Origin of the sequence: Frigoribacterium sp. Leaf164, assembly GCF_001423665.1 — a bacterium.
In the GTDB taxonomy this organism is placed as follows: Bacteria; Actinomycetota; Actinomycetes; order Actinomycetales; family Microbacteriaceae; genus Frigoribacterium; species Frigoribacterium endophyticum.
On sequence record NZ_LMOX01000001.1, the window covers coordinates 391,696 to 433,907 of the forward strand.

39 protein-coding genes and 2 pseudogenes are annotated in these 42,212 nt (G+C 74.8%); 26 read left to right on the top strand and 15 right to left on the bottom strand.

The window, feature by feature from the left end; all coding sequences use genetic code 11:
• The first annotated feature begins 82 nt into the window (after positions 1-82).
• Entirely contained in the window at positions 83-397 is a 315-nt protein-coding gene (locus ASF82_RS01755) for a hypothetical protein (protein WP_056052615.1), read from the top strand.
• A gap of 13 nt (positions 398-410) precedes the next feature.
• On the opposite strand, the gene ASF82_RS01760 is transcribed toward ASF82_RS01755, so the two are convergent.
• The 4 genes from ASF82_RS01760 to ASF82_RS01775 form a co-directional block, all read right to left on the bottom strand.
• Positions 411-758 carry a LysR family transcriptional regulator gene (locus tag ASF82_RS01760; protein ID WP_056052618.1) on the bottom strand — a complete coding sequence of 116 codons (348 nt, stop codon included), beginning with the start codon at positions 756-758 and terminating at the stop codon, positions 411-413.
• 65 nt (positions 759-823) lie between these two features.
• Positions 824-1,651, bottom strand: a complete 828-nt coding sequence (locus tag ASF82_RS01765; protein ID WP_056052621.1) for a hypothetical protein — start codon at positions 1,649-1,651, stop codon at positions 824-826.
• A 23-nt stretch (positions 1,652-1,674) separates the two neighbouring features.
• On the bottom strand, positions 1,675-4,059 hold the full coding sequence (locus tag ASF82_RS01770; protein WP_056052623.1) for an SDR family oxidoreductase: 2,385 nt from the start codon (positions 4,057-4,059) through the stop codon (positions 1,675-1,677).
• On the bottom strand, positions 4,056-4,877 hold the full coding sequence (locus tag ASF82_RS01775; RefSeq protein ID WP_056052626.1) for a hypothetical protein: 822 nt from the start codon (positions 4,875-4,877) through the stop codon (positions 4,056-4,058). Before ASF82_RS01775 ends, ASF82_RS01770 begins: the two co-directional genes overlap by 4 nt.
• A gap of 86 nt (positions 4,878-4,963) precedes the next feature.
• Between ASF82_RS01775 and ASF82_RS01780 the strand changes: the two genes are divergently transcribed.
• From ASF82_RS01780 to epsC, 5 genes are all read left to right on the top strand, one after another.
• On the top strand, positions 4,964-5,743 hold the full coding sequence (locus ASF82_RS01780; protein WP_056052629.1) for an SDR family oxidoreductase: 780 nt from the start codon (positions 4,964-4,966) through the stop codon (positions 5,741-5,743).
• Complete coding sequence (locus ASF82_RS01785; RefSeq protein ID WP_082514217.1) at positions 5,740-6,663, top strand: 1-acyl-sn-glycerol-3-phosphate acyltransferase; 924 nt, start codon at positions 5,740-5,742, stop codon at positions 6,661-6,663. The genes ASF82_RS01780 and ASF82_RS01785 overlap by 4 nt, the downstream gene beginning before the upstream one ends.
• Positions 6,660-8,366 (top strand): FAD-binding oxidoreductase, encoded by a 1,707-nt coding sequence (locus tag ASF82_RS01790; RefSeq protein WP_341777174.1) that lies wholly within the window; start codon positions 6,660-6,662, stop codon positions 8,364-8,366. Before ASF82_RS01785 ends, ASF82_RS01790 begins: the two co-directional genes overlap by 4 nt.
• A gap of 149 nt (positions 8,367-8,515) precedes the next feature.
• Positions 8,516-9,466, top strand: a complete 951-nt coding sequence (cysK, locus tag ASF82_RS01795; protein WP_056052632.1) for a cysteine synthase A — start codon at positions 8,516-8,518, stop codon at positions 9,464-9,466.
• A gap of 1 nt (position 9,467) precedes the next feature.
• Positions 9,468-10,019 (top strand): serine O-acetyltransferase EpsC, encoded by a 552-nt coding sequence (epsC, locus tag ASF82_RS01800; RefSeq protein ID WP_056052635.1) that lies wholly within the window; start codon positions 9,468-9,470, stop codon positions 10,017-10,019.
• A gap of 357 nt (positions 10,020-10,376) precedes the next feature.
• On the opposite strand, the gene ASF82_RS01805 is transcribed toward epsC, so the two are convergent.
• Positions 10,377-11,138, bottom strand: a complete 762-nt coding sequence (locus ASF82_RS01805) for a hypothetical protein (RefSeq protein WP_056052638.1) — start codon at positions 11,136-11,138, stop codon at positions 10,377-10,379.
• A gap of 55 nt (positions 11,139-11,193) precedes the next feature.
• The gene (locus ASF82_RS01810; protein ID WP_082514219.1) at positions 11,194-12,105 is read right to left on the bottom strand and encodes an ABC transporter ATP-binding protein; all 912 of its coding nucleotides are present in this window, start codon (positions 12,103-12,105) and stop codon (positions 11,194-11,196) included.
• A gap of 130 nt (positions 12,106-12,235) precedes the next feature.
• Here ASF82_RS01810 and ASF82_RS01815 point away from each other — a divergent pair, with 130 nt between their 5' ends.
• Positions 12,236-13,444 carry a sensor histidine kinase gene (locus ASF82_RS01815; protein ID WP_156369886.1) on the top strand — a complete coding sequence of 403 codons (1,209 nt, stop codon included), beginning with the start codon at positions 12,236-12,238 and terminating at the stop codon, positions 13,442-13,444.
• The gene (locus ASF82_RS01820; protein ID WP_056052641.1) at positions 13,441-14,043 is read left to right on the top strand and encodes a DNA-binding response regulator; all 603 of its coding nucleotides are present in this window, start codon (positions 13,441-13,443) and stop codon (positions 14,041-14,043) included. The genes ASF82_RS01815 and ASF82_RS01820 overlap by 4 nt, the downstream gene beginning before the upstream one ends.
• Positions 14,044-14,089: 46 nt before the next feature.
• On the opposite strand, the gene ASF82_RS01825 is transcribed toward ASF82_RS01820, so the two are convergent.
• Complete coding sequence (locus ASF82_RS01825; protein ID WP_056052644.1) at positions 14,090-14,839, bottom strand: FadR/GntR family transcriptional regulator; 750 nt, start codon at positions 14,837-14,839, stop codon at positions 14,090-14,092.
• 207 nt (positions 14,840-15,046) lie between these two features.
• On the opposite strand from ASF82_RS01825, the gene ASF82_RS01830 reads away from it, so the two are divergent.
• The 6 genes from ASF82_RS01830 to ASF82_RS01855 all read left to right on the top strand — a co-directional run bounded on the left by ASF82_RS01830 (position 15,047) and on the right by ASF82_RS01855 (position 21,409).
• Complete coding sequence (locus tag ASF82_RS01830; protein WP_056055583.1) at positions 15,047-16,408, top strand: MFS transporter; 1,362 nt, start codon at positions 15,047-15,049, stop codon at positions 16,406-16,408.
• 189 nt (positions 16,409-16,597) lie between these two features.
• On the top strand, positions 16,598-18,334 hold the full coding sequence (locus ASF82_RS01835) for a dihydroxyacetone kinase family protein (protein WP_056052647.1): 1,737 nt from the start codon (positions 16,598-16,600) through the stop codon (positions 18,332-18,334).
• A 52-nt stretch (positions 18,335-18,386) separates the two neighbouring features.
• A complete protein-coding gene (locus tag ASF82_RS01840) occupies positions 18,387-18,878 on the top strand; it encodes a ribose-5-phosphate isomerase (RefSeq protein ID WP_056052650.1) in 492 nt (163 codons plus the stop codon).
• On the top strand, positions 18,875-19,690 hold the full coding sequence (locus tag ASF82_RS01845; protein WP_056052653.1) for a triose-phosphate isomerase family protein: 816 nt from the start codon (positions 18,875-18,877) through the stop codon (positions 19,688-19,690). The genes ASF82_RS01840 and ASF82_RS01845 overlap by 4 nt, the downstream gene beginning before the upstream one ends.
• Positions 19,687-20,496 carry a sugar phosphate isomerase/epimerase gene (locus tag ASF82_RS01850; RefSeq protein ID WP_056052656.1) on the top strand — a complete coding sequence of 270 codons (810 nt, stop codon included), beginning with the start codon at positions 19,687-19,689 and terminating at the stop codon, positions 20,494-20,496. The genes ASF82_RS01845 and ASF82_RS01850 overlap by 4 nt, the downstream gene beginning before the upstream one ends.
• The gene (locus tag ASF82_RS01855; RefSeq protein ID WP_082514224.1) at positions 20,489-21,409 is read left to right on the top strand and encodes a phosphogluconate dehydrogenase C-terminal domain-containing protein; all 921 of its coding nucleotides are present in this window, start codon (positions 20,489-20,491) and stop codon (positions 21,407-21,409) included. Before ASF82_RS01850 ends, ASF82_RS01855 begins: the two co-directional genes overlap by 8 nt.
• 153 nt (positions 21,410-21,562) lie before the next feature.
• On the opposite strand, the gene ASF82_RS01860 is transcribed toward ASF82_RS01855, so the two are convergent.
• Positions 21,563-21,808 carry a hypothetical protein gene (locus ASF82_RS01860; protein WP_056052658.1) on the bottom strand — a complete coding sequence of 82 codons (246 nt, stop codon included), beginning with the start codon at positions 21,806-21,808 and terminating at the stop codon, positions 21,563-21,565.
• Positions 21,809-21,931: 123 nt separating this feature from the next.
• Between ASF82_RS01860 and ASF82_RS01865 the strand changes: the two genes are divergently transcribed.
• Both ASF82_RS01865 and ASF82_RS01870 read left to right on the top strand, forming a co-directional pair.
• Positions 21,932-22,705 (top strand): histidine phosphatase family protein, encoded by a 774-nt coding sequence (locus ASF82_RS01865; RefSeq protein ID WP_056052661.1) that lies wholly within the window; start codon positions 21,932-21,934, stop codon positions 22,703-22,705.
• Positions 22,689-23,558 (top strand): NAD(P)H-hydrate dehydratase, encoded by an 870-nt coding sequence (locus tag ASF82_RS01870; RefSeq protein ID WP_056052666.1) that lies wholly within the window; start codon positions 22,689-22,691, stop codon positions 23,556-23,558. Before ASF82_RS01865 ends, ASF82_RS01870 begins: the two co-directional genes overlap by 17 nt.
• Positions 23,559-23,598: 40 nt before the next feature.
• Here the strand turns inward: ASF82_RS01870 and ASF82_RS01875 are convergent, their stop codons facing one another.
• From ASF82_RS01875 to ASF82_RS01905, 7 genes are all read right to left on the bottom strand, one after another.
• The gene (locus tag ASF82_RS01875; RefSeq protein WP_082514226.1) at positions 23,599-24,777 is read right to left on the bottom strand and encodes an acyltransferase; all 1,179 of its coding nucleotides are present in this window, start codon (positions 24,775-24,777) and stop codon (positions 23,599-23,601) included.
• A gap of 240 nt (positions 24,778-25,017) precedes the next feature.
• Positions 25,018-26,547, bottom strand: a complete 1,530-nt coding sequence (locus tag ASF82_RS01880) for an MFS transporter (RefSeq protein ID WP_056052673.1) — start codon at positions 26,545-26,547, stop codon at positions 25,018-25,020.
• Between the two features lie 103 nt (positions 26,548-26,650).
• Positions 26,651-27,241, bottom strand: a complete 591-nt coding sequence (locus ASF82_RS01885) for a PadR family transcriptional regulator (protein ID WP_056052676.1) — start codon at positions 27,239-27,241, stop codon at positions 26,651-26,653.
• A gap of 34 nt (positions 27,242-27,275) precedes the next feature.
• Positions 27,276-27,929 (bottom strand): MOSC domain-containing protein, encoded by a 654-nt coding sequence (locus tag ASF82_RS01890; RefSeq protein WP_056052681.1) that lies wholly within the window; start codon positions 27,927-27,929, stop codon positions 27,276-27,278.
• 216 nt (positions 27,930-28,145) lie between these two features.
• Positions 28,146-28,610: a hotdog domain-containing protein gene (locus ASF82_RS01895; RefSeq protein ID WP_082514417.1), complete on the bottom strand. Its 465-nt coding sequence runs from the start codon at positions 28,608-28,610 to the stop codon at positions 28,146-28,148.
• A gap of 54 nt (positions 28,611-28,664) precedes the next feature.
• On the bottom strand, positions 28,665-29,750 hold the full coding sequence (locus tag ASF82_RS01900; RefSeq protein ID WP_056052684.1) for a type IV toxin-antitoxin system AbiEi family antitoxin domain-containing protein: 1,086 nt from the start codon (positions 29,748-29,750) through the stop codon (positions 28,665-28,667).
• A 167-nt stretch (positions 29,751-29,917) separates the two neighbouring features.
• Positions 29,918-31,051, bottom strand: coding sequence for a LacI family DNA-binding transcriptional regulator (locus ASF82_RS01905; RefSeq protein WP_056052687.1), 1,134 nt, complete (start codon positions 31,049-31,051; stop codon positions 29,918-29,920).
• Between the two features lie 450 nt (positions 31,052-31,501).
• Between ASF82_RS01905 and ASF82_RS01910 the strand changes: the two are divergent.
• The 10 genes and pseudogenes from ASF82_RS01910 to ASF82_RS01950 form a co-directional block, all read left to right on the top strand.
• Positions 31,502-32,865, top strand: a pseudogene (locus tag ASF82_RS01910) (glycoside hydrolase family 13 protein); the annotation flags it as partial.
• Position 32,866: 1 nt separating this feature from the next.
• A pseudogene (locus ASF82_RS15990) lies at positions 32,867-33,101 on the top strand (DUF3459 domain-containing protein); the annotation flags it as partial.
• 232 nt (positions 33,102-33,333) lie between these two features.
• The gene (locus ASF82_RS01915) at positions 33,334-34,287 is read left to right on the top strand and encodes an NAD(P)-dependent oxidoreductase (RefSeq protein WP_082514228.1); all 954 of its coding nucleotides are present in this window, start codon (positions 33,334-33,336) and stop codon (positions 34,285-34,287) included.
• Positions 34,288-34,433: 146 nt separating this feature from the next.
• Positions 34,434-34,868, top strand: a complete 435-nt coding sequence (locus ASF82_RS01920) for a hypothetical protein (RefSeq protein ID WP_056052690.1) — start codon at positions 34,434-34,436, stop codon at positions 34,866-34,868.
• Between the two features lie 165 nt (positions 34,869-35,033).
• Complete coding sequence (locus ASF82_RS01925) at positions 35,034-35,642, top strand: hypothetical protein (RefSeq protein WP_056052692.1); 609 nt, start codon at positions 35,034-35,036, stop codon at positions 35,640-35,642.
• A 163-nt stretch (positions 35,643-35,805) separates the two neighbouring features.
• Positions 35,806-36,363 (top strand): NAD(P)H-dependent oxidoreductase, encoded by a 558-nt coding sequence (locus ASF82_RS01930; RefSeq protein WP_056052694.1) that lies wholly within the window; start codon positions 35,806-35,808, stop codon positions 36,361-36,363.
• 358 nt (positions 36,364-36,721) lie between these two features.
• Positions 36,722-38,518, top strand: a complete 1,797-nt coding sequence (locus ASF82_RS01935; RefSeq protein ID WP_162240246.1) for a lipopolysaccharide biosynthesis protein — start codon at positions 36,722-36,724, stop codon at positions 38,516-38,518.
• Positions 38,515-40,110, top strand: a complete 1,596-nt coding sequence (locus tag ASF82_RS01940; RefSeq protein ID WP_056052704.1) for a glycosyltransferase — start codon at positions 38,515-38,517, stop codon at positions 40,108-40,110. Before ASF82_RS01935 ends, ASF82_RS01940 begins: the two co-directional genes overlap by 4 nt.
• A gap of 20 nt (positions 40,111-40,130) precedes the next feature.
• On the top strand, positions 40,131-41,234 hold the full coding sequence (locus tag ASF82_RS01945) for a glycosyltransferase family 4 protein (protein WP_162240247.1): 1,104 nt from the start codon (positions 40,131-40,133) through the stop codon (positions 41,232-41,234).
• A 184-nt stretch (positions 41,235-41,418) separates the two neighbouring features.
• Positions 41,419-41,988: a manganese efflux pump MntP family protein gene (locus tag ASF82_RS01950; protein ID WP_056052713.1), complete on the top strand. Its 570-nt coding sequence runs from the start codon at positions 41,419-41,421 to the stop codon at positions 41,986-41,988.
• Positions 41,989-42,212: the final 224 nt, after the last annotated feature.

Sequence of the window (42,212 nt, forward strand, 5' to 3'; positions counted from 1 at the left end):
CTCGCTCGCGCGGGTGCCTCCTGACTCGTCGACGAGGCGGGCCGCCCGGCCGCGCCGCGCGCGCCCCGGGCAGACTGGCCCGGTGACCGACCCGCTCGTGACCCCCGACGGCCGCTACCTCGTCGTGCGCGGCCGGCTGTGGCGGCGCACCGACCCGGCCCTGCCGGAGGAGCGGCGGTCCGAGCTCATCCACGAGCTGATGGACGCCCGCCGCGCGAAGAAGACGGCCCTGGCGGCCGACGACCACGCCGGTGTCGAGGCGGCGAAGGCCCGGGTCGATGCGGCCAAGACGGGCCTCGGCGAGCGGGGGCCGGTGTGGTGGGACGACGACGCCCCCGACGAGACCCGGCGCATGGCCGAGAACACCCGCTACGCGGAGTGGTTCGCCGCTCTCTGACGAACCGGCGGAGCTAGCGCCCCTGGCGCTTCTTGAACGGCTTCGGCTGCCCCTTGACCGCCGGGGTGCGCCCCTTGCCCTTCGACGCCTTGGCCTTGCCGCCCGCCGGCACGGGGGGCGGCGGCGGAGGAGTCGAGGGGCTCGCGAGCTCCTCCTCGGCGACGACGATCGCGGCCTGGCCGGCCTTGGTCAGCCGGTAGGGGCTGGCGTCGCGGTCGAACAGCTTGGTGCCGAACTCGAGCTCGAGCGCCTCGATCGACGACTCGAGCTTCTGGCGCGAGATGCCGAGCTTGTCGGCCGCGACGGGGAAGTGCAGCACCTCGGCCGCGACGAGGAAGTGCCTCAGGTGGCTGGTCTTCACGGTGTCGCCTCTCGCTGGTCGGCCGGGTGCCCGACGCCCCAGACTACCGCCGACGACCGAGCGGCTCAGGCCACCGACACCCCGCCGGCGACCGGCGACGTGTGGCTGACGCCGAGCCCGTCGAGTGCCTTCTGGAAGATCTTCAGCCCGGTCATGCCGGGCAGGTTCGAGATGTTCGAGTCGAGCTTCTCGGCGGCCTTCCGGCCTTCCTCGCCGCTCATCAGCTGGCCGAACACGAAGCGGACGTCGTCGATCTCCATGATCGACGAGCCGACCGGGGCCCAGACCTTCTGCAGCAGGAAGCGGGTCAGCTTCTGCGCCTTCTTGCTCTTGAGCAGCCGCTCGCGGGCCTGCGACACGTAGAAGGCCACGTGGCGCGACTCCTGGCGGGCGATGCGGACGAGCAGCTCGGCCAGCACCGGGTCCTTCTCGAGGGCGGCCATGCGCTTGTAGGCGGCGACGGCCGAGTACTCGTTGGCGGCGCCCCACGACATGTGGACGGCGACGAAGTCCGAGCCGACGAACTTGCCGAGCAGGCCCTGCTTGACCGGGTCGAGCTTGTCGCGCCAGCCGAGCTTCAGGCGGTTCGCGCGCAGCTGGTCGTAGTCGACCTTGACGCCGTGCACCTCGAGGATGGCGGCGAGGGCCTCGCCGTGCCAGAACTCCTCGCGGTTCCACATCGTCATGAAGGTCGAGACGTCGCCCTCCTTGTGCGAGGGCGTCGTCAGCAGGTCACGGGTGTAGCACACGGTGTGGTACTCGACGTCGGCCATGTAGCGCAGGGTGCGGAGCGAGTCCGCGCTGAGCGGGTTCTCCTTGAAGTGGTCGAGGTCGAGGTCGTCCCACGTGATCCGCTCGCTGGTCGCGGCGAACTTGTCGATGTCGAATGCCATGTGGTGTCGGGAGGCGCGGGTCGTCAGACCTGCCCTCCGTCTCCTTTCCGTGTGGTGCTGCCGCCGGTCGTCGCTGTGACCGCGCCCCGGGCCCTGGCCCAGTCGCGGATGCTCCATCTTCTTCGGAGCGCCTCGCGGGCGAGATTGGAGTCGGGGTTGACGGCGGACGGGTTGCCGAGCAGCTCCAACCAGGCGAGGTCGGCGTGGGAGTCACCGTACCCGTACGACCCCGTGAGGTCGATCTCGTTCTCCCGTGCCCACTGCGTCAGCCACGCAGCGCGGGCTTCGTCCACCAACGGCGGCTGGGCGAGGTACCCGGTGAGCACCCCGTCGCGCTCGTGCATGGTGCTGCCGACGACCTCGTCGAACAGGTCGGCGATCGGCCCGGCGAGGGTCGCGATGGAGCCCGTGACCAGCACGGTCCGGTGACCGGCGGCACGGTGCTCCGCGATGCGGGCGAGCGCCTCGGGCAGGGTGTGGCGGCGCACGGCGTCGGCGTAGCCGCCGGAGCGCACCACTCCGCGGAGGCGCGAGACGGGCATGCCGCTGTACCGCCTCAGGAAGCTGCGGATGAACTCGCCGCGATCACGCGACTCCGCCCGGAGGTAGGCCGGCAGGCCGGTCAGCAGCGACGCGACCTCGCCCGGCCAGGCCGCCTTGCGGAACCCGTTCGAGCGCACCCAGAGGTACTGCTCGACGATGTTCGAGTCGAGCACCGTCCCCTCGAGGTCGAACACGGCGACCACGTCGGTGCGGGGCGGCAGCGGCCGGGTGTCGACGACGGCGCCGACCGCGGCGGGGCGCACCGAGAAGGCGCGCGTCATGGCCGTGATCGACGGGAAGTGCACGGTCTGGAAGTACTCCTCCCAGTCGATGTCGGTGACGTCGAAGCCGACGTCGGCGGGGGAGCCCTCGGGCAGCCCGGCGTGCAGCGCCCGGGTGCGGCGGTCGTCGAAGATGATCTCGGACTGCACGTAGTGGCGGTAGAGGTCGGTCAGGCTCTGCAGCGACTCGAGGTCGGCCCGCCGGGTCTGCACGTCGCTCAGCGCGGTGCGCGTGCGCTGGTTCGAGGGCAGGTGCGTCAGCACGCGCTCGCGCCAGTCGTTCGTCCGCTGCTTGAAGCGGATGGCGCCCTCGACCTTGCGCACGCCGGGGAAGTCCCAGTGCGGCACCGGGATGGTCGTGTGCTCGTCGCGCGGCAGCGGGTTCGCCGTGAAGAACGCGTTGAGGTTCTCGAACATGCGCAGGATCGGGAACGGGTTCGCGTTGCCCGACGCCACGTGGAAGTACTGCGCCTCGGGGCCCGCCGGAGTCGCGGTGCGGGTCGCCGGCACCGCCGCGGCCGCGTCGTCGGTCACCGGGCGCGCCGGGGGGTTCGCCGCGACCGCGAGGATGACGTTCACCACGAAGTCGACGGGCACGATGTCGAGCACGCTGTCGGGCACCCCGGGGAACTCCGGCAGGAGCCCACGGGCGTACGACATGATCAGCGGGTCGGCGACCTTGAAGCCGTCGATCCAGCCCGGGTACGGGTGGCGGAGCGCGCTCTCGACGATGGCGGGGCGGACGACCGACAGGCGGTGGCCGTCGGCAGCCCACAGCTCCTCGGCGGCGCGCTCGGCGAAGGCCTTGGTGAGCGTGTAGACATCCGTCCAGCCGAGGGTCTCGGCCCGGGTGCGGCCGTAGTCGACGAGACGGGCGGCGACCCAGGCGACCCGCGCCTCCTCGGCGGCCGTCGCGACGGCCTGGGGCCCGGTCTTGCCGTGGCGGGCACGGCCCTCGGCGAGGAACCGGCGGAGGGTCTCGGGCTGCCGCGACGCGGCCTCGACGCGGGCGCGCGCGTCGCGGGCGGCGGCGTGCTCGGCGCGCCAGTCGACGGCGTGCGTGAGCGCCGCCTCGGGGAAGACGCCCTTGCGGATGCCGCCGACGTACGCGGTCGACACGTGCACGACGTGCGGGTCTCCGCCCGCGCGGCGCAGGGCCTCGTACAGGCCGACGGCCCCGCCGACGTTGGTGTCGAAGGCCTGGTCGATGGGCGGGTCGAACGAGACGGTCGACGCGCTGTGGATGACGACGTCGAGATCGGCGGGCAGGTCGGGCAGCGAGCCCAGGCTGCTCTCGACGACGCGGAGCCGCTCGGTCAGCGCACGCTCGACCTCGTCGGCGCCGACGCGCTCGCGCCAGCTCGCGAACACCGGCTTCTTGAGCAGGTGCCGCAGCCGACCGAGGGCCGGCGTGCCGGCCTTGGGCCGGATCAGCAGGGTGACCGTCGTGTCGGGGTGGGTCGAGAGCAGGCGCTCGAGGATCGCCTGGCCGACGAATCCGGTGCCGCCCGTGAGCAGCACGTGCGCCGAGCCGAGGCTGGCGACGGTGGAGCCCGGCGTGGCGGAAGGGAGGGGTGCGGTCATGCGGTGAGCTTTCGGGTCACGGTGGAGCCGACGCGGGCGTCGAGCCCCGGCAGGGCGGCGACGCGGTCGCCGACCGAGTCGGCGCGGAGGTGGCCCTCGGCCCCGCCCCAGACGACCGTGTCGAAGAAGGTGCGCTCGGAGTCGGCGCGCTCGATCGCGCCGATCGGCCAGACGGCCTTCGCGAGGGAGGCGCGGGTCTGCTTCACGGCACGCGCCGAGTCGGCGAGGCGCCAGTGGGCCTCGAGGTCGAAGAACCGCTCGTGGCGACGCTTGATCGCGCGGACGCGGTCGAGGACGGCGCTCAGCGCCGGGCTCGCGGCGCGGAGCTCGAGCACGTCGTAGGCCTCGCCCAGCACCCACTCGTCGACGAGCCCGGTGGTCATGTGCTCGGCGACGATCGGCACGCCCTTGTTGATCGCCTCGAGGGCGCGGGTGATCGGGCCGCGGCGCTCGGCGGCCTCGGAGGCGGCGTGGCGGCGGGGGCCCTCCTCGTCGTCACGGAGGCGCGGGCGGCCGTGCGCCTCGAGCACGGCGTCGAGGGCGTCGGCCAGCCAGAACTTCTCGAAGGCCCACGTGACGAGGAAGGCGGTGACGCGGGCGTCCTTGTGCGTCGCGGTGACGAGGAGGTTGCGGAGGTGCTCCATCGTGGCGGCCTCGAGCCGGCCGAGGTGGCGCAGCAGGCGCAGCTCGTCGTCGCCGAGCGGGGAGGCCTCGAAGGGCGTCAGGTCGAGCTCGGGGCGGAGGGTGCCCTGGGCGGTCAGGGTGAACTCGCGCATGTCGAACTCGGTGGTGTCGTAGGGGTCACCGTCGATCGTCATGACCAGTGATCCTCTCGTGACGCGTTCGTGCGGGCGGGCGGGGCACGATGCACGCTGCGAGCCCTCAAGACCGTATCGTAAGCGGCATGGCAACAGCGCTCGTCACCGGGGGCACGTCCGGCATCGGAGCCGAATTCGCCCGCCAACTCGCCGCACGTGGCTGGGACCTCGTCCTGGTCGCGCGTGACGCGACCCGACTCGACGAGACGGCCGCCGCGCTCCGCGCGACGGGCCGCCGGGTCGAGGTCCTCTCCGCCGACCTCGGCGACCGCTCGGACGTCGACCGGGTCGCGGCCCGGTTGGCCGACGAGGCCTCCCCGGTCGAGCTGCTCGTCAACAACGCCGGCTTCGGCGTGCACACGCCGCTGACGTCGGAGGACGTCGCGACGCACGACGCGGCGTTCGAGGTGATGGTCCGCAGCGTGCTGGTGCTGTCCGGGTCCGCGGCACGCGCCATGCGCCTCCGGGGCCGCGGCCGCATCGTCAACGTGTCGAGCACCGCCGGCTTCATGACCATGGGCGGCTACTCGGCCATCAAGGCGTGGGTGACCTCGTTCAGCGAGAGCCTGTCGGTCGAGCTGGCGGGCACGGGCGTCGGCGTCACGGTGCTGCTGCCGGGCTGGGTGAAGACGGAGTTCCATCAGCGCGCCGGCATCCGGTCGTCGAGCATCCCGAACGCATTGTGGCTCGGCGCCGAACCACTGGTCGCCGCGTGCCTGCGCGACGTCGATGACAACAAGGTGGTCTCCATGCCCACGGTTCGGTACCGCGTGCTGTTCTGGTTGGTGCGGCACGCTCCGCGCAGCGTCGTCCGCCGCGTCTCGGGCGCCATCTCGTCGAGCCGTCGGAAGCCCGCGGAGTCGTGAGCGACCCCAGCCGGCCCGGCCACCCGCGCCGCGAGGCCGTCGCCCGCGCCGCGACCGACGTCACCGACCGCTTCAGCTCGCGCGGCCGGGCGATGGCCCGGTACGTCGCCCAGCGCGTCGTCCTCAAGCCGACGATCTGGTCGATCACGAGCGTCACCGTCATCGACCGCGACCGCCTCAAGGGCGTCGAGGGCGGCTTCATCGTGGTGGCGAACCACTCGAGCCACCTCGACGCGCCCCTCATCCTCGGCGCGCTGCCGCGCCGGCTCGCCCGCTACCTCGCCACCGGGGCCGCGGCCGACTACTTCTTCGACGTGCCGTGGCGCCGCCAGCTGACCGAGCTGTTCTTCAACGCCTTCCCCGTGCAGCGCGGCTCCTCGACCTCGACGCCCGCGGGCACGCCCGGCTCGGCGACTCCCCAGGCCCCCGCGGCCGTCGCCGCGGCGGCCGCGGCCGCCGCGCACCCGTCGACCGGGGCGACGCCGACCCAGTCCGCCGCCCGCCGCAAGGCCGCCGCGAGGTCGGCCGCCCGCAAGCGCGCCGGCCAGCCCACGGTCAGCGCCCGGTCGCTGCTCGAGCGCGGCTACCCCGTGCTGGTCTTCCCCGAGGGCACGCGCTCGAAGGACGGCTCGGTCGCCGCGTTCAAGCCCGGCGCCGCGGCGCTGTCGGCCGCGTGCGACGTGCCGATCATCCCCCTCGCCCTGATCGGGGCGCACATCGCCCACCCCCGCGGGTCGGCCTGGCCGAGGCCCGGCCGGCTGCCCGTCGGGGTGGCCTTCGGCGACCCGATGCGGCCCGAGCCCGGCGAGACGCCGGTGCAGTTCTCGGCCCGCCTGCGCGACGAGATCCTGCGTCTGAAGGACGCGAACACCGCCCGTATCCTGGGTCCCGAGACCCCGTCCGAAGGAGCACGACCGTGACCGACGTCCAGAGCAAGCCGGAGACCGAGGTGCGCGACCACGGCGTCGCGCACATGAAGTGGTGGGGCTGGGGCGTCGAGGGCGTCGCCTTCCACCACGACGACAAGCCGGGCTTCGCCCCGTTCGTCAAGAAGATCGTCGGCGTCGAGCTGTCGCAGGGCCAGCACGACACGGGCCTCGACTTCTCGCAGCTCACCGTCCCGGCCTCGCGCGCCTCCTCCGAGGTCGTCGACTCGCTCGTGCAGATCGTCGGCACCGAGCACGTCGACCAGGGCGACCACGACCGCGTCGTCCACACGTACGGCAAGAGCATCCGCGACCTGATCCGCATCCGTGCGGGCGTCCTCGACCGGGTGCCCGACGTCGTCGTCTACCCGGCCGACGAGGCCGAGGTGCAGCAGATCGTCGACCTCGCCGTCGCGAGCGACGTCGTGCTCATCCCCTTCGGCGGCGGCAGCAACATCGTCGGCAGCCTCGAGCCGATGCCCACGGAGGAGCGCACCGTCGTCTCGCTCGACATGGGCCGCCTCTCGAAGGTGCTCCACGTCGACGAAGACAGCGGTCTCGCCCGCATCCAGGCCGGCGGCCAGGGCCCCGACCTGGAGGAGCAGCTCAACGCCCGCGGCTGGACCCTCGGCCACTTCCCCGACAGCTTCACGCACTCGACGATGGGGGGCTGGGTCGCGACCCGCTCCTCCGGCATGCAGAGCGACAAGTACGGCGACATCGCCGACATCACCAAGGGGCTGCGCGTCGTCCGCCCCGGGGGCGTGCTCGTCATCCGGGCCGTGCCCAGCGCCTCCACCGGGCCGTCGCTCCGCGAGATGATCATCGGCTCGGAGGGGCGCCTCGGCGTCATCACCGAGGTCACCGCGCAGGTGCACCGCCTGCCCGAGAAGCGCGAGATCCTCGCCTACCTCTTCCCGTCGTGGCACGACGGGCTCGCGGCGATGCAGGCCATCGCCGAGAGCGACGCCCACCCGTCGGTGACCCGCGTCAGCGACGCCCACGAGACCGCGTTCTCGTTCGCGACCTCGAAGGAGAGCAAGGGCATCTCGAAGGTCGTCAACGACGCCCTGCCGAAGGTGCTGAAGGCCAAGGGCTGGGACGTCGAGGCGATGTGCCTGTCGTTCATCGGCTACGAGGGCAGCCCCGAGCACGTCGCCCAGACGCAGAAGGCCGTCGCCAAGATCGTCAAGGCGAACCGCGGCATGAGCGTCGGCAAGGGCCCGGGCAAGCTCTACGACCAGAAGAAGTTCGACACGCCCTACCTGCGCGACTTCTTCATGGACCACGGAGGCGCGGCCGACGTCAGCGAGACCGCCGCACCGTGGTCGAAGCTGCGCGACGTCTCCGCCCGCGTCTACGCCGCGGCGAACCAGGCGTTCGACCAGATCGGCGTGCAGGGCTGGATCATGGGCCACCTGTCGCACTCGTACCACTCGGGGGCGTGCCTCTACTTCACCTTCGCCTTCGAGCACGGCGCCGACGCCGAGGCCGAGTACGACGTCGTGAAGCACGCGATCCAGCAGGCGTTCATCGACACCGGCGCCACCGTGTCGCACCACCACGGCGTCGGCCTCGAGCACGCCCCGTGGCTCGAGCAGGACGTCTCTACGCAGGGCATCCAGGTGATGCAGGGGCTGTTCGACTCGGCCGACCCGGGCCGCGTCTTCAACCCGGGCAAGATCACCGGCGCGTAGCGACCGGGCAGGAGGCGCGGGTGGGCCCTCGGGGCGACCCGCGCCTCCGGCACGTCCTGCACCTCCGGTCACCGGGAACACGGCCGACCTAGGATGTGTTGATCGCAGGTACCGCTCGCACCCGGCGGGCCCTCACGGAAGAGACGCGCATGACCGGCATCCACGGCGACATCACCTCGGCCTTCGGCGACACCCCCCTCGTGCGGTTGAACGCGCTCGCCGTGCCCGGCGGCGCGGAGGTCGTCGTCAAGCTGGAGTTCTACAACCCCGGCGGCAGCGTCAAGGACCGCCTCGGCGTGGCCATCGTCGACGCGGCCGAGGCGAGCGGCGAGCTCAGGCCCGGCGGCACGATCGTGGAGGGCTCGAGCGGCAACACCGGCATCGCCCTCGCGCTCGTCGGCGCCGCCCGCGGCTACCGCGTCGTCGTCACGATGCCCGAGACGATGAGCGTCGAGCGCCGCACGATCATCGCCGCCTACGGCGCCGAGGTCGTGCTCACCCCCGGCAGCGAGGGCATGCGCGGGGCCGTCGAGCGCGCGAAGCAGATCGTCGACGAGACCGAGGGCGCCGTCTGGGCCCGGCAGTTCGAGACCGAGGCCAACGCGGAGATCCACCGCCGCACGACCGCCCCCGAGATCCTGCGCGACACGGACGGGAAGATCGACTTCTTCGTCGCCGGCGTCGGCACGGGCGGCACCATCACCGGCGTCGGCCAGGTGCTGCACGAGCAGGTGCCCGGCGTGAAGGTCGTGGCCGTCGAGCCCGCCGACTCGCCGCTGCTCAGCGAGGGCAAGGCCGGCCCGCACAAGATCCAGGGCATCGGCGCGAACTTCGTGCCGGAGCTGCTCGACCGGTCGCAGATCGACGAGGTGTTCCCCGTCCAGCTCGACGACGCCCTGCGAGTCGCCCGCGACCTGGCCGCGAAGGAGGGCATCCTCTCCGGCATCTCGTCGGGCGCGATCGTCCACGCCGCGCTCGAGATCGCCGCCCGGCCCGAGAACGCCGGCAAGCGCATCGTGGCCATCGTCTGCGACACGGGCGAGCGCTACCTGTCGACGGTCCTCTTCCAGGGCCTCGCGGGCGCCGGCGCCGGCGCGTAGCGTGCGGGCGGTCGCCCGCCTGGCGGAGGACGTCGCGGCCGTGCGCCGGCGCGACCCCGCCGCCCGGGGGCGTGTCGAGACGGCCCTGGTCTACCCGGGGCTGCACGCCGTGTGGCTGCACCGCGTGGCGAGCCGCCTGTGGCGGGCCGAGGGCCCGACCCGCCGGCTCGGCGGGCGCGTCGCCGCGCGGCTCGTGGCGCACGTCGCCCGGTCCGTGACGGGGGTGGAGATCCACCCCGGGGCCCACCTGGGGCGCCGCTTGTTCATCGACCACGGGATGGGCACGGTCGTCGGCGAGACGGCGGTCGTCGGCGACGACTGCACGCTCTTCCACGGCGTGACGCTCGGCGGCAAGGGCGGGCGGGGCGCAGGGGCACGTCGCCACCCCACGCTCGAGGACGGCGTGACCGTGGGCGCCGGCGCCTCGGTGATCGGTGGGGTCGTGGTCGGGGCGCGGAGCGTCGTGGGCGCGGGCGCCGTCGTCACGAAGGACGTGCCGGCGGACTCGGTCGCGACCGGGGTGCCCGCCGTGAGCCGGCCGCGCGGCGCCTGAGCGGCGGCGCCTGAGCGGCGGCACCTGAGGCTCGGCGCCTGAGGCGAGTCGCGACGCCGCGCCCGCGCGCCCGCTCTGCTCGGCGTGCCCGGGGCCGCCCCGCTCCGCGTCGACGGTTCAGGAGTCACCGGCTCGCCGGGCCCTCCGCGCACCCGTCGTGCCGGGCGCTCCTGAACCGTCGACGCCGCGCGTCCGCCCGAGCCGCAGAGGCCCGCGGCCGGCGGGCGGCGGGCGGCGGCGCCAGCCGTGTGCGCGTCGACGTGCGTCGACGTGCGTCGACGGTTCAGGAGGCGGCGGCGGCCCGTGCGCCTCGCGGGCGCCTCGCGCCGGGCGCTCCTGAACCGTCGACGCGCCCCGTCAGCGCCGCGGCTCCCACCGGAACGACCGCATCGCCGCGACGCCCCCCACCACGGCCCACCCCACGCTCGGCAGCAGCAGCCACGGCAGCAGCCCGAGGTCGCCGCCGTCCCACGCGAGGGTGACGAGCTCCATCAGACCGCCGCCCGGCAGCAGCCGCTTGACGGCGACCAGGTCGTCCGCGCCCGTCAGCTGGAACCAGAACCCCACCCCGAGCGTCAGCAGGAAGAAGGGCATCGTCGTGTACTGGGCGTGCTCCGGCGACGTGGTGACGCCGGCCGTGGCGAGCGCCGCCCCGACGAACATCGCCTCCGCGATCAGCACGGCCACGACGAGCAGCCCCGCGTGCACCGGCGGGCTCTGCACCCCGAGCACCCCCAGCACGACGACGAGCTGCGCCACGCTCACCGCGACCACGGGCAGCACGAGCCCGGCGAGCAGCCCGCGGTCCGACACCGACCCGCCGCGCAGCCGCTTGAGGTACAGCGTCTGCCGTCGGGCGGCGAGCGTCGTCGTCACGGTGACGTAGACGCCCATGCCGACCATGCCGAGGATCTGCACGCCGGCGAGCACACCCGCGCTGTCGGCCCCGTCGAGCACGAGCAGCAGGGCTCCGAAGGCGAGCGGCACGAGCACGGCGCAGGCGGCGACCGTGCGGTTGCGCACCATCATGCGCAGCTCGGCGACGCCGATCGCGAGCACGGCGTTCACGGGCCGCCCGGTCGTCGGGCGGGGAGGGGCGGTGGCGGTCGAGGTGGTCACGAGAGGTCCTTCCGGTGGGGTGTGCAGGAGGCGCGGGTCGGCCCGAGCGGGCCGCTCACGCGTGGCTCAGCGAGCGGAACACGTCGTCGAGCCCCGACTCGTGCGCGCTGAGGCGCTCGAGCTCGTGCCCGGCGTCGGCCGCCCAGGCGAGCAGGGCGGCGACGTCGCGCTGCGGGTCGGCGGTCTCGACGACGACCAGCCCGTTCTCGGTGCGGGCGACGGGCAGCGGCAGGTCGTCGAGCGGCCCCGGGGCGACGAAGCGCACGGTCGTGGTCGACCCCGCGGTGAGGTCGGCGACGGTGCCCTCGCGGCGGAGCGTGCCCCGGTGCATCAGGCCGATGCGGTCGGCGTGCTGCTGGGCCTCCTCGAGGTAGTGGGTGGTCAGGAGGAAGGTGACGCCCGCCTCCCTCAGCTCCGTCACGACGGCCCAGAGCCGGTCGCGGGCCTCCGGGTCGAGGCCGGTCGTGGGCTCGTCGAGGAAGACCAGCTCGGGCGTGCCCCAGATCGCCCCGGCGAAGTCGACGCGGCGCTTCTCGCCGCCCGACAGCTGGAGCACGCGGGCGTCGGCGCGGTGGTCGATGCCCACCCGGGCGAGCACGGCGTCGACGTCGTCGGCCCGGCCCGACACGGCGCCCGACAGGGCGACGCTCTCGCGCACGGTGAGCTCGCCGGCCAGGCCGGAGTCCTGCAGCATCAGGCCGACGCGGGGCCGGGTGCGGGCGCGGTCGGCGGGGTCGCCGCCGAGCACCTCGACGCGGCCCGTGGTGGGTCGCCGGTGCCCCTCGAGCACCTCGAGGGTGGTCGTCTTGCCGGCGCCGTTCGTGCCGAGCAGGGCGTACAGCTCGCCGCGGCGCACGGTGAGGTCGAGGTCGGAGACGGCGACGTGCCCGTCGTAGGAGCAGCCCAGGCCGGAGGCGCGGATCACGTCGTCCGTCGCCGGCGGGGCCGGTCGTGTGGTGTCGGTCATGACCACGACGATCCCCGCTGCGGGCGTCGGTGCCCAGTGTCGCCGGGGCACGAGTCGCCGTGACACTTGTCACGTCGAGTCGTGACGGGAGGCGGGTCCGGCCCGTGGGGGCGGCCGTTACCGTGGGGGGATGGACCTCCCTGGCGTGACCGTCGACCGACCTGCCGAGCCCGTCGGGCCCGTCGCGCGGGGGCCCCTCGGGTCGGGGCGCCCCGGTGACCGGACCACCGCCTCCCCCCTGGCCCGGATGCGGCGGTACACCACCCTCTCGTTCTCGGGCATGGTCGGCGTGCTGACCGGAGTGCTCGTGCTCGTGACGGCGACCGCGACGCGCTCGCCCGCGGCGGTCGCGGCCGCCCTGCTCGTCGGGGCGCTCGTCACCGTGCTGTCGCTGTCGTGGGAGCACGGCCCGCCCCGGTCGCTGGCGATCGTCGCCCTCGTGCTCGCGGAGGCCGCCTGGTGCGTCTCGCTCGCCCTCGGCACGAGCGCGTGGGGAGCGCTGCCCGTCGCCGTCGCCGTGGCCGTCGTCGCCACGACGCCCCGGTCGGGGGCGCCGCGGGGCAGCGCTCCGCGCGGCTGGCCCTGGCTCGTGGGCGGCGTGCTCGCCGTGGCCGCGCCCCCCGTCACGGCCGGGGCCCTGGGCGAGCTGCCCTCCGCCGCGGTCGCTCCGGTGACGACGAGCGCGGTCGTGTTCGTGCTGGCCGCGTGGAGCGCCTACCGCCTCAACCGCTACCAGTTCGCGCTGTACCTCGAGATCGACGCGGCGCGCGCGACGGAGGCCGAGCTCGCCGTGCTGCGCGAGCGCTACCGGTTCTCGACCGACCTGCACGACATCCAGGGGCAGGCCCTGCACGTCGGCCGGCTGCAGCTGCAGCTCGCCGACAAGACGCTCGACCGCGACGTCGAGGCCGCCCGGGGCCACCTGCGGGAGGCCGAGCAGCTGATCGCCCAGACGATCGCCGAGACGCGGCGGCTGGCGTACGGCGAGCGGACGGTGACGCTCGCGGGCGAGGTGGCCAACTCCGCCGAGCTCATCCGGGCCGCGGGCATCGAGCTGCGGGTCGACGGCGCCGTGCCCGGGGCCCAGCCGCTCGACGACCTGCTCGGGCTGGTCGTGCGGGAGGCGACGACGAACCTGCTGCGGCACGCGCAGGCCGAGCACGTGGTGATCGAGCTGGCTCCCGGCGCGGTCTCGGTGGTCAACGACGGCGCCGCGCCGAACGGCCGGGGCCTCAGCGGCCTGGCCCGGCTCGGCGACCGCTTCGCCGCGGCCGGGGGAGTGCTCGAGACGTCGCAGCACGGCGGCACGTTCCGCACCGCGGCGCGGGTCGCGCCGTGATCCGCGTGGTCCTCGCCGACGACGAGACGCTGCTGCGCACCGCGCTCGCCGCGCTGCTCGACCTGAGCGACGAGATCGAGGTCGTCGCCCAGGCCCAGGACGGCCTCGAGGCGGTCGCCCTGGTCGAGCGGCACCGGCCCGACGTGGTGCTGCTCGACCTCGAGATGCCCGGGCTCGACGGCGTCGACGCGGCCACCCGCATCCTCGCCGCGCGCCCCGACCAGGCCGTCGTGCTGCTCACCCGCCACGGCCGGCCGGGGGTGCTGAAGCGGGCGCTGTCGGCGGGGGTGCGGGGGTTCCTGCTCAAGTCGGTCGACCCCGACGAGCTGGTGCGCGTCGTGGTGCACGTGCACGGCGGCCGCCGCTGGATCGACGCCGACATCTCGGCCGCGGCCATGATGGACGACTGCCCGCTGACCGCACGCGAGCTCGACGCGCTGCGCCTCACCGCCGAGGGGTGGTCGGTGCGCGAGATCAGCACGCGACTCCACCTGGCCTCCGGCACGGTCCGCAACTACCTGTCGTCGGCGATGTCGAAGACGGGCAGCAGCTCGCGGCACGCGGCCGCCCGGGTCGCCCGCGAGCGCAGCTGGCTCTGAGGAGTCGCGGCGGGCGCCCCGGCGCGGGGCCGGTCGGCCACCGTGGTCAGCGCTGCGAGCCCTCGACGTCGGCGTGGCCGACGCGCTCGCCGGCGGTGGCCATGTGCGCTCGCATCGCCTCGAGGGCGGCGTCGGGGTCACGGCGCGAGATCGCCTCGAAGACGGCGAGGTGCTCGCGGTAGGCGACCTCGGCCTGGCTGCGCTCGCTGAGGCCGCGCTCGACCCAGAGGCGCAGCAGCGAGCGGGTGCTCTGCAGCAGGTCGCGCAGCACGACGTTGTCGGCGCTCACCGCGATCTGGAGGTGGAACCGCAGGTCGGCCTGGAGGAACGCGTCGAGGTCGTCGAGGCTGTCGCGCATCGTGTCGACGAACCCGCGGAGCGCCTCGACCGCCTCGTCGTCGACGCGCTGGGCGGCGTAGGTCGCGGCCTGGATCTCGAGCCCGCTGCGCACCTCGATCAGCTCGCGGGTGCGCGCGGCGTTGAGCATCATGCCCCAGCTGAGGGTGGTCGGCAGCAGCTCGGACGTGGTGTCGCGCAGGTACGTGCCCGAGCCCGGCCGGACCGAGACGATGCCGAGGATCTCGAGCGCCGCGAGCGCCTCGCGCACCGCCGAGCGCCCGACGCCGAGCTGCTCGGCCAGCTGACGCTCCGGGGGGAGGCGCGACCCTGGGACGAGGTCGCCGACGGTCAGCAGCGCGATCAGCTGCTTCACGACCTCGCCGACGGCGGTGCCCTTCGGCACGAGCTCGAGCTCGAGCCGGAGGCTCGTGGGGTCGTCGTCGGGGTAGGCAGGCACGGCCCCGAGCTTACTGAGCTGCCCGGGACGGCTGCTGGCGACCCTCCCGCGGGTGCCCGTCGGGTGCACCGACTGGTCAACCGGTTGACAAGTTGGCCGTGACGGGGGCAGCATGGACACCACGCCGCCGGGCCCACGGTCGGCCCGAACGATGACGTTGAGCACGAAGGAGTCGATGTGGACACCACCGCCCGAGCGACGGAGGCCATGAGCCCCGTCGAGAAGTCCGCGATCAGGAAGGTCGCGATCCGGCTGGTGCCGTTCGTCGCGTTGATGTTCTTCATCAACTACCTCGACCGCACCGCGATCGGCTTCGCCGCCCCGAACGGCATGGAGAGCGACCTCGCCCTGTCGGCCGCTCAGTTCGGCTTCGCGTCGGGCGTCTTCTTCATCGGCTACATCCTGCTCGAGGTGCCCTCGAACCTCGCCCTGCACAAGTTCGGCGCCCGCAAGTGGCTCGCCCGGATCATGGTCACCTGGGGCGTCGTGGCGCTGCTCTTCACCTGGGTGCAGAACTTCGAGCAGCTCGTCGTACTGCGCTTCCTGCTCGGCGTCATGGAGGCCGGCTTCTTCCCCGGCGCCATCCTCTTCCTCAGCCTGTGGGTGCCCGCGCGGCACCGCAGCAAGATCCTCGCCCTGTTCTACCTGGCGCAGCCCCTGACCACCGTGATCGGGGCCCCGCTCGCCGGCTGGCTGATCAGCCACGACGGCGCGTTCTTCGGCCTCGAGGGCTGGCGCTTCATGTTCCTCGGCGTCTCGGTGCCGGCGATCGTGATCGGCGTCGTGGCGTGGTTCTACCTCAAGGACAAGCCCGCCGACGCGAAGTGGCTCACCCGGGAGGAGCAGGTCTGGCTGACCGGCGCCCTGCAGAAGGAGGCGGCGACCAAGACCGGCTCGACCGCCGGCGGGAAGCACCCCAGCATGTGGAAGGTCTTCGGCAACGGCCGGGTCTGGATGCTGAGCTTCATCTACTTCGGCTTCGTCTACGGGCTCTACGCGCTCGCCTTCTTCCTGCCGACGATCATCGGCGGCTTCCAGGAGCAGTACGGCACCGACTTCAGCATCACCGAGCGCGGCTTCATCACGGCCATCCCGTACGTGCCCGCCGCGATCGCGCTGTACTTCTGGTCGCGTGACGCCACGAAGCGCGGCCTCCGCACCTGGCACATCGCCCTGCCGGCGCTGGTCGGGGCGGTGAGCATCCCGCTCGCGCTGTTCGCCGGCTCGCCCGCCGCCACCATCGCGGTGATCGCCGTCACGGCCATGGCCATCTTCGCGGCGCTGCCCAACTTCTGGACCCTGCCCACACAGTTCCTCACCGGCGTCGCGGCCGCCGCGGGCATCGCCCTGATCAACACGATCGGCAACCTCGCGGGCTTCAGCGCCCCGTACATCACCGGGGCGGTCACCGACTGGACGGGCAACTACGAGGTGCCCATGTTCATCGTCGGCGGCTTCATGCTCCTGTCGGCCGTGCTGATGGTCGTGCTGAGCCGGATGAAGAAGCCCGAGGGCGCCGCGACGCCCGAGGAGGCCCGCGACCTGGCCGCGACGGCCGGCCTCGACTGAGGCCCGGCCGCTGCCGGCGGCCGCTGCCGCCAGCAGCTGCACCCGGCTGCTGCCGCCGGCCGCCGCCCCGGCGCGGCCCCTCGACCGCACGGGCCCGGGCGTCCCCCTCCCCGGGCCCGTGCGCCCCACCCCACCGCCTCGCCGACCGCGCCGCCGCGGCCGCTCGACCCCCGCCTCCCTGGAGCTCCCATGACCCGCCTCTACAACGACCCGAGCGACTTCGCCGACGAGATGACCGACGGCTTCGTCGCGGCGAACCAGCGCTGGGTGCGCCGCGTGCACGGCGGCGTCGTCCGCGCCACGCGGTCGACGCCCGGCACCGTCGCGCTGGTCGTCGGCGGCGGCTCGGGCCACTACCCCGCCTTCGGCGGCCTGGTCGGCCAGGGCCTCGCCCACGGCGCCGCCCTCGGCAACCTCTTCGCCTCGCCCTCGTGGCAGCAGGTGCGCTCCGTGGCCCGCTCCGCCCACAGCGGCGGGGGAGTGCTGCTGAGCTACGGCAACTACGCGGGCGACGTGCTCAACTTCGACGCGGCGCAGGCGAAGCTCGTCGCCGAGGGCATCGAGACCCGCACGGTGCGCGTCACCGACGACATCGCCAGCGCCCCCGCGGCGGAGGCCCACAAGCGCCGCGGCATCGCCGGCGACCTGACCGTCTTCAAGGTCGCCGCCGCCGCGGCCGAGGCGGGCTGGTCGCTCGACGAGGTCGTCCGCGTCGCCGAGGCGGCCAACGCCCGCACCCGGAGCGTCGGCGTCGCCTTCACCGGCTGCTCGCTGCCGGGCGCCGACGAGCCCCTGTTCACCGTGCCCGAGGGGCGCATGGCGGTCGGAATGGGCATCCACGGCGAGCCCGGCATCGGCGAGGTCGACGTGCCGACCGCCGACGGCCTGGCCGCCCTGCTCGTCGAGTCGCTGCTGGCCGACGCCGAGCGGCCCGAGGGCGTCGAGGAGGCGCGGGGCCAGCGGGTCGCCGTGCTCCTGAACGGCCTCGGCTCGGTCAAGTACGAAGAGCTGTTCGTCGTCTACGCGAAGGTCGACGCGCTGCTGCGCGAGGCCGGGGTCGAGATCGTCGAGCCGGAGGTCGGCGAGCTCGTCACGAGCTTCGACATGGCCGGCGCCTCGCTCACGCTGTTCTGGCTCGACGACGAGCTGGAGTCGCTCTGGGCGGCGCCCGCCGACGCCCCGGCGTACAAGAAGGGCTCCGTCGACGTCGCGGCGCGCGCCGACGACGCGGAGCTCGAGGCGCTCGTCGCCGCGCCCGTCCCGCCCGCGACGGCCGCGTCGCGCGAGGCGGCCGAGCTCGTGCTCGCCGCCCTCGAGGCGGTCCAGGCCACCGTCGAGCAGCACGCCGACGAGCTCGGCCGGATCGACGCGGTGGCCGGCGACGGCGACCACGGCATCGGGATGCTCCGCGGCGTGGGAGCCGCGGTCGCCGCGGCCCGCGAGGCACTGCAGGCCGGGGCTGGCGCGGGCACCCTCCTCGACCGGGCCGGTGACGCTTGGTCCGACCGCGCCGGCGGCACCTCCGGCGCCCTGTGGGGCTCCGCGCTGGCGAGCCTCGGCGCGGCCGTCGGCGACGACGAGGCGCCGACGCGCACCTCCGTCGTGGCCGGCGTCGGCGGAGCGACCGAGGCGATCCTCGAGTTCGGCGCCGTCGTCGGCGACAAGACCATGGTCGACGTGCTCGTGCCCTTCGACGAGGCCCTCCGTACCGAGGTCGAGCGGGGCGCCGACCTCGCGACCGCCTGGGCCCGGGCCTCCGGCGTCGCCCTCGCCGCCGCCGCCGCGACGGCCGACCTGCTGCCGCGCATGGGCCGCGCCCGCCCGCACGCCGAGAAGAGCCTCGGCACCCCCGACGCCGGCGCGACCTCGCTCGCGCTGATCACGGAGGCCGTCGGCCTCGTCGTCGCGAGCCGGCAGCGGGCCTGACCCGCGCCTCCTGCACGCCCCTTCCCCGCACCACCCCACGAAAGGCACCACCATGGCTGACCAGCTGCGCATCGTCGTCGGATCGGACGACGCCGGGTTCGACTACAAGGAGGTCCTCAAGGCGGACCTCGCGGCGAACGACGGCGTCGCCAGCGTGGTCGACGTCGGCGTCGGCTCCGACGGGCACACCGCCTACCCCCACGTCGCCGTCGACGCCGCCCGCATGGTGGCCTCGGGCGAGGCCGACCGCGCGATCCTGATCTGCGGCACGGGGCTCGGCGTCGCCATCGCGGCGAACAAGGTGCCCGGCGTCCGCGCCGTCACCGCCCACGACTCGTTCTCGGTCGAGCGGGCCGTCCTCTCGAACGACGCGCAGGTGCTGTGCATGGGCCAGCGGGTCGTCGGCGTCGAGCTGATGCGCCGCCTGGCGCGCGAGTACCTGACTTACCGCTTCGACACGACGAGCGCCTCGGCCGACAAGGTCGCGGCGATCTGCGGCTACGACGGCTCGGCCGAGCCCGTCGGGATCGACGCGCGGTCGTGACGGCCGCCTCGCTGGCCTTCACGATCGGGGTCAGCCTCAAGACGTACCTCAGCCACGCGCGCACCGTCGCGTGGGCGACCGAGCTGGCCGAGGTCGCCCGGCGCCACCCCGCGGTGCGCGACGGGGTCGTCGAGCTGTTCGTCGCGCCCACCTTCCCGTCGCTCGTCCCCGTGCGCGACGTGCTCGCCGGCACCGGCGTGCGGCTCGCCGCGCAGGACCTCTCGGCCACCGGCCCGGGGGCGTCCACCGGCGAGGTCAGCGCGGACGAGCTCGCCGAGATCGGCTGCTCGATCGCCGAGGTCGGGCACGCCGAGCGGCGCGCGCTCTTCCACGAGGACGATGCGGTCGTCGCGGCCAAGACGGCCGCCGCGCTGCGGACGGGCCTCACGCCGCTGATCTGCGTCGGCGAGGACGACCGGGCGCCGGCCGCCGTCGCCGCGCGCGAGGTGCAGCGGCAGGTCGACGCGGCGCTCGCCGCCGTCGAGGACTCAGGACGCGTCGTCGTCGCGTACGAGCCGGTGTGGGCGATCGGTGCGGAGTCTCCTGCGTCGTCGACGCACATCGCCGCCGTGGTCGCCGCGCTCGAGGGTCACCTCGCCGCGCTGCCCGGGCACGCCGACAGCCGCGTCATCTACGGCGGCAGCGCCGGCCCCGGCCTGCTCACCGAGCTCGGGGGGCAGGTGCGCGGCCTCTTCCTGGGGCGTCGCGCGCACGACGTGTCCGCCGTCGAGGGCGTCCTCGACGAGGCGCTGGCGCTGGCGGCGGTCGCGCCGGTGGCGACGGCCGCGGCGGTCGCGGAGGTCGCCTCGTGATCGGCCTGAGCACCTACGCCTACTTCTGGCGCGGTAGCGAGCACGTGCCCGCGCCGATGAGCCTCGCCGACATGCTGCGCGACACCGCGGCGCAGGGCGTCCGGCTCTTCCAGATCTGCGACCACGCCCCGCTGACCGACCACGACGACGAGCAGCTCGCCGCCCTGCGGGCGCTCGCCGACGAGCTCGGGCTCACGCTGCAGCTCGGCACCCGGGGCACCGACCCGGCCGTGCTGCGGAGCTGGCTGCGCCTCGCGGTCGCGCTCCGCGCCTCCCTCGTCCGCACGATGTGGACGGCCGGCGACGACCGTCCCGACGCCGTCGAGACGGAGCGTCGCCTGCGGGCCGTGCTGCCCGAGTACGAGGAGGCGGGGGTCACCCTCGGCCTCGAGACCTACGAGCAGGTCGGATCCGCCGAGCTCGTGGCGGTCGTGCAGGCCGTCGGCAGCCCGCGGCTCGGCATCGTGCTCGACCCCGCGAACACCGTCGCGGCCCTCGAGCACCCCGCCGACGTGACGGCGCGGTGCCTGCCCTTCGTCGTCAACTGGCACGTCAAGGACTTCGCCTTCTCGCGGCAGGACGGCTGGGTCGGGTTCGCGCTCACCAGCACTCCCCTCGGGGAGGGCCGCCTCGACTACGACGGCATCCGTGCCGCGCTCGACGCGCGCGACGGCGGCACCAGCGGCGTCGACGAGGTCGTCGAGCACTGGCTGCCCTGGCAGGGCGACCCCGAGACCACCACGCGGCTCGAAGCCGAGTGGACCACCCACACCATCTCTCAGCTGAGGAGCAAGAACCATGACTGACACCCTCGACACCACCGCCCCCGAGAGCACCGTCACCCACGCCGACGGCCAGGGCTCGCCCGACGTGACGGTCGCCGTCATCGGCGCCGGCGGCAAGATGGGCCAGCGCGTCTCGAACAACCTGGCCAAGAGCGCCTACACCGCCCTCTACAGCGAGGCCTCACCCGCCGGCGTCGAGCTGATCGAGTCGCTCGGCCGCACCGTCACGCCGACCCACGTCGCCGTGGCCGACGCCGACGTGGTCATCCTCGCCGTGCCCGACGTCGTGCTCGGGAAGGTCTCCGAGCAGGTCGTGCCCGCGATGAAGTCGGGCGCGGTCATCCTCACCCTCGACCCCGCCGCCGCCTACGCCGGCCTGCTGGCCGACCGCGACGACATCCACTACGCCGTGGCGCACCCGTGCCACCCGTCGGTGTTCCTCGAGCGCACCACGAAGGAGGAGTGGGCCGACACGTTCGGCGGCGTGGCCGCGCCGCAGGAGGTCATCGCGGCGCTCGAGGGCGTCGACGAGGGCTCGCCCGTGCGCGAGCTGGCCACGCAGGTCATCTCGACGATCTACGCCCCCGTCATCGCGGTGCACTACGTGACCGTGAAGCAGCTCGCCGTCCTCGAGCCCACGCTCGTCGAGACGATCGCGTGCATGGTCGGCGCGTTCCTCAAGGAAGCGCTGGAGGAGACCGTCGACGGCGTCGGAGTGCCCTACGAGGCGGCCCGCGCCATGCTCTACGGCCACACCTGGATCGCGCTGACCAACGGCCTGCGCGGCTCGAACCCCTTCAGCGACGCCTGCCACATCGCCATGGACTACGGCCGCGAGTCGATCGTCAAGGACGACTGGAAGAAGATCTTCGACGACAGCGAGCTCGACTCCGTCATCGCGCGCATGCTGAAGATCGACGCCGTACAGCGCTGAGGGCGACCTGCGCCACGCTGGTGAGCGGGGCGTGGAGGAGGCGGTGGCGGCGTCGGCGACGCGGCCACCGCCTCCTGTCGTCCGTGCCGGGCACCCCTCGCCGGGTGCCCCGTCGCCGGGTGCCCCGCGGCGGGTCGGCTCGGGTCAGCTCGGTCAGCTCGGCATGGTCGGGGCGGCCTGCTCGTCGTCGAGGGCCTCCTCGCCGGCCTCCTCGTCGGCCGCGGCCTGCGGGTCGGTGCCGGTCTCGCCCTGCCGCTCGCGGAGGACGTCGTCCTTCGCCGCGTCGCCCTCGCCGGCGTGGTCGTGCTCGACCTGCTCGGCCAGGCCACGGGTCTTCTCGGCGTCGGTGGCCTCGTCGGCACCGTCCATGATGGGTCGGGTCATCTTCTCGTCGCTCATGGTCGGAGGGTACCTCCCGACGCCGTGCGGGCGGGGGCCCGCGTCCAGGCAGCGTCGGCGGGGCCGGTCGCACCCGGCCGCGGAGCCGTGCGGGCCCGCGCCGATCGGCCTACCGTCGCCCGCATGATCAGGGAACTCTGGCTCCTCCGGCACGGCGAGAGCACCGCCAACGTCGCCGCCACCGCCGCTGAGCAGGCCGGCTCCGAGACCATCGACGTCGAGCAGCGCGACGCCGACGTGCCGCTCAGCGAGCGCGGCGTCGAGCAGGCCCGGGCGCTCGCGGGCTGGCTCGCCGAGCACGGGCTCGACGCCTCCACGGTGCCCGCCGCCCACGCAGGTGACGCGGGCTCGTCCGCCACGTCGTTCTGGTGCTCGCCCTACCTCCGGGCCCGGCAGACCATCGGCACCGCGCTCGACGAGGCCGGGCTCGCCCCGGTGGTGCGGGTCGACGAGCGCCTCCGCGACCGCGAGCTCGGCGTCCTCGACCTGCTCACCCGGCGCGGCGTCGCGGCCCGGCACCCCGACGAGGAGGCGCGGCGCGAGCGGCTGGGCAAGTTCTACCACCGGCCTCCCGGCGGCGAGTCGTGGGCGGACGTCGCCCTGCGGGTCCGGTCGCTGCTGCGCGACCTCGACGAGCTGCCCGGCGACCGGGTCGTCGTGACCGCCCACGACGCCGTCGTCATGCTCTTCCTCTACGTCTGCACCGGCCTGAGCGAGGCCGACCTGCTCGAGTTCGCCCGGTCGAACACCGTCACCAACGCCTCCGTCACGCGGCTGTCCCGCACCGACGGCGACGCGTGGTGGACCCTCGACGCCTTCGCCGACGTCGCCCACCTCGACCGCGGCGACGCCCCGGTCACGACCCACGGAGGAGACCGTGATGTCCAGCCCCGATGAGATCGTCGTCAACCCCGACCTGCTCCGCGGGTGGGAGCTCCCGTCCGCCGGCGCCGGCAAGTACTCGCGCGGCCAGGTCGTCGTGGTCGGCGGAGCGGCGCGGACCCCGGGCGCGGCCATGCTCGGCGCCTGGGCCGCGCTCCGGGTCGGGGCGGGCCGCCTGACCCTCGCCGTCGCCGGGTCCGTCGCCCCGCACGTGGCCGTGGCCCTGCCGGAGGCGGGGGTCGTGCCCCTGGGGGAGACCGACGGCGGCCACGTGGTCGGCTCGTCCCTCGCCCAGGCCTCGAGCGACCTGGAGGGGGCCGACGCCGTGCTGGCCGGGTCGGGGCTCGACGACGCAGACGAGGCGGAGGCCCTGGTGCGACTCCTGCCCGACCTCGTCGGCGACGACGCCGTCGTCGTGCTCGACGCCTTCGCGCTGGGGGTGCTGCCCCGGTGCGGCGACGCTGTCGACCCGCTGCGCGGGCGCCTCGTCCTGACGCCGAACCCGAGCGAGGCCGGCCGGCTGCTCGAGCGCGACGTCGACGACCTGCCGAGCGACCTCCTCGAGATCGCCCGGCGCTGGGGCGCCGTGGTGGCGTGCCAGAGCTTCGTGGCCTCCGACGACGGGCGGCTGTGGCGGTCGGGCGCGGGGCACGCGGGGCTCGGCACGTCGGGCAGCGGCGACGTGCTGGCCGGAGCGGTCGCGGGGCTCGCGGCCCGCGGGGCGACCCCGGCGCAGGCGGCGGTGTGGGCGACCCACGCCCACGCGACGGCGGGCGACCGGCTGTCGGTGGGCGTCGGGCCGATGGGGTTCCTCGCGAGCGAGCTGCTCGACGAGCTGCCGCGCGTGCTGGTGGAGGTGGGGGCGTAGCCGGCGCTCGCGGCAGCGACGGCGTCGGTGGCGGTAGCGCCTAGGCGTCGACGCGCGGGCGCGTCTCGGCGGCGACGGACGTCGCGGGAGCAGCCTCCGCCCGTCCGGACTCCTCACGGGTCGGGGTCGACGACGGCTCGAACCGGTCCTTGAGGCGCAGCGCGGGCTGCTCGACGAAGCGGTGCGACAGCCAGGCGGTCGCCACGGCCGCGGCGATGACGGCCACGGTGCCGAGCGCACCGGGCACGACCGGCTCGATGAGGGCGATGAAGACGACGTGCCAGAGGTAGATCGGGTACGACAGAGCCCGGCCGAACCAGGCGACCGGCCCGAGCGACAGCACCCGTGCCGGCAGGGTCGGGCGGCAGGCGAGACCGCCGATGAGCAGGGCCGAGGCCACCGCGACGCCGGGCAGCATCACCGTGAACGTGGTGACCTGCTGCTGCCAGCCGCTGCCGATGACGGCCAACGAGCCGACGACGCCGACCAGGCCGGCCCAGGTCGCGACCGTGCCGAACCGGCCCTGGAACGCCGCACGGCCGCGGTCGGACCCCAGCACCAGCGCCAGGGCGCAGCCGAGCAGCAACGGGGCCACGTTCAGGACAGGACTGAAGTAGATGTCGGGGGTGGCGCCTCCGGCGGGGGCGTCGAAGAGGACGCCCGAGGCGACCACCGACGCGACCACGAGGGCCGCCAGCACGGCCACGGCGACGCGGCGGGCGGCCTTCAGCGCGAAGAGCAGCATGAGGAGCGGTGGCCAGACGAGGTAGAACTGCTCCTCCATCGAGAGGCTCCACATGGGGGAGAAGACGCCCTGCGACTCGCCGAGGAACGACCGAGCGACGTTGCCCGTGTAGGTGACCGCCACCAGGCCGGCGCCGAGGGCGCTCATCGTCGAGCCCTGGTAGTCGCCGATCAGCCACCAGAGCGCGAGGCCGACCACGACCACCGCGAGCAGGGTCGGGTAGAGGCGGAGGACGCGGCGCAGCCAGAACCGGCCGAGGCGGATGCGGCCGGTGCGGGCCCGCTCGCCGACCAACAGGGTCGTGATCAGGTAGCCGCTGAGCACGAAGAAGACGTTGACCCCGACGAAGCCGCTGCCGAAGCCGGGCACGTGCAGGTGGTAGAGCACCACGAAGGCGATGGCGACCGTCCGCAGACCGTCGAGCGGCAGCACGCGGTCACGGCGCGTCGATGTCGTCGGGGGAGCGAGGGGCATCGGACCAGTGTGGACCGGAAGGCTTGGGAACGCCCGGACGGGGCTCGGTGGGCCTCGCGGGCGCCGTGGCGTCGGGGCGCCGGCCGTTCTCGCGCCTCCCGCGTCGACGGTTCAGGAGGGAGGCGCCGCCTGGGCCGTCTCCGCCCCCGCCGGGCGGCTCGCCCCTGATCCCTCGACGCCGACGGCCCGCCGCCCGGAGAGGACTCCGGTCGGCGGGCCGTCGGCCGGTCGAGCGACCCGCTAGCGCGACCCCGCCGGGCTCTTCTCCGCCCGCTCCGCGCCCGCGCCGGCCGGGGGCCGACCGTGCGACACGCGCCGCGGCAGCGCGAACACGAGCAGGAAGGCGACGACCGCGAACGCCGCGCTGACCCCCATGGCCGCCGCGGCCGCGTCGGTGAAGCCGGTCGCCCGGCCCGCCGCCGTGGCGAGCTCACGCCCGCCGGGCAGCGACCCGAACAGCACGCTGCCGATGATGGCGATGCCCACGGCCGAGCCGATCCGCTGGATGGCCGAGATGACGGCGCTCGCCGAGCCGGCGTCCTGCGGGTCGACGGTCGCGACGATGAACTGCACGTTCGGCGCGATGAAGAACCCGTTGCCGAGCCCCGCGATCAGCAGCGGCGCGAGCAGCAGCCAGTTGGTCAGATCGGCCGCCTCGGTGGTCATCAGCACGAGCCACATCCAGATGAGGCCGATCGCGACGAGCGCCGTGCCCAGCACCAGCACGTTGCGGCCGAGCTTCTGGGCGATCTGGTTGCTCTGCGACGACGAGATGATGCTGCCGACCGCGAACGGGATGGCGACGGCGCCCGAGGCGAGCGCGCTGTTGCCGAGGCCCGACTGCCAGAGCAGCGAGATCGTGAAGAAGATGCTGGTGAAGGCCGCGAAGTACACGAGGGCGAGCACGACGCCGCCGGTGAAGGAGGGGTGCGAGAACAGCTTCGGGGGCACGAGGGGGGTGCGGCCGCGCTTCGTGTACGCGACCTCCCAGGCGCCGAAGGCGGCGAGCAGCAGCACGCCCGCGGCGATGGTCAGGTAGGTCCAGAGCGGCCAGCCCTCGTCCTGGCCCTGGATGAGGGGGACGAGCAGCGCGACGAACGCGGCCGAGACGAGCACCAGGCCGATCCAGTCGAGGCCCTTGTCGGGGCGGGGCAGCGACTCGTCGCGCTTCGGCAGCAGGATGGCTGCGGCGATCAGCGTCGCGACGCCGAAGGGGAGGTTGACGAAGAAGACGAGGCGCCAGCCGTTCTCGTCGCCGAACGCCTGGATGATGAGCCCGCCGATGATCGGCCCCAGGGCCGACGAGACGCCGATGACGGCCCCCATGATGGCGAACGCCTTGCCGCGCGACCGGCCGGAGAAGAGCAGCTGGATGAACGCGGTGACGGCCGGCACGAAGATGCCGCCCGCGAGGCCCTGCACGACGCGGAACACGACGAGCTGGACGTCGCTCGTCGCCACGCCGCAGGCGAGGCTGGCGAGCGTGAACAGCAGCACGCCGGTGAAGTAGACCCACTTGTGGCCGATCCGGTCGCCGATGCGGCCGGCCGGGATGAGCGTGAGCCCGAACGCCAGCGCGTAGCCCGAGATTATCCACGACAGGGTCGACTCCGAGGCGTCGAGCGAGGTGCGGATGGTGGGCAGGGCGACGTTCACGATCGTGGTGTCGAGCAGGGCGATGAACATGCCCAGCAGGAGCGCCACGAGGGCGAACCAGGCGTGACGAGGCACGGCGGGTGCGGCGCCGGGGCGGGCGGGTGCGTCGGTCATGGGGGCCTTCCGTGCCGTGGGGGCGGCGGTGAGTGTGCCCGGCGCGGAGCGCGCAGCGGGCGGAGCAGGGGCGTCGTGGTCGACGGTGAGGGGGAGTCGCGGGTCAGCCCGACGAGGGCCTGCCGGTCAGTGCGTGCCTGGCCCCCGCCTCCTCGTCCGCGACGATGCCGGGCAGGGCCTCGATCAGCGTGTCGTGCCAGCTGATCTCGGCTCGGAGGCGGTGCTCACGGTGCGAGAGGGCGTGCTTCTCGGCGACGGACAGCCAAGGGTCGGCGCGTCGACGGTGGTCGGCGGACTCGGCGAGCAGCCGCTCGAGCTCGGCGCGACGGCGCCGGACGGTGGCGGGGAGCTCGTCGACCCGGTCGGGGTCGACGCGGGTCAGGGCGAGGTCGAAGGGGTCGGGGCGCAGGACGATCTCGTCCTGTGCGTGTCGGCGGGACGCGTCGAGTGCGGCGCGGCCCGCGTCGGTGATGCCGTAGACCTGGCGCTCGGGGAAGGACCCCTCGCGCTCGGTGCGGACCGGGGCGAGCAGCCCCTCGGCGGCCAGCCGCTTGATGGCGCCGTAGAGGCCGCCGACCGAGACGTCCGTCCAGAAGTGCACGTGCTCCTGCTCGGCCTGCAGCCGGAGCTGGTGGCCGTGCATGTCTCCGTGGCGCGCGAACGAGTCGAGCACGAAGAGACGGATGGAGGACACGAGGCGCTACTCTCGCACGACTAGTCGCCCAGGGTCAACTTTTCTGCAGAGACTGCACCGAGTCGCGGTCGACGACCTTGGTCGCGATGCCGCGCACCACGTCGGAGAGCCGCTCGTCGGCGTCGAGGAGCGACCGCGCGGCCTCGGGCGTCAGGCCGGCGAAGCAGTCGCCGATCGTGACGCCGTGGGAGGGGCGCGACACCACGACGATCTGGTCGCCCGCCGCGGCGGGCCCCGACTTCACGACCCGCAGGTAGGCGCCCGGGCGGCCCTCAGCCTGGAAGCGCGCCACCCACCGTGGCTCGCGGAGCCGGCGCTGGAAGGTCGCGCACGGGGTGCGGGGCATGGTGACCTCGAGGAGCAGGCCGTCGCCGACGGCCCAGCGCTCGCCGAGGACGGCCCCCGTCACGTCGAGGCCCGAGGTGCGGAGGTTCTCGCCGAACAGGCCGGGCGTGACCTCGTAGCCGAGCAGGTCGCCGAAGTGGAGCGCGTCCTCGTCGGCGTAGGCGTAGACGGCCTTGTCGGGGCCGCCGTGGTGCTTGCGGCTGGCCTGGACGTCGCCCCAGACGCCGAGCGGTTTGACGGGCACGGGCACGTCGAGTGGGCGCTTGTCGATCGCGGTCACGCCGACGCTGCCGGAGTCGGGCAGGAGGCGGTCGACGCGGCAGACGGCGGTGAGGAGGGGCACGGAGCCATGGTGCCCGAACGCGGCGGAGGCGACAAGCGGTCGGGGCGGAGCGGCCGCCGCGCGCTGGTCGACCGTTCAGGTAGCGGCTGCGTCGCTCGCCCGGGCGACGCCCGAGACGCGAGCGTCACCTGAACGCTCGACGCGACGGTGCCACGACGCGACGACGTGACGATGCGACGGCGCACGCGGGCGGGAGCCCGCGAGCGGCCGTGGGCCTCAGCCCTGGCTGTTGAGCGACCCGGTCGGGATCCGGTCGCGGTCGTACGTGATCTCCGCGAAGCCGTGCGCAGCGGGGGCGCCGTCGGGCCCGATGTTGACGAAGACCATCTTGTCGATCGTCAGGATGCTCTGGCGGGTGACCATGTTGCGCACCTCGGCCCGCATGGTCAGCGACGTCCGGCCGAAGGCGGTCGCGCGGAGGCCCATCTCGACGAGGTCGCCCTGTGCGGCGCTCGACACGAAGTTGATCTCGGAGATGTACTTCGTCACGACGCGACCGTTGCCCAGCTGGAGGATCGCGTAGATCGCGGCCTCCTCGTCGATCCAGCGCAGCAGGCTGCCGCCGAACAGGGTGCCGTTCGCGTTGAGGTCCTCGGGGCGGACCCACTTGCGGGTGCGGAAGTTGATCTCGTCGGTCGTCTCCGTGGGCGACGCGAGGGGGTCGGGCGCGCCGGGGGTGATGGCGTCGGTCACGATGGTCTCCTTCGGGTGGGCCGGTCGGCTCGCCCAGAGAGCCTAGGGCGACGCCGCCGTGCGCGCCCGCACCGGGTGCGTCGCGCCGGGTCGCCCCCGTGCCCCGGGTGCCGGGCTCGGAGCGGGACGCCCTGGGCTCGGTGGCCCTCCCGCGCTCGGCGGCCGACCCCGGTGAGCGGCTGCCAGCGGCGACGGGCGCCGGGGCAGGCGCCACGCCCGGCGCCCGGCTCCCCGTGCCGACGGCGGCACGGGGCGCGAGGCGTCCCGGGGCGGGCGGCGACGTCGACCGCCCCGGCGGTGGAGCGCGACGGCTGCCTCGACGGCGTCCAGCACCTGGCGCCAGTCGTACCGCACGACCGCGTAGCTGAGGTGCATCGGGATCCTGCCCGCGACGTAGCCGCGGAGGTCCTTGACCGCGTCGCGGTCGAAGCGCTGGGCGTGCCACCGACGACCGTCGGTCTCGATGCCGAGGACGCCCTCCACGACGAGGTCGGTGCGCTCGCCGAAGCCGTTCGGCACCTGCGAGGTGACGTGGAAGCCCGCCTGACGCAGGCGGACCCGCACCACGCTCTCGAGGATGCTCTCGCTCGACGCGTCGACCCAGTCGACGACGCCGCGGGCGTCCGCGGGCAGCCGGGCGGCGATGTCGCGGAGATCGCGCGACGTGATGCGCCCTCCGTGCAGCGCCCAGTCCAGGAGCGCCACGGCGATCTCGAAGGACTCCTCGAGCACGGCCCTCACGAGGGCGTCCCGCACGTCGACCATCGCGACTCCACCGCGGCTCCTGACGTCGCCGTCGTCGTAGACCACCCGGCTCGACCTGTGGTGGCGCAGGCGCGAGGCATGGGGAGGGACCGACACCGTGACGAGCGGCGGTCGCTCCCACATCCAGGCCCCCAGCTCGAAGAGGGCGGACCCGCCCGTCAGGCGTCCTCCCACGCTGACCGCCACGACTCGTGCGTCGCCCCGGGGGAGGTTCGTGTACCAGCCGAGCCGGGGGCGGTGCAGGTCACCCGACCTCACCGCCCGCGTGAGGTCGCGGTCGGTCGCGCCGGCTCGGCGCAGCTGCCGACGGGTGGCGAACCCGCCGGCGGCCTCGATCACCTCGACGACGTCTGCTGTGTGCATCCGCCCACCCTGGTCGAGCTGCGCGCGACAGCGGCGGCGGGCACCGGGCGCTGGGGACGATCCGCACGCAGCGACGGCGGGGGAGGGAGCGGCGCGCGCCGTTCGGCACCCGGCGCCCCGCACCCCGGCTCCTCGGCACCCGGCGGCACCCCGCACCGGTCGACGGATCAGGTCGTCGTGGCGCCGGGCGGGCCCCCCGTGCCTCGAGCCGCACGCTCGTCCTGACCGCTCGACGCGTCGCCCCGCCGGCCCTCAGCGGGAGCAGCACGGGTCGTGCGCCCCAGCACCACGGTGGTCGGCAGTTCGTGCACCTCCGGCGGTGCCGTGGTCCGCGGCCCCGTCGCGAGGGCGACCGCCGCCTCCGCCGCGAGCCGAGCCAGCTCGGCGACCGGCTGCGACACGGTCGTCAGCCCGGCGTCCACAGCCCGTCGCTGCCCGTCGAACCCCACGATCGACACGTCGCCGGGCACGTCCACGCCGAGTCGCTCGAGCGACGCCAGCACGCCGAGGGCGAGGTCGTCGTCCTCGGCGAGCATCGCGACCGGCAGCGGACCCGTCAGGAGGCGCGCCGCGGCTTCGTCGCCCAGCCCCGACCCCGCCGCGAGCTCGAGGAGGCTCCGCTCCGACGCGGCGACTCCTGCGGCGTCCAGCTCCGCGGCCCATCCCGCCTCCCGCTCGTGGGCGCTCCAGCGGAAGTCGCGGTCGGGCGCGGCTCGCAGGTAGACGAAGCGCCGGTGGCCGAGGCCGAGCAGCAGCCGTGTGGCCGTCCGGCCGGCGGCGAGGTCGTCGATGCCGACGCTGGGGTGCCCGGCGACGCGCTGGCTGAGGTAGACCACGGGCATGTCGAGGGCGGTCAGCGTCGCCTGTTCGGCGTCCGACAGGGCGAAGGAGGCGACGATCACCGCGTCGGCGTTGCGTCGCGCCGGGAGGGCCGCGAAGAACGCCTCGCGCTCGGTGCGGTCGTGCACCCGGTAGAGGAGGAGGTCGAGGCCCGCGGCGCGGAGCACGTCGTAGATGCCGTCGAGGATGCTGCCGCTGAACCAGTCGGTCAGCGGCGCCCCGATCAGCACGGCGACGCGGCGCACCTTGCCCGTGGCGAGGCTCGAGGCCGTCCGCGAGACGACGAACCCGAGCCGCTCGGCAGCGTCGACCACCGCGCGGCGGGTCTCGCTCCTCACCTTCGGCGACCCCCGCAGGGCGCGCGACACCGTCGCCACCGACACGCCCGCCGCGACGGCCACGTCGTCCATGGTGGGCACCCGCGGGGACTCGGGTGCAGTGCTGCTCGTCTCGTCGGCCATGGTTCCTCCTCGGTTGGTGCAAGCGCTTGCACAGATGATCTCATCTCCGGCGGCAACTGAGGCCCGACCAGGCTCGCTACACCGTCGACTGGATGAAGGTCCGTCTTCTTGCGGGTGGAGCTGCTCGTCTTGACGACGATCCGGGGCCGTTCCTAGGCTGTGCAAGCGCGGTCACCGACGTCCGCGCACGTCGGCGGTCGTGTGCGGCGGCGCGAGCTGCGCGCCGCTCGTCACCCGCCGCCGCGTCGAGCGTTCAGGAGGCACCGGCCGCCGGGCCGCGCACCCCGGGCGGGGTGCCGCCCGCACCTGAGAGCTCGACCCGCACCACCCGCACCACCCACCACGACCACTCCGACCCCCCCGAGGAGCCCCATGACCGACACGGACGCCACCCCCACCGAGGTCCCCGTCGCCGACGCCGACTGGTGGCGCCAGGCCACCGTCTACCAGGTGTACCCGCGCAGCTTCGCCGACTCCGACGGCGACGGCCTCGGCGACATCGCCGGCGTGACCTCGCGCGTGCCGTACCTGGCCCAGCTCGGGGTCGACGCGATCTGGCTGAGCCCGTTCTACCCGTCCGAGCTCGCCGACGGCGGCTACGACGTCGCCGACTACCGCGACGTCGACCCACGGCTCGGCACCCTGGCCGACTTCGACGACATGGTCGCGGCCGCGCACGGAGCCGGCCTCAAGGTCATCGTCGACATCGTGCCGAACCACACGTCCGACCAGCACGTCTGGTTCCGCGAGGCCCTCGCGTCCGAGCCCGGCAGCCCCGCCCGCGCCCGCTACGTCTTCCGCGACGGGCTGGACGGCGGCGCCACCCCGCCGTCGACCTGGCCGTCGAACTTCGGCGGCAGCGCCTGGACGCGGCTCACCCGCCCCGACGGCACCCTCGAGCAGTGGTACCTGCACCTGTTCGCGCCCGAGCAGCCCGACCTCGACTGGAGCAACCCCGAGGTCCGCGACGACTTCAAGGCCACCCTGCGATTCTGGTCCGACCGGGGCGTGGACGGCTTCCGCGTCGACGTCGCGCACGGGCTCGCCAAGGACCTCGTCGAGCCCCTCCGCGACGCCAACCCGAAGGACTTCGGCCTGCCCACCGACGGCAGCGACCCCCTGTACGACCGCGACGAGGTCCACGAGATCTTCCAGGAGTGGCGCGAGGTGCTCGACGAGTACGACCCGCCCCGCACCGCGGTCGCCGAGGCCTGGGTCGCCCGCGAGCGCGTCTCGCTCTACGCGCGGCCGACCGAGCTCGGCCAGGCCTTCAACTTCGAGCTGACCCGGGCCGAGTTCGACCCCGCCGAGTTCCGGACCATCATCGAGTCGAACCTCGAGCTCGCGGCCGAGAGCGGCGCCTCCAGCACCTGGGTCCTGTCGAACCACGACGTGGTGCGCCACGCGACGCGCTACGGCCTGCCGGCGACGACCGACGGCGACGCCTTCCTCCTGTCGGGCGGCACCTCGCCCGAGCTCGACCGCGCCACGGGCCTGCGTCGCGCCCGCGCCGCCTCGATGCTCATGCTGGCCCTGCCCGGCTCGGCCTACGTCTACCAGGGCGAGGAGCTCGGCCTGTTCGAGGTCGCCGACATCCCCGACGACCAGCTGCAGGACCCGGTCTGGATCCGCACCGAGCACGGCCTCAAGGGCCGCGACGGCTGCCGCGTCCCGCTCCCGTGGGACACCTCGTCGCCCGCGTTCGGCTTCGGCACGCACGAGCCGCACCTGCCCCAGCCGGCCTGGTTCGCCGACTCGGCCGTCTCGGTCGAGGAGGGCGACGCCGACTCGACCCTGTCGCTCTACCGTCGTGCNCCTGGCGCTCCGTCACCAGCTGCAGCGCGGCGAGGACCTCACCTGGGTCGACGACGACCCCGCGGTCGTTCACTTCGCGCGCCACGACGGCTGGCACTCGGTGACGAACTTCTCGACGGAGGCGGCGGCCCTGCCCGAGGGCGAGGTCCTGCTGTCGAGCGGTCCGGTCGAGACGCCGGCCGGAGGCGCGGCGCAGCTCCCGGGGGAGACCACGGTCTGGCTCCGCGTCCGCTGAGCACCACGACGGCCCCGACGACAACTGTCGTCGGGGCCGTCGTGCGCCCGGGTCCGTCGCCCTCGCCGGGCGCGTCGGGCGCCACGTGGCGCCCTGCCGNTGGTGAGAGGAGACGCGGATCGCCGTTGACCCGCGCCTCGTGCCGCAGGAGGCGCGGCCCCGTGCGACGACGACACTCTGCCACCGCGGGCACCCCCCGGACGGGGTCGTGACCTGATCGATAGATTGACGCATGACCAGCGTCGCCGTGACCGTCCTGCCCGCCGCCTCGACCGGGGCCGACGCCTGGGGCGCCGAGCCCGCCCGGCGGGCCCTCGAGGAGTCGGGGGCCCGGGAGGTGCCGCTCGGCGACGACACCCGGATGATCGTCGTCGCGGGCTCGATCGACCAGGGCGAGCTGCGCCGGGCGATCGACGAGCACCCCGGCGTCGCCGTCGTGCAGCTGCCGAGCGCGGGGGTGGACGTCCACGTCGAGACGATGCGGGCGACCCGGCGGGAGGGGCTCGTCTTCACGAGCGCCAAGGGCGCCTACAGCGCCCCGGTCGCGGAGCACGCGTTGGCCCTGGTGCTGGCGACGCTGCGCTCCCTGCAGATCAGGGCCCGCGCCTCCTCGTGGGAGTCCGAGCAGCGCGGCGTCTCGCTGAACGGGGCGCACGTCGTCATCGTCGGCGCGGGCGGCATCGGCACGGAGCTGCTGCGGCTGCTGCAGCCCTTCGACGTCGGGGTGACGATGGTGGTGCGCACCGCGCGCGAGGTCGACGGAGCGGAGCGCACGGTGACGACCGACCAGCTCGACGAGGTGCTGCCCGACGCGGACGTGGTCGTCGTCGCGGCCGCCCTGACCGAGGCGACGACGCGCCTGGTCGGCCGACGACAGCTCGAGCTGCTGCGCGACACGGCCGTGCTGGTCAACATCGCCCGGGGAGCGCTCGTCGACACCGACGCGCTCGTGGAGGCGCTCGCCGAGGGCCGGATCGGCGGCGCGGGGCTCGACGTGGTCGACCCGGAGCCGCTGCCGGACGGGCACCCGCTGTGGAGCGAGCCGCGGGCGCTGGTCACGCCGCACCAGGCCAACACGGAGGAGATGACCGCCCCGCTGTTCCAGGCGCGGGTGCGGGCGAACGTCGAGGCGCTCGCGAGCGGTGGCGCCCCGGAGGGGGTCGTCGACGTCGACGCCGGGTACTGAGCGGCGAGGCGCGCAGTCGTCGGCCCGGGCGGCTCGCGTCGAGGGATCAGGAGCGAGGGGCTGATCCGGGGGAGGATCGTCGTGGAGGAGCGTGCCGCTCCTGATCGCTCGACACCTCGACGAGCCGGCCGACAGGGAGGACGCCCGTGCCCCACGACCCCGACGTCGATCTGCTGGTCGAGGCGGTCGCGGCCGTGCACCGCGAGCTCGCCGCCCTGCCCGTGGTGCGTGGGCTGCTCGCGACGCGGCTGGTCGACGCCGGCACGTCGCCCGTCAGGGTCGCGGCCCGCGTCGGCGTGCGCCGGGTGGTCGTGCGGTCGTGGCTCGCCGCCTGGGCGGGGTCGACCGAGGGGCAGCGCCGCGACGCGGACGCGTTCCCCGTCGTGCTGACGGCGGGGGAGGAGGTCGAGCAGCTGCGGGAGCTGCAGGGGGCGACGCGACGGCTGACGGCCGAGCGGGCCGGGCTGGCGCTCGCCGCCGTGGAGGACGGCGCGACGGTCGCCGACCTCGCGGGGGCGACGGGCGCGACGGAGGGGCAGGTCGGTCGATGGCTCAGGGGCGAGCCGACGCGCGGGCGCTGAGCCGGGACGGGCCGACGCTGCCTCCTGAACGGTCGACGCCGAGCGGCGGCGCGGCGGCCCGGCGGCGGGGGCCCCGCAGCCCAGCGGCCCGACCCGGACGCTGCCGCACCAGGACGAGGCCGCACGCTCAGCAGTCCGCAGGCGCGGCGGCGTACCGTCGCCGCCATGCCCCGCACAGACGACCGCTTCACCGGCCGCATCGCCGGCATCGGCACGACCTCCGGCACGCGCGTCGTGGTCGGCATGTGGCAGAGCTCCCCGCTCGGGCGCTTCAGCGACGTGATGGTGGAGTCGCCCGACGGCCACCGGACGCTGCTGGCCCCGACCGAGGTGATCGCCGAGTACGTGTCGTCGACGTACACGTTCGACGAGGTGCGGGTGGTGCCCGTCGCCGTCCACCGCGTCGACGGCGGCCTGCGGATCACCGCGGGCGACCTCGACGTGCGTCTCACCGTCGGCGGCGTCTCGGCGCTCGGCATGCTGCTCCGGCTCGTCCCGCGGGGGCTGGCCACGCGGCCGGCGTGGCTCCGCCTCGTCGACCCGGTGGCCCGGCTGCTCGTGCGGGGAGCCCGGACGGCCGGCACCGCGGGCGGGGGCCGCCGCGAGTTCTACGGCGTCACCGTGGCCCGCCACGTGACGGCGGCCGAGGTCCGCGACGGCGACCGCCACCTGGGCACCCTCGCGCCCTTGTCGCCGCCGGTGCGCTTCGGCTTCGGCTCGGCTCCGGCGCAGCCCAGCCTCGTCGACGTGGTCAGCACGATCCGCCACGCCTGACCCCGGCCGCCGACCCGGCCGCTGACCCCGGCCGCCGACCCCGGCGACCCCGGCGACCCGCCGACAACGGCTGCCTCGCCAGCCCGCGGGAATGCCCCCCGCCCCCGCCGGGTAGTACCTCGGTGACGCGTCACCGTCCGCAGCCCCCACCCAAGGAGAACCCATGACCACCGTCCTCGTCCTCGTCGGCAGCCTGCGCTCCGGCTCCACGAACGCCCAGCTCGCCGAGGCCGCCGCGCAGGTCGCGCCCGCCGGTGCGACCCTGACCGTCTTCGACGGCATCGCCCAGCTCCCCTTCTACAACGAGGACGTCGACGTGCCCGGGTCCGTGCCGGAGGCGGCGGTCGCCTTCCGCTCCGCCCTCACCGAGGCGGACGCCCTGCTGGTCGTCACCCCCGAGTACAACGGCACCATCCCCGCGGTGCTGAAGAACGCCATCGACTGGGCCTCGCGCCCCTACGGCGAGAGCGCCCTGGCCGGCAAGCCGACCGCGGTCATCGGCAGCGCGTTCGGTCAGTTCGGCGGCGTCTGGGCCCAGGACGAGGCGCGCAAGTCGCTCGGCATCGCCGGTGCCCGCGTGCTCGACGACGTCACGCTGAGCATCCCCGGCTCGATCGAGCGCTTCGCGGAGGTCCACCCCTCCGACGACGCCGAGGTCGCCCAGCAGCTGACCACGGTCGTCGCCGCGGTCGTCGCCTCGACGGAGTCCGCCGCGGCCTAGCCCCCCCGACGGGCCGGCCCGGGGACGTCCTCGCGGTCGGCTCAGCGTCTCGGCGCCGTCCCCCGGTCGGCCCCGCCGGGGACACCGGCGCTGACGCCGAGGAGCGGACACCGAGGAGGCGCGGGCTCGGGTCCGCGCCAGGGGCCCCGTCCGGGGCGTTGTGGCTCAGGGGGCCATGGGATAGCGTCGGCTCGTCGCTCGACCCGGACGCCGACCCCTCGTCCTGGCCTCGTGACGCACTCTCACCCCGTGCGTCGACGTCGGGCGCGCCCACCCGAACCCCGACAGGACCCGACCCATGCAGGCCCTCCCGCCTGACCGTCACCGGCGCCCCGAACGCCCGACGGCTGCCTCGCCCGTGCCCGAGCACCGGCCCGCGATCGCCGCGCCCGCGATCGCCGAGCCCGCGCCCGCGACCCGCGCGCCCCGAGCGCCGCGCCACCTCGCGACCGAGCCCGCCGGTGCCGTGCCCCCCGCCGCGCCCGTAGCGCCCGTCTCCGTCCCCGTCCCCGTCCCCGTCCCCGTCCCCGTCCCCGCACCCACCTCCCCCGAGCCCCCCGCCGAGTCCCGTCTCTTCGGCCGCGGCCTCCTCTACGTCGTCGTCTGGTCGCTGCAGCTCGTCGCCGGCACCGTCGTGTCGCCGGTGCTCGCGCACCTGCTCGGCGTCTCGGACTTCGGGGCGCTCGCCTCGGCGCAGGCGATCTTCCAGGTCGTCAGCGTGCTGGCCCTGCTCGGCCTCGACCAGGCCCTCGTCCTGCAGCACGCCGAGGACGGCGACGCCCGCGCCGCCCGCGGCCTCGTCGCCGTCGGCCTGGTGGTGTCGTTCGTCGCGACCGGAGCCGCCCTCGTCTCCGTGCCCCTGTGGGCCGGGGCGGCCGGGTTCGGCCCCGACCACGACCTCCTCCTCGTCGTCCTGCTGTGGACGGCGCCGTCCGCCGCCGTCCAGGTCATGCTCGCCCTCCTCCTCGCCGAGGACCGCTTCCGCGCCTTCGCGACGACGAGCATCGTCTCGGCCGTCGGCGGCCAGGTCATCGGCCTGACCCTGCTGCTGACGCTCGGGGGCGGCGCGCTCACCTACGCCTGGGGCAGCGTCGTCAGCCAGACGCTCGCGATGCTGCTCGGCCTCGTCCTGACGCGCCCGCGCCTCCGGGGCCTCGTCGACCGCGGAGTGACCCGGCGTGCGATCGCGTTCGGCGTGCCGCTCGCCCTCGCGAGCCTCGCCTACTTCGTGCTCAACGCCGGCGACCGGATCGTGCTGCAGCGCCTGCTCGGCCCCGACGCCGTCGGTCGGTACCAGGTGGCCTACGTGGTGGGCTCGTCGGTGATCCTGATGCTGTCGTTCACGTCGAACGCCTGGGCGCCGCACTTCGCCCGCATGCGCGACGCGGTCGAGCGGACGGCCCTCGCCGTCCGGTCGCGCGACGAGATCTACCGGCTGCTGAACCCCGTGGTGCTCGCGATCACGCTGGTCACCCCGTTCGCGATGCCGATCCTCGTGCCGGCCAGCTTCGACCCGACGAGCCTCGTCGTGGTCGTCTGGGTGGTGGCCCTGACCGCCTACCCGGCGACGGCCGGCGGAGCCAGCGGCCGCCTCCTCACGATCGAGCGCAAGGCGGGCACGATCGGCGTCATCACGGCTGTGGCGGCGGCGGTCAACGTCGGCTTGAACTTCGTGCTGGTGCCGCTGCTCGGCATCCTCGGCGCGGCGGTCGCGACCGTGATCGCCTACTCGGTGCTGTCGGCGCTGCAGCTCCGCGTGCTGCCCACGCGGGCGAGCTGGCGCGGAGCCCCCGCTCCGCTGCTGTGGTCCGTGCTCGCCACGGTCGTCGTCGCCGGCGCCTCGACCCTGCTGCCCCAGACCCTCGAGTGGAACCTCGGCCGCGTGGTCGTCGCGCTCGCCTGCCTGCCGTGGTTCTTCCGCCGCCTGGCCGCGGCCCGCCGAGGTCCCCAGCCCGAGGGCACCGGGGAGTCGCGGGTCGAGCCCGCCGACGAGGGCCCCGGGGAGTCGCGGGTCGAGCCCGCCGACGAGGGCCCCGGGGAGTCGCGGGTCGAGTCGGCCATCAGCTCCGCCCCCGCGCCGCAGCCCGCCCCGCACCCCGCCCCGCACCCCGCCCCGCACCCCGCCCCGCACCCCGCCCCCGAGGAGACCCCGTGACCCGCGCCCCGCACCCCGCCGACCCGGCGCCCCGGCGGGTGCTGCTCGTCGATCTCTCCCGGCCCCTGCCCGACCTCGTGGCCGACGACCGGCACGCGACCGCCCTCGTGGTGGCGACCTGGCACGGCCGACCCGTGGGGTCGCTCGAGCTCGCGCTCGACGCCGATCCGGAGGCGACGCGGGCACGGCTCGCGCCGCTGCTCGCGCTCGTGCCCGGGGCGCGCGCCGCGGAGCAGGCGCGACCTCCTCGCCTCCCGGACGACCGCCTCCTGAGCGTCACCGTGGTGGTGTCGACCATCGTCGCGCGTCGGGAGGACCTCGAGCTGATGCTCGACGGCTTCGCCCGGGTCGACCACCCCGACGTGGAGTTCCTGATCGTCGACAACCGGCCCGTGCTGCCGGTCGACGACGTGCTGCCCGGCCTCGTCGCCGGGCGCGACCGGGTGCGGGTCGTCCACGAGCCCCGTCGTGGCATCTCGGCCGGGCGCAACGCCGGGGTCGCCGAGGCCCGGGGCGAGATCGTCGTCTTCACCGACGACGACGTGCGGGTCGAGCCCGACTGGCTCCGCGAGCTGACGCGGCCCTACGTCGACGACCCGTCGATCGACGCCGTGACCGGGCTCATCCTGCCCGCCGAGCTCGACACCCCGGCGCAGATCTGGTTCGAGCGCTACTACGGCGGGTTCAGCGGCGAGCGCACCTGGCAGCCGCTCGTGCTCACCCCGGAGCGGGCCGCGGGCGGGCTGCTCACCGGAGCACGCGTCCGCGTCGAGGCCGACGGCGAGCTCGTGCGGCGCTTCGCCGTCTACGGCGTCGGCGCCTTCGGGGCCGGCGCGAACATGTCGTTCCGGCGGAGCGCCCTGCACCGCATCGGCGGCTTCGACCTGGCCCTCGGCACCGGCACGCCGGCCCGCGGCGGCGAGGACCTCGCGGCCCTCGTGGGCGTGCTCTGGACGGGCGGGCGCATCGCCTACGAGCCCGGCGCCGTCGTCCACCACCGGCACCGCCGCGGCACCGACGAGCTGCTGCACCAGCTGCGCGGCAACGGCCTCGGCTTCACGGCGATGCTCACCGGGCTCGTGCTGCGCGACCCTCGGCACCTGCTCGGCCTCGCCTGGCAGCTTCCCCTGGCGGTGCGGTCGATGGCCGTCCAGAGCGTGCGCCGCATCGGGGGAGGCGCGGGGCCGGTCGTCGAGGACGCCCCGGCCGGTGCCCCGGGCGCGGCCCGTGCTGACCTCGCCGACGGTGGCGCCGGTGCCGCCGGTGCCGACGGTGCGGACGGTCCTGACGGTGCCGACGGCGCGGCCGGCGCCGACGGCGCGGCCGGCGACGCTGGCCACGGCTACCCGCGGTCGCTCGTGCTCGCCGAGCTGCGCGGCTACCCGTCCGGGCCCCGCGCCTACCTCGTGAGCCGTCGCGCCGCGCGGCGGAGCTCGTGGGTCGCGCCGGTCGACGAGCCGAGCTGGCCCGTGCGCGGCCGAGCAGGTCGGGCAGACCGCCCCGGCCCGGCCGCGGGCGGCCCGGCGACCGCGCCGGCGACCGTGGGCGGTGCCGGCGACCCGGCCCGCGACTCCCTCGTGCCCCGGCCGTGAGCGAGGGGCGGCCCCTGCGGGTGCTGACGACCGTCGAGACGCTCGCGCCGGTCGGCGGCGTCGAGGTCTGCACCCTGCAGGACGTCACGGGGCTGACGTCCCGCGGGCACGACACGACGGTGCTCTGGCACGTCGACGGCGAGCACCGGGCGGCCTACGAGGCCGTCGGGGCGACGCTGCGCGGGCCGTTCCGGTTCGACGCGGCGCCGCGGAGCGCTCTCCGCGACCTGGCGGCCTTCGGCCCGTCGGTGGCGGAGGCCCGTCGGGCCCGGGCCGACGTGCTGTGGCTGAACCGCCCCGAGCAGATCGTCTGGGCGCAGGTGGCGAGGCGTGCCGCGGGCCTGCCCGTGGTGGCGCACCTGCACCACCTGCCGAACTACGAGCGGACCCGCCTCGTGATGTCCGGGGTCGCCCACTTCGTGGCCGTCTCGCACCACATGGCGGCGGTCTGGGTGGCCGCGGGCCTCGAGCCCGAGCGCGTCACGGTCGTCCACAACGCGGTCGATCCCGGCGATTACCCCCTCGGCGGGCCGGCCGAGGCGGAGACCGCGCGTCGAGCGCTCGGGCTCGACCTCGCGCCCGGCGCCCGCGTCGCGCTCGCCTACGGCCGGCTGACCGTCGGCAAGGGCGTCGACGCGCTCGTGAGGGCGTGGGGGAGGCTCGCGCTCGATCCGCGCCGGGCCGTGCTCGTGCTCGCCGGCCCCGAGCCCGACGCGGCCGTCGCCGAGGCCCTCGACGCGCTGCCGCCGGGCAGCTGGCGGCGGCTCGGGCTGCAGGGCGACGTCGTGCCGCTGCTGCACGCCGCGGACGTCGTCGTGATGCCGTCGGCCGAGCCGGAGGCCTTCGGCCGCGTGCTGGTCGAGGCGATGTCGACCGGGCGACCCGCGGTCGCGACGGCGGTCGGTGCCGCGCCCGAGGTGCTGACCGGCGAGTTCGCGCGCTTCCTCGTGCCGCCGCGCGACGAGGCGGCGCTGGCCGCGACGGTCGGCGCGGCCCTCGGGTGGCGCGAGGTCGACCAGGGGCTGGGCGAGCGGGCGCGCGAGCACGTCGCGACGGCCTTCCCGCACGGTCGGCACCTCGACGAGCTCGAGGCCGTCCTGCGGCGGCACGTCCGCGCGCGCTGAGCAGTGCGGCGGCGCGTGCGGCGGGTGGCTGCGGCTGCGGTGCGGCTGCTCCAACCCAGGATTTCGTCTCGTCGAACATGCCTGACCAGCCCTTTCCGTGCAGTCGAGCCCCCGGGGCCGTGCCAGGATCGTCGAGTTCCGCCGGGCGACGACGCCTCGTGCTCGTCTCCTCGAAAGGTCGTCCGTGAGCGTCTGGGCCCTCCTCCTCATCGCCGTCGGCGTCTCCGCCGACGCCTTCGCCGTCGCCCTCGGCAAGGGCCTCCACCTGCGGGCGCGGGCGCTGCGCAACGCCGTCGTCATCGCCCTGGCCTTCGGGGCCGCCCAGGCCCTGATGCCGCTCATCGGCTGGCTGCTGGGAACGGCGTTCGCCCCGGTGATCTCCGGCGTCGACCACTGGATCGCCTTCGGCCTGCTCGCGCTGGTCGGCGGCAAGATGATCTGGGAGGCCGCGCGGGCCCACCCCGACGACGACGTCGACGCCGACCGGGTGCCGCTGCGCGAGCTCGTCGTGCTGTCGGTGGCGACGAGCATCGACGCGTTGGCGGTGGGCGTGACGCTGGCGTTCCTGCCGGTGTCGATCGGCGCGTCGGTCGCGCTGATCGGCGTCACGACGGCGGTGCTGACGTTCGTCGGCGTGCTCGTCGGGGCGAAGGTGGGTTCGGCGCTGGGCCGCCCGGCCGAGATCGCGGGCGGCGTCGTGCTCGTGCTGATCGGGACGAGCATCCTGCTCGAGCACCTCGGCGTGCTCGCCTAGGGCGCGCCGCGCCGCGCCGCGCGGTCCCGCGTCGAGCGTTCAGGCGCGGGCCGCGCCGCGGGCCCGCTGCCGCCGCGGGCGGCCGCTGCTCCCTGAGTCGTCGACGCGTGTCGGCCGCGGCGCCGCAGCGCGGCCTGACGTCGAGCGTTCAGGGGCGGGCCGCGCCGCGGGGCTGCTGCCGGCCCGGGCGGCCGCTGCTCCCTGAACCGTCGACGCGCGTCTGC

Coding starts and splice junctions, on each gene's coding strand:
- ASF82_RS01905 (WP_056052687.1), bottom strand. CDS start 31,051: ATGGCCGACGAGACGAGCAGCACTGCACCCGAGTCCCCGCGGGTGCCC.
- ASF82_RS01915 (WP_082514228.1), top strand. CDS start 33,334: ATGACCAGCGTCGCCGTGACCGTCCTGCCCGCCGCCTCGACCGGGGCC.
- ASF82_RS01840 (WP_056052650.1), top strand. CDS start 18,387: ATGGCTGACCAGCTGCGCATCGTCGTCGGATCGGACGACGCCGGGTTC.
- ASF82_RS01860 (WP_056052658.1), bottom strand. CDS start 21,808: ATGAGCGACGAGAAGATGACCCGACCCATCATGGACGGTGCCGACGAG.
- ASF82_RS01830 (WP_056055583.1), top strand. CDS start 15,047: ATGAGCCCCGTCGAGAAGTCCGCGATCAGGAAGGTCGCGATCCGGCTG.
- ASF82_RS01765 (WP_056052621.1), bottom strand. CDS start 1,651: ATGGCATTCGACATCGACAAGTTCGCCGCGACCAGCGAGCGGATCACG.
- ASF82_RS01855 (WP_082514224.1), top strand. CDS start 20,489: ATGACTGACACCCTCGACACCACCGCCCCCGAGAGCACCGTCACCCAC.
- cysK (WP_056052632.1), top strand. CDS start 8,516: ATGACCGGCATCCACGGCGACATCACCTCGGCCTTCGGCGACACCCCC.
- ASF82_RS01775 (WP_056052626.1), bottom strand. CDS start 4,877: ATGACGATCGACGGTGACCCCTACGACACCACCGAGTTCGACATGCGC.
- ASF82_RS01930 (WP_056052694.1), top strand. CDS start 35,806: ATGACCACCGTCCTCGTCCTCGTCGGCAGCCTGCGCTCCGGCTCCACG.
- ASF82_RS01815 (WP_156369886.1), top strand. CDS start 12,236: ATGGACCTCCCTGGCGTGACCGTCGACCGACCTGCCGAGCCCGTCGGG.
- ASF82_RS01870 (WP_056052666.1), top strand. CDS start 22,689: ATGTCCAGCCCCGATGAGATCGTCGTCAACCCCGACCTGCTCCGCGGG.
- ASF82_RS01900 (WP_056052684.1), bottom strand. CDS start 29,750: ATGCACACAGCAGACGTCGTCGAGGTGATCGAGGCCGCCGGCGGGTTC.
- ASF82_RS01835 (WP_056052647.1), top strand. CDS start 16,598: ATGACCCGCCTCTACAACGACCCGAGCGACTTCGCCGACGAGATGACC.
- ASF82_RS01770 (WP_056052623.1), bottom strand. CDS start 4,059: ATGACCGCACCCCTCCCTTCCGCCACGCCGGGCTCCACCGTCGCCAGC.
- ASF82_RS01810 (WP_082514219.1), bottom strand. CDS start 12,105: ATGACCGACACCACACGACCGGCCCCGCCGGCGACGGACGACGTGATC.
- ASF82_RS01875 (WP_082514226.1), bottom strand. CDS start 24,777: ATGCCCCTCGCTCCCCCGACGACATCGACGCGCCGTGACCGCGTGCTG.
- ASF82_RS01780 (WP_056052629.1), top strand. CDS start 4,964: ATGGCAACAGCGCTCGTCACCGGGGGCACGTCCGGCATCGGAGCCGAA.
- ASF82_RS01865 (WP_056052661.1), top strand. CDS start 21,932: ATGATCAGGGAACTCTGGCTCCTCCGGCACGGCGAGAGCACCGCCAAC.
- ASF82_RS01880 (WP_056052673.1), bottom strand. CDS start 26,547: ATGACCGACGCACCCGCCCGCCCCGGCGCCGCACCCGCCGTGCCTCGT.
- ASF82_RS01925 (WP_056052692.1), top strand. CDS start 35,034: ATGCCCCGCACAGACGACCGCTTCACCGGCCGCATCGCCGGCATCGGC.